Annotated in this window: 51 protein-coding genes and 2 pseudogenes (1 of these 53 running past the window's edge); 20 read left to right on the forward strand and 33 right to left on the reverse strand. The window is 69.2% G+C overall.

The window, feature by feature from the left end; genetic code table 11:
* Positions 1-6: 6 nt before the first annotated feature.
* Positions 7-1,230, forward strand: a complete 1,224-nt coding sequence (locus ACW175_RS20555; protein WP_492101802.1) for a molybdopterin molybdotransferase MoeA — start codon at positions 7-9, stop codon at positions 1,228-1,230.
* 84 nt (positions 1,231-1,314) lie between these two features.
* The gene (locus ACW175_RS20560; protein WP_492101803.1) at positions 1,315-3,201 is read left to right on the forward strand and encodes a polysaccharide biosynthesis protein; all 1,887 of its coding nucleotides are present in this window, start codon (positions 1,315-1,317) and stop codon (positions 3,199-3,201) included.
* A 6-nt stretch (positions 3,202-3,207) separates the two neighbouring features.
* Here ACW175_RS20560 and ACW175_RS20565 read toward each other — a convergent pair whose 3' ends face one another.
* Entirely contained in the window at positions 3,208-4,665 is a 1,458-nt protein-coding gene (locus tag ACW175_RS20565; protein WP_492101804.1) for an alpha/beta fold hydrolase, read from the reverse strand.
* 112 nt (positions 4,666-4,777) lie between these two features.
* On the opposite strand from ACW175_RS20565, the gene ACW175_RS20570 reads away from it, so the two are divergent.
* The 3 genes from ACW175_RS20570 (at position 4,778) to ACW175_RS20580 (ending at position 8,157) form a co-directional block, all read left to right on the forward strand.
* Positions 4,778-6,214: a LytTR family DNA-binding domain-containing protein gene (locus tag ACW175_RS20570; RefSeq protein WP_492101805.1), complete on the forward strand. Its 1,437-nt coding sequence runs from the start codon at positions 4,778-4,780 to the stop codon at positions 6,212-6,214.
* A 61-nt stretch (positions 6,215-6,275) separates the two neighbouring features.
* The gene (cytX, locus tag ACW175_RS20575; protein WP_492101806.1) at positions 6,276-7,556 is read left to right on the forward strand and encodes a putative hydroxymethylpyrimidine transporter CytX; all 1,281 of its coding nucleotides are present in this window, start codon (positions 6,276-6,278) and stop codon (positions 7,554-7,556) included.
* A gap of 106 nt (positions 7,557-7,662) precedes the next feature.
* Entirely contained in the window at positions 7,663-8,157 is a 495-nt protein-coding gene (locus tag ACW175_RS20580; RefSeq protein WP_492101807.1) for a hypothetical protein, read from the forward strand.
* 21 nt (positions 8,158-8,178) lie between these two features.
* Here ACW175_RS20580 and ACW175_RS20585 read toward each other — a convergent pair whose 3' ends face one another.
* The 3 genes from ACW175_RS20585 to ACW175_RS20595 are packed head-to-tail and all read right to left on the reverse strand — an operon-like array spanning position 8,179 to position 13,683.
* Positions 8,179-11,451 carry an error-prone DNA polymerase gene (locus ACW175_RS20585; protein ID WP_492101808.1) on the reverse strand — a complete coding sequence of 1,091 codons (3,273 nt, stop codon included), beginning with the start codon at positions 11,449-11,451 and terminating at the stop codon, positions 8,179-8,181.
* Positions 11,448-12,986, reverse strand: a complete 1,539-nt coding sequence (locus tag ACW175_RS20590; protein ID WP_492101809.1) for a Y-family DNA polymerase — start codon at positions 12,984-12,986, stop codon at positions 11,448-11,450. The genes ACW175_RS20585 and ACW175_RS20590 overlap by 4 nt, the downstream gene beginning before the upstream one ends.
* Positions 12,901-13,683 carry an ImuA family protein gene (locus ACW175_RS20595; protein WP_492101810.1) on the reverse strand — a complete coding sequence of 261 codons (783 nt, stop codon included), beginning with the start codon at positions 13,681-13,683 and terminating at the stop codon, positions 12,901-12,903. Before ACW175_RS20595 ends, ACW175_RS20590 begins: the two co-directional genes overlap by 86 nt.
* 121 nt (positions 13,684-13,804) lie before the next feature.
* Between ACW175_RS20595 and ACW175_RS20600 the strand changes: the two genes are divergently transcribed.
* The 4 genes from ACW175_RS20600 (at position 13,805) to ACW175_RS20615 (ending at position 18,922) form a co-directional block, all read left to right on the forward strand.
* Positions 13,805-16,999: an acetyl-CoA carboxylase family protein gene (locus ACW175_RS20600; RefSeq protein ID WP_492101811.1), complete on the forward strand. Its 3,195-nt coding sequence runs from the start codon at positions 13,805-13,807 to the stop codon at positions 16,997-16,999.
* Entirely contained in the window at positions 16,996-17,586 is a 591-nt protein-coding gene (locus ACW175_RS20605) for a DNA-3-methyladenine glycosylase (RefSeq protein ID WP_492101812.1), read from the forward strand. Before ACW175_RS20600 ends, ACW175_RS20605 begins: the two co-directional genes overlap by 4 nt.
* Positions 17,579-18,097 (forward strand): G/U mismatch-specific DNA glycosylase, encoded by a 519-nt coding sequence (mug, locus tag ACW175_RS20610; protein WP_492101813.1) that lies wholly within the window; start codon positions 17,579-17,581, stop codon positions 18,095-18,097. The genes ACW175_RS20605 and mug overlap by 8 nt, the downstream gene beginning before the upstream one ends.
* 84 nt (positions 18,098-18,181) lie before the next feature.
* A complete protein-coding gene (locus ACW175_RS20615) occupies positions 18,182-18,922 on the forward strand; it encodes a hypothetical protein (RefSeq protein ID WP_492101814.1) in 741 nt (246 codons plus the stop codon).
* Here the strand turns inward: ACW175_RS20615 and ACW175_RS20620 are convergent.
* The 5 genes from ACW175_RS20620 to ACW175_RS20640 form a co-directional block, all read right to left on the reverse strand.
* Complete coding sequence (locus ACW175_RS20620; protein ID WP_492101815.1) at positions 18,913-19,284, reverse strand: VanZ family protein; 372 nt, start codon at positions 19,282-19,284, stop codon at positions 18,913-18,915. The two genes, ACW175_RS20615 and ACW175_RS20620, sit on opposite strands and share 10 nt — an antisense overlap.
* Positions 19,285-19,350: 66 nt before the next feature.
* Positions 19,351-20,931 carry a phosphoglycerate dehydrogenase gene (gene serA / locus ACW175_RS20625; RefSeq protein ID WP_492101816.1) on the reverse strand — a complete coding sequence of 527 codons (1,581 nt, stop codon included), beginning with the start codon at positions 20,929-20,931 and terminating at the stop codon, positions 19,351-19,353.
* 150 nt (positions 20,932-21,081) lie between these two features.
* Positions 21,082-22,254 (reverse strand): phosphoserine transaminase, encoded by a 1,173-nt coding sequence (locus ACW175_RS20630; RefSeq protein ID WP_492101817.1) that lies wholly within the window; start codon positions 22,252-22,254, stop codon positions 21,082-21,084.
* Positions 22,255-22,390: 136 nt separating this feature from the next.
* Complete coding sequence (locus ACW175_RS20635; RefSeq protein ID WP_492101818.1) at positions 22,391-22,816, reverse strand: hypothetical protein; 426 nt, start codon at positions 22,814-22,816, stop codon at positions 22,391-22,393.
* A 60-nt stretch (positions 22,817-22,876) separates the two neighbouring features.
* Positions 22,877-23,224, reverse strand: a complete 348-nt coding sequence (locus ACW175_RS20640; protein ID WP_492101819.1) for a hypothetical protein — start codon at positions 23,222-23,224, stop codon at positions 22,877-22,879.
* Positions 23,225-23,390: 166 nt separating this feature from the next.
* Between ACW175_RS20640 and ACW175_RS20645 the strand changes: the two are divergent.
* Positions 23,391-25,296 (forward strand): annotated as a pseudogene (locus ACW175_RS20645) (ATP-binding protein).
* Positions 25,297-25,429: 133 nt separating this feature from the next.
* Complete coding sequence (locus ACW175_RS20650; protein WP_492101820.1) at positions 25,430-25,771, forward strand: hypothetical protein; 342 nt, start codon at positions 25,430-25,432, stop codon at positions 25,769-25,771.
* Between the two features lie 13 nt (positions 25,772-25,784).
* On the opposite strand, the gene ACW175_RS20655 is transcribed toward ACW175_RS20650, so the two are convergent.
* The 16 genes and pseudogenes from ACW175_RS20655 to ybgC all read right to left on the reverse strand — a co-directional run bounded on the left by ACW175_RS20655 (position 25,785) and on the right by ybgC (position 41,791).
* Positions 25,785-26,108 (reverse strand): hypothetical protein, encoded by a 324-nt coding sequence (locus ACW175_RS20655; protein WP_492101776.1) that lies wholly within the window; start codon positions 26,106-26,108, stop codon positions 25,785-25,787.
* The gene (locus ACW175_RS20660; protein ID WP_492101777.1) at positions 26,105-27,211 is read right to left on the reverse strand and encodes an IS5 family transposase; all 1,107 of its coding nucleotides are present in this window, start codon (positions 27,209-27,211) and stop codon (positions 26,105-26,107) included. The genes ACW175_RS20655 and ACW175_RS20660 overlap by 4 nt, the downstream gene beginning before the upstream one ends.
* Before the next feature lie 178 nt (positions 27,212-27,389).
* A complete protein-coding gene (locus tag ACW175_RS20665) occupies positions 27,390-28,211 on the reverse strand; it encodes a PhzF family phenazine biosynthesis protein (RefSeq protein ID WP_492101821.1) in 822 nt (273 codons plus the stop codon).
* A gap of 76 nt (positions 28,212-28,287) precedes the next feature.
* On the reverse strand, positions 28,288-28,872 hold the full coding sequence (locus tag ACW175_RS20670) for a nucleotidyltransferase family protein (protein ID WP_492101822.1): 585 nt from the start codon (positions 28,870-28,872) through the stop codon (positions 28,288-28,290).
* Positions 28,869-29,672, reverse strand: coding sequence for a bifunctional hydroxymethylpyrimidine kinase/phosphomethylpyrimidine kinase (gene thiD, locus ACW175_RS20675; protein ID WP_492101823.1), 804 nt, complete (start codon positions 29,670-29,672; stop codon positions 28,869-28,871). The genes ACW175_RS20670 and thiD overlap by 4 nt, the downstream gene beginning before the upstream one ends.
* A 67-nt stretch (positions 29,673-29,739) precedes the next feature.
* Positions 29,740-30,567 (reverse strand): dihydropteroate synthase, encoded by an 828-nt coding sequence (gene folP / locus ACW175_RS20680; protein WP_492101824.1) that lies wholly within the window; start codon positions 30,565-30,567, stop codon positions 29,740-29,742.
* Between the two features lie 9 nt (positions 30,568-30,576).
* Positions 30,577-32,945 (reverse strand): annotated as a pseudogene (locus ACW175_RS20685) (hybrid sensor histidine kinase/response regulator); the annotation flags it as partial.
* The gene (ftsH, locus tag ACW175_RS20690; protein WP_492101825.1) at positions 32,839-34,722 is read right to left on the reverse strand and encodes an ATP-dependent zinc metalloprotease FtsH; all 1,884 of its coding nucleotides are present in this window, start codon (positions 34,720-34,722) and stop codon (positions 32,839-32,841) included. The pseudogene ACW175_RS20685 and the gene ftsH, both read right to left, overlap by 107 nt.
* A gap of 78 nt (positions 34,723-34,800) precedes the next feature.
* Complete coding sequence (gene tilS, locus ACW175_RS20695) at positions 34,801-36,018, reverse strand: tRNA lysidine(34) synthetase TilS (protein ID WP_492101826.1); 1,218 nt, start codon at positions 36,016-36,018, stop codon at positions 34,801-34,803.
* Positions 36,009-36,881, reverse strand: a complete 873-nt coding sequence (gene ybgF / locus ACW175_RS20700) for a tol-pal system protein YbgF (RefSeq protein WP_492101827.1) — start codon at positions 36,879-36,881, stop codon at positions 36,009-36,011. Before ybgF ends, tilS begins: the two co-directional genes overlap by 10 nt.
* A gap of 75 nt (positions 36,882-36,956) precedes the next feature.
* Positions 36,957-37,523 (reverse strand): peptidoglycan-associated lipoprotein Pal, encoded by a 567-nt coding sequence (gene pal, locus ACW175_RS20705; protein WP_492105020.1) that lies wholly within the window; start codon positions 37,521-37,523, stop codon positions 36,957-36,959.
* A gap of 193 nt (positions 37,524-37,716) precedes the next feature.
* On the reverse strand, positions 37,717-39,015 hold the full coding sequence (gene tolB / locus ACW175_RS20710; protein WP_492105021.1) for a Tol-Pal system beta propeller repeat protein TolB: 1,299 nt from the start codon (positions 39,013-39,015) through the stop codon (positions 37,717-37,719).
* 29 nt (positions 39,016-39,044) lie between these two features.
* On the reverse strand, positions 39,045-39,905 hold the full coding sequence (gene tolA / locus ACW175_RS20715; RefSeq protein WP_492101828.1) for a cell envelope integrity protein TolA: 861 nt from the start codon (positions 39,903-39,905) through the stop codon (positions 39,045-39,047).
* A gap of 19 nt (positions 39,906-39,924) precedes the next feature.
* On the reverse strand, positions 39,925-40,446 hold the full coding sequence (locus ACW175_RS20720; RefSeq protein ID WP_492101829.1) for an ExbD/TolR family protein: 522 nt from the start codon (positions 40,444-40,446) through the stop codon (positions 39,925-39,927).
* Positions 40,447-40,450: 4 nt separating this feature from the next.
* Positions 40,451-41,149, reverse strand: a complete 699-nt coding sequence (tolQ, locus tag ACW175_RS20725; protein ID WP_099581245.1) for a protein TolQ — start codon at positions 41,147-41,149, stop codon at positions 40,451-40,453.
* A 174-nt stretch (positions 41,150-41,323) separates the two neighbouring features.
* On the reverse strand, positions 41,324-41,791 hold the full coding sequence (gene ybgC / locus ACW175_RS20730; protein ID WP_492101830.1) for a tol-pal system-associated acyl-CoA thioesterase: 468 nt from the start codon (positions 41,789-41,791) through the stop codon (positions 41,324-41,326).
* Between the two features lie 105 nt (positions 41,792-41,896).
* Between ybgC and ACW175_RS20735 the strand changes: the two genes are divergently transcribed.
* A complete protein-coding gene (locus ACW175_RS20735; protein ID WP_492101831.1) occupies positions 41,897-42,073 on the forward strand; it encodes a CopG family transcriptional regulator in 177 nt (58 codons plus the stop codon).
* Positions 42,073-42,345, forward strand: a complete 273-nt coding sequence (locus tag ACW175_RS20740; protein ID WP_492101832.1) for a type II toxin-antitoxin system RelE/ParE family toxin — start codon at positions 42,073-42,075, stop codon at positions 42,343-42,345. The genes ACW175_RS20735 and ACW175_RS20740 overlap by 1 nt, the downstream gene beginning before the upstream one ends.
* A 22-nt stretch (positions 42,346-42,367) precedes the next feature.
* Here the strand turns inward: ACW175_RS20740 and ruvB are convergent, their stop codons facing one another.
* Genes ruvB through ruvC form a run of 3 tightly spaced genes read right to left on the reverse strand, consistent with a single transcriptional unit; the run spans position 42,368 to position 44,537 of the window.
* A complete protein-coding gene (ruvB, locus tag ACW175_RS20745) occupies positions 42,368-43,408 on the reverse strand; it encodes a Holliday junction branch migration DNA helicase RuvB (protein ID WP_492101833.1) in 1,041 nt (346 codons plus the stop codon).
* Positions 43,405-44,019, reverse strand: a complete 615-nt coding sequence (ruvA, locus tag ACW175_RS20750; protein ID WP_492101834.1) for a Holliday junction branch migration protein RuvA — start codon at positions 44,017-44,019, stop codon at positions 43,405-43,407. Before ruvA ends, ruvB begins: the two co-directional genes overlap by 4 nt.
* Positions 44,016-44,537 (reverse strand): crossover junction endodeoxyribonuclease RuvC, encoded by a 522-nt coding sequence (gene ruvC, locus ACW175_RS20755; protein WP_492105022.1) that lies wholly within the window; start codon positions 44,535-44,537, stop codon positions 44,016-44,018. Before ruvC ends, ruvA begins: the two co-directional genes overlap by 4 nt.
* 121 nt (positions 44,538-44,658) lie before the next feature.
* Between ruvC and ACW175_RS20760 the strand changes: the two genes are divergently transcribed.
* The 5 genes from ACW175_RS20760 (at position 44,659) to ACW175_RS20780 (ending at position 49,964) form a co-directional block, all read left to right on the forward strand.
* Positions 44,659-46,080 carry a M20/M25/M40 family metallo-hydrolase gene (locus tag ACW175_RS20760; protein ID WP_492101835.1) on the forward strand — a complete coding sequence of 474 codons (1,422 nt, stop codon included), beginning with the start codon at positions 44,659-44,661 and terminating at the stop codon, positions 46,078-46,080.
* Between the two features lie 98 nt (positions 46,081-46,178).
* Positions 46,179-47,249, forward strand: coding sequence for a glycerophosphodiester phosphodiesterase (locus ACW175_RS20765; protein ID WP_492101836.1), 1,071 nt, complete (start codon positions 46,179-46,181; stop codon positions 47,247-47,249).
* 68 nt (positions 47,250-47,317) lie between these two features.
* Positions 47,318-48,631: a hypothetical protein gene (locus ACW175_RS20770; protein WP_492101837.1), complete on the forward strand. Its 1,314-nt coding sequence runs from the start codon at positions 47,318-47,320 to the stop codon at positions 48,629-48,631.
* 150 nt (positions 48,632-48,781) lie between these two features.
* The gene (locus tag ACW175_RS20775) at positions 48,782-49,720 is read left to right on the forward strand and encodes an iron-containing redox enzyme family protein (protein WP_492101838.1); all 939 of its coding nucleotides are present in this window, start codon (positions 48,782-48,784) and stop codon (positions 49,718-49,720) included.
* A 4-nt stretch (positions 49,721-49,724) separates the two neighbouring features.
* A complete protein-coding gene (locus tag ACW175_RS20780) occupies positions 49,725-49,964 on the forward strand; it encodes a DUF2188 domain-containing protein (protein WP_492101839.1) in 240 nt (79 codons plus the stop codon).
* A 142-nt stretch (positions 49,965-50,106) separates the two neighbouring features.
* Here the strand turns inward: ACW175_RS20780 and ACW175_RS20785 are convergent, their stop codons facing one another.
* Positions 50,107-51,960, reverse strand: a complete 1,854-nt coding sequence (locus ACW175_RS20785; protein WP_492101840.1) for an ABC transporter transmembrane domain-containing protein — start codon at positions 51,958-51,960, stop codon at positions 50,107-50,109.
* A gap of 124 nt (positions 51,961-52,084) precedes the next feature.
* Here ACW175_RS20785 and rpmE point away from each other — a divergent pair, with 124 nt between their 5' ends.
* Complete coding sequence (rpmE, locus tag ACW175_RS20790; RefSeq protein ID WP_099581267.1) at positions 52,085-52,312, forward strand: 50S ribosomal protein L31; 228 nt, start codon at positions 52,085-52,087, stop codon at positions 52,310-52,312.
* 113 nt (positions 52,313-52,425) lie between these two features.
* On the opposite strand, the gene ACW175_RS20795 is transcribed toward rpmE, so the two are convergent.
* On the reverse strand, positions 52,426-52,920 hold the full coding sequence (locus ACW175_RS20795) for a YcgN family cysteine cluster protein (protein WP_492101841.1): 495 nt from the start codon (positions 52,918-52,920) through the stop codon (positions 52,426-52,428).
* 54 nt (positions 52,921-52,974) lie between these two features.
* Here ACW175_RS20795 and pbpC point away from each other — a divergent pair, with 54 nt between their 5' ends.
* Positions 52,975-55,218, forward strand: a complete 2,244-nt coding sequence (gene pbpC, locus ACW175_RS20800; RefSeq protein WP_492101842.1) for a multimodular transpeptidase-transglycosylase PbpC — start codon at positions 52,975-52,977, stop codon at positions 55,216-55,218.
* Positions 55,219-55,224: 6 nt separating this feature from the next.
* Here pbpC and ACW175_RS20805 read toward each other — a convergent pair whose 3' ends face one another.
* The 3 genes from ACW175_RS20805 to ACW175_RS20815 all read right to left on the reverse strand — a co-directional run.
* Complete coding sequence (locus tag ACW175_RS20805; protein WP_492101843.1) at positions 55,225-55,521, reverse strand: hypothetical protein; 297 nt, start codon at positions 55,519-55,521, stop codon at positions 55,225-55,227.
* A gap of 31 nt (positions 55,522-55,552) precedes the next feature.
* Entirely contained in the window at positions 55,553-55,747 is a 195-nt protein-coding gene (locus tag ACW175_RS20810) for a hypothetical protein (RefSeq protein ID WP_492101844.1), read from the reverse strand.
* Positions 55,748-55,811: 64 nt separating this feature from the next.
* A protein-coding gene (locus tag ACW175_RS20815; RefSeq protein ID WP_492101845.1) for a GH92 family glycosyl hydrolase crosses the window boundary here: on the reverse strand, positions 55,812-56,296 show its end. 1,891 nt of this gene lie beyond the right edge of the window; the window shows 485 of its 2,376 coding nt (coding positions 1,892-2,376); its start codon lies beyond the right edge, outside the window; its stop codon occupies positions 55,812-55,814.

The raw sequence follows: 56,296 nt of genomic DNA on the forward strand, positions 1-56,296 counted from the left end.
CGCCCCATGAACCTCAAGAACCTCACCGTCGAAGACGCCCGCGCCCGGATCCTGGACGGCGCCGGCCGGCTGGGCGTCGAGACCGTCGCCCTCGCCGACAGCCTGGGCCGCGTCCTGGCCCAGACCGTCGCCGCCGCCCGCCCACAGCCGCCGTTCGACGCCTCGGCCATGGACGGCTGGGCGATCCGGCGGGCCGACTACGCGCCCGGCAAGGCCTTCGCGATCGCTGGCGAGAGCGCGGCGGGCAAGGCCTATCCGCGCCCGGTGCGGGCCGATCAGGCGGTGCGCATCTTCACCGGCGCCCCGATCCCGGCCAGCGCCGATCTGGTCGTCATCCAGGAAGAAGCCCTCCGCGACGGCGACACGGTAAGCTTCCAGGCCGGCGAGACCCCCAAGTCCAACACCCGCGAAGCCGGCGGGGACTTCCAGGCCGGCGACGTCCTGCTGGAGCCGGGCGTGGTCATCGATCCCTGGCGGCTCAGCCTGGTCGCCTCGGCCGGTCTCGGCGAGGTCGCCGTCGCCCGCCGGCCGCGCGTGGCGATCCTGGCCACCGGCGACGAACTGGTCCCGCCCGGCGCCAGCCCTCGCCCCGACCAGATCTTCGAAAGCGGCTCGTTCAGCCTGGTCGCCCTGGTCCAGGCCTGGGGCGGCGAGGCCGTCCGCCTGACCGCCGCCAACGACGACGCGAACGCCATCGCGGCGGCCGTTCAGCCGGTGGACGTCGACCTGATCGTCACCATCGGCGGCGCCTCGGTCGGCGACCACGACCTGGTCAAGCCCGCCCTGAAGACCCTGGGTCTTGAGCTCTCCGTCGAGACGATCGCCCTGCGCCCGGGCAAGCCGACCTGGTCCGGACGCCTGGCGTCCAGCGATGGGGCCGGCGGCCGCCGCGTCCTCGGCCTGCCCGGCAACCCGGCGTCGGCCCTGGTCTGCGCCGAGCTGTTCCTGCGCCCGCTGCTGGCGGCCCTGTCCGGCGGCGACGCCGAGGTCCGCCTGGTCCCCGCGCGACTGGCCGAGCCCCTGCCGTCGACCGGCCCGCGCGAGCACTGGATGCGCGCGGCCCTGTCCGTCGATCCCGAGGGGCGAACGATCGCCCGCGCATTCCCCGATCAGGATTCCTCGCTGGTCGGCGTCTTCGCGCGGGCCGATGCTCTCCTTCGGCGACGGGCGGGGGACCCCGCCGCCTCGGCGAACGACATCGTCGACGTTCTGCCCCTGCGTCGCGGCTGAAACCGCGACGGCGACAATTTCACGTGCTAAGCCCGAACGCGTTTCACGGGCGCGACCCGACCTTCAGGCCGAGAGGTTCTATTCATGGGGCATGTTGGCAAGATCGCGGCCCACGTCCTGCTGGCCGCCTTGGCCCTGCTGTTCGGTCGATACCTCGTCATAGACATGCCCTTCACGCCCGACACCCTGGTGCAGGCGGCGTACTACGGCCTGGGCGCGCTGATCGTCGAACTGCTGTTCCGCGTCGAGCGCGCGCCCTGGCGCTTCGTCTCGGCCAGCGACCACCTGCGCCTGTTCCGCTCGGCCGTGCTGACGGCGGCGACCTTCCTGGCCATCACCCGCCTCGTCCACCCGGGAATCGACGGCGGCCTGCGCATGGTCGCCGGCGCGGCCCTGATCCAGGCCACCTTCCTGTCGGCCCTGCGCGTCATCCGCCGCAGCCTGCACGAGCGCCAGCTGTTCGATTCGGTCCTGCGCCTGGGTCCGGCCTCGATGCAGCCGGCCCTGCCGCGCCTGCTGATCATCGGCTCGGCCAACGAGGCCGAGGCCTTCCTGCGCGCCCCGGCCGGCCTCGGCGAACGCTACGCCCCGATCGGCGTGGTCTCGCCGCATGACCGCGAGATGGGCGACGAGCTGCGCGGCGTCTGCGTGCTGGGCTCCATCGCCGACTTCGACAGCGTGCTGGCCCGCCTTCGCGACAGCGGCCTCTCGCCCTCGGCCATCCTGTTCCTGACCGACAGCGCCATGAGCACCTTCGGCGCCGAGCGCCTGGGCCGGCTGAAGACCGAGGGCGTGCGCCTGCTGCGCCGTCACGGCGTGGTCGAGATGGGCGCCGACGCCGCCGCCGTCGCCTCGCTGCGCGAGATCAGCATCGAGGAGCTGCTCAGCCGTCCGCCGGTGCGCCTCGACCCCGAGCCCGTCCGCGCCCTGGTCGCGGGCCGCCGCGTCCTGGTCACCGGGGCCGGCGGCAGCATCGGCTCGGAACTGTGCCGCCAGATCGCCGCCAGCGGCTGCGCCCACCTGACCATGGTCGACGCCTCGGAATACAACCTGTTCCACATCGACCGCGAGATGGCCCAGACCTGGCCGGGGATGCCGCGCCGCGAGATCCTGTGCGACGTCCGCGACGCCGCCCGGGTCCACCGCGTCTTCGCCGAGCAGCACCCCGACATCATCTTCCACGCCGCGGCGCTGAAGCATGTGACCCTGGTCGAGAACCATCCGTGCGAGGGCGTGCGCACCAATGTGCTGGGCACGCGAAACGTCGCCATCGCCGCCAAGGCCTGCGGCGCCGCGCACCTGGCCCTGATCTCCACCGACAAGGCCGTGGCCCCGACCAGCGTGATGGGCGCGGCCAAGCGCGTGGCCGAGGCGGTGGCGCGCCAGTACGGCGGCGGCGGCGACATGCGGGTCAGCATCGTCCGCTTCGGCAATGTGCTGGGCTCGGCCGGTTCGGTCGTGCCGATCTTCCAGAGCCAGATCGCCCGCGGCGGCCCGATCACCCTGACCGACGCCGCGGTCGAGCGCTACTTCATGACCATCCCCGAGGCCGTGCAGCTGGTGCTGCGCGCCGTGGCCCTGTCGCGCATCGCCTCCGAACCCGAGGCCGGCGTCCTGACCCTGGAGATGGGCGAGCCGGTCAAGATCATCGACCTGGCCCGCCGGATGATCGAGCTGCAGGGGCTGACGCCCGGCAAGGACATCGAGATCCTGATCACCGGCCTGCGGCCCGGCGAGAAACTGACCGAGACCCTGGTCGACGTGAACGAAGTCGCCCGCCCCAAGGCCCCGGGCATCATCGAAGCCCTGCGCCTGGCCGACGCCCCGATCATCGAGCCCGAGCGCCTGCTGGCCCTCGACGCCCTGGCCGAGGACGGCGACGAAGCCGCCGTCCGCGCCCACCTGTTCGACCTGGTCGAGGACCTGCGTCAGGTCGGCCCGTCCAAGGTGGTCAAGATCCGGGCTTCCTAGGCCCGCCTAAGCCAGCGTGAACTTCGGCGGCGGCAGCGTCAGGCGGGTGTCGGCCACGGCCTCGCCCTTGAAGAACCGCACCAGCAGCGGCTGCACCTCGGGATGGGCCTCGAAGACGTTGTGGCCGGCGTTCTCGACGATCACCCGCGACTTGTGCTGGAACTGGGCCGCCACCTCGTCCTGCTCGGACATCGGCGTGCGGCCGTCCAGCGTGCCGGCGACCAGCAGGGCGGGATGGTCGATGCGGAACGGCGCCCGGAAGCCCTCGCCCAGGTCGACGCCCGGGACCGCGCCCAGCAGCTGCGGCATCGGGAAGTTCAGGGCCGAACCCACCACGGCGGTCTTGGCCTCGCGCCGCACCAGGGCCAGCCGGGCCGGCGAGATCCCTGACGCCAGGTCCGTGGCCTCGGGCATGCCGGCGATGCCGAGAAGGCCCGCGAATTCGCCCATGAACGGCGTCAGCACGTCCATCCGACCCGCGTCCAGCGCCAGGTACAGCTTCGGCAGCATGACCAGGGTCTGGGGATTGGCGATCAGGCCGCCGGCCATCAGCTGAAGCGCGAAACCGCCCAGCTTCAACTCGACCGGCGCGCCATTGAGCGTGGCGGCCATCGGCGCCGGCGACGCCTCAAGCCTGGCGTGGACCCGCCGCATCAGCGCCGGCAGGTCGGGAATCGCCGCCCGGACGGCGGGATCGGCGGCCAGCAGCCCATCCACCTGGCGCAGCAGGGCGTCGACCGCCGCCGGCCGCTTCACCGTCTGATCCTGACCCTCCAGGCTGGCGAGGGCCACGCGGCCCACCCGGTCGCCATGACGCTTGAGCATGCTGAGCGCCAGGTGCGTGCCGTAGCTGATGCCCCACAGGTCGACCTTCTCCGCGCCCAGGTGACGGCGCAGGTCGTCGATGTCGTCGGCGTTCTGCTCGGTGTTGTAACCGGTCATGGCCACGCCGGCCTTGGTCCAGTCGGCCCAGGCCTCCTGGAAATCCTCGCGGACATAGGCCGTCAATCCGGCCTCCGTGAACACCGGCGGCGGGCGCTTCGAGGCCGGCCGCTCCGGTATGGCGTTGGACAGGCCTGTGCCGCGCTGGTCGAAGGCGATGACGTCGGCCACCTCGCGCAGGGCCATCATGATCGGAAACCGCGGTCCGGCCAGGGCGCGCGTCGCCGTGCCGCCGGGACCACCGGCCAGGTAGACGATCGGCGGACCGGGCTTGGCCGCCGTCGAGGCGAACCGGACATAGTGCAGCCGGATCTTCCGCGAGCCCGGAATGCGGCGATCCTCGGGAACCTCGAGGAAGCCCCGCTCGGCGTCGGTGTCCTGGCCCTTCCAGCCCTTGAACTTGAAGGGGCCGGCCTGGGGAGGGGCCGTTGTCTGGCCCAGGGCCCGCGCGAAGGCCAGGGTCGGGAGGGCGAGGCCGGCGGCGGTGAGCAGGGCGCGGCGGTTGAGCAAGGTGTGGGTCATGCCCCAGCTGAGCTGTCCCGACCGCCGTCCGCCACGCCGCTTCGGTCAATGGCGGCGCTGGATCGGCGAATGGCGGGGCGGTTCGGCGAGCGGCGCCGTATAGGATGACGCCATGTGGCGAACCTTGCTTCTCGGCCTGATCCTAACCGGCCTCACGACCCTGGCCCGCGCGGACGACCTGCCGTGGGAGGCCTGTCACGGCGCCATGGGTCCGGCCGGTCCGGTGTTGACCGACTGCCATCCGGTCCAGGATTTCGTCGATCCCCAGGGGCGGGCGCTGTGGATCCGCGCGCCCCTCGCCGCGCCGACCGACGCCCGACCGCACGCCCTCTACGTGGCCGGCGTCGCCTCGTCCGAGGCCTGGATCAACGGCCAGCGCCTGGGCGCCAATGGTCGCCCTGGCGACGCGGCGCGGGACGAGGTCCCCGGGCGCTACCAGGCGGTGTTTCCGATCCGCGAGACCCTGTGGCGCCCCGGCGACAACAGCCTGGTGCTGCGCCTGTCGTCATTCCACGGCGGCCTGCGGTTCGACCGGCCGATGAGCGCCCTGCGGGTGATGCCCTATCCCTATCCGCGGCGCGCCGCGATGCTGGCGATCACCTTCGTGGCGACCGGCGCTCTGCTGGCGGCGGCGTTCGGCTTCGGCGTCATCCACGCCATGCGCCGCACCGGCTCCAGCCTGGTCCTGGCCGCGATGGCGGGCGTCGCGGCCTCTCAGGCCATCGTCGAGAGCCTGAGGTCGCTGTTCGACTATCCCTATCCCCTGCACGCTTGGCGGATGGGCGCCATCTGGGGGCTGGCCGCGGCCTTCGCGGTCCTGCTGGTGACCTATGCCGCCGGCCGCTTTCTCCCCCGGGCAAGGGGGCTGATGATAGGCTTGGCCATGGGCGTGGTCGGCGCCACGGCCCTGCTGCCGGGCTTCGACGTCAAGACGGTCTGGGCGCTGATCCTGGGCGTGGCGCTCGCCTCCGCGCCGGCCGCCGCCGGGGTGCGGGCGCGTCTGCCCGGCGCGCGGCTGACCCTGGCCTATCTGGCGTTGTTCCTCGCCCTGGCCCTGGGCTTCCCCGAATGGCTGGCCGACTTCTCCTATTTCCTGCTCGCCGCGGTGCTGGTGCTGCCGCTGCTGATGGTCGAGGTGGTGCGGTTGGGCCGCGACGACCGGGGCCGCGAGGCCGCCCTGACCCGCGCCGCCAGCCAGCCCGACCGCCTGACCGTGGCCTCGGCGCGGGGCGTGGAGCTGGCGCCGATCGCCGAGATCCTCGCGGTCGTCGGGGCCGACGACTATGTCGAGCTGCGGATGGCGGGCGGCCGCAGCCTGCTGCACGCCGCGCGCCTGGACGGCCTGACGACCCAGCTGCCGGCCAATTTCCTGCGGATCCATCGGTCGGTGATCGCCAATCTGGCCCACGTCCAGCGGCTGGAGCGCGACGGCGACCGGTGGCGGCTGCACCTGCGCGAAGGCCCGCCCCTGCCCGTCAGTCGCTCGCGCCAGCCGGCCCTGCGCGAGGCCCTGGACGCGCCGCCGCCGGTCGCCAAGGCGCCCGTCTAGCCGAGTACGGAGGATCGTCTTCGGTATCGCGCCCCGAAGACGACCTGCTAAAGCGGAGTTTATGGCCCAACTCGACGACAGCTACGATCCCCTGACCCCCGTGCCGGAAGCGCGCCGGGTCTTCCGCGCCCAGGACGCCTTTTCGCTTTGGTTCAGCCTGGGCATCGGCCTGCTGGTGCTGCAGGCCGGCGCGTTCCTGGTTCCAGGCCTCAGCCTGGGCATGGCCTTGGCGGCGATCGTCACCGGCTCGGTGCTGGGCGCCCTGCTGCTGGCCGCCGCCGGCGTGGTCGGCAGCGATACCGGCCTCTCCGCCGTCGGCACGCTGCGGCTGGCCCTGGGCGCGCGCGGCGCGGCGGTCCCGGCCGTGCTCAACGCCATCCAGCTGACCGGCTGGGGCGCGTTCGAGATCATCGCCATGCGCGACAGCGCCGACGCCCTGGCCAAGCGGACCTTCGGCTTTTCCAACCCGATGATCTGGACCCTGGCGTTCGGGATCCTGGCGACCTTCCTGGCCATCCAGGGGCCGGTGTCATTCGTGCGCCGCTTCCTGCGCGCCTGGGGCCTGTGGCTGCTGCTCGCCGGCGCCGGCTGGCTCAGCTGGCGACTGCTCGCCGAGCACGACCTCGCCGCCCTGCTGGCCAAGGCCGGCACCGGCGAGATGAGCTTCGGGGCCGGGGTCGACCTGGTGGTGGCCATGCCGCTGTCGTGGCTGCCGCTGATCGCCGACTACACCCGCTTTGGCCGCACCAGCGGCGGCATGTTCAAGGGCTCGGCGGCGGGCTACGTCCTGTCCAATATCTGGTTCATGGCCCTGGGCGCGGCCTACGCTCTAGCCTCCAATTCTGGAAATGGGGGCGGCGGCGGCGAGAGCCTGCTGCTGACGGCCCTGGCGGCCAGCGGCGGCGGGATCGCCCTGCTGCTGATCGTCATCGACGAGACCGACAACACCTTCGCCGACATCCACTCGGCCGCCGTCTCGACCGCGACCCTGGTCCCCGCCAAGCCGGCCAACCTGGCCCTGGCCTTCGGCGCGCTGTGCACGACGATCGCCCTGTTCGCGCCGATCACCCAGTACGAGGGCTTCCTGCTGCTGATCGGCTCGGTGTTCGCCCCGCTGTTCGGCGTGCTGCTGACCGACCACTTCGTCCTGCGCCGCCGCGCGATCTCCACGGCCCAGGGCGGCCTGAACCTACCGGGCCTGCTGGCCTGGGCGATCGGCATCGCCGCCTATCAGGGCTTAAGCCGCCTGGCCCCGGACCTCGGCGCCACCCTGCCCAGCTTCGTGGCCGCCGGGGTGGTCTATCTGGGGCTGAAGCGGGTTTGGGGCGGTAAGCCCGGCTAGGGTCGAGCGGGGTTCTTCGACTCTCTTTGACATGCCACAATGCGCCGCCACCGCCGTCGCCCAAGGCTGTCCTCGACAGCGACAGCGACGGCGAAGGACAAGGCGAATGACCATGCCGACCAGCCCGGCGAGAAGATTGCCTCGGCATCCGGCCGCCCTTCAGATGCTTCTGCGCAGGTGGCACACCTACATCGGCATGATCATCGCGCCCACGGTCCTGCTCTTCGCGGCAACGGGCGTGCTGCAGATCTACGAGTTGCACGAGGCCCATCCCGGCTATGCGCCGCCGGCGATCGTGGCCAAGCTGGGGGTGCTCCATAAGAAACAGCTCTATCGCGAAGGGCGTCGTCCCCAGTCGAAGCCATCCACAAAGCCCTCGCCGGGGCCCGCCCCGGCCGCATCGCCTCCAGAGGCCAAGGCTCAGCGGCTTCCGACAACCTTGCTGAAGGCGTTCTTCGCCCTGGCGTCGATCGGCCTGGTCATGTCGACGATCACCGGCGTCTGGATGACCCTGCGCCAGCCGTTGCACCGCATGCGCCATATACTGCTGCTGGTGGCCGGAACGGTCGTTCCCTTCGTCCTGTCCTGCCTTAGCCGATAGGCGCGACATCACCTGCCTGGGCTAATGGAAATCCCGGCTTCGTAGCAGCCGGCCCGACACCTTCTGGCGCACGCGCGGGGCCGGGGCGCCCGGCTCGTCGCGCAGGGTGGACAGGTGCGCCGAAAGATCGGTGAAGCCCTCGGCCACCACGTGGATGACGTTCTCGGCCCGTTGCACCCGGCCATGGACGACCAGGAACGAGGCGGTCATCACCACATTGCGGTCGGCCTCGAAGCGGTCCTTCCAGACCACGGCATTGGCCACGCCGGTCTCGTCCTCCAGGGTGACGAACACCACGCCCTTGGCCGTGCCCGGCCGCTGGCGGATCAGAACCAGCCCCGCCACCGACACCTTGCGGCCGTCCTTGATGGTCAGCAGCTGCTCGGCCGTGATCACCCCGCGCCGGGTCAGCATGGCGCGGTAGAAGCTCAACGGATGATCCTTCAGCGACAGGCTGGTGGTGCGATAGTCCTCGGCCACCTCCTGCGGCTGGCCCATGGCCGGCAGCGCCGCGCGGTCCTCGAACAGAGGCAGCCCGGCCAGCAGCGGCGCGCGCACCGGCGCCTTGTGCTCGCCCTTCAGCCCCTTGACCGCCCACAGCGCCTCGCGGCGGGTCAGCCCGACGGCGGCGAAGGCGTCGGCCTCGGCCAGCAGCTCCAGCGCCCGCTGCGGCACGCCGCCCCGCGCGAACTCGCCCGGCGTGCGGGCGCCTTCGGCGCGGGCGTGGACCAGGGTTTCGACGTCGGCTTTCTTCAGCCCCTTGATCTGGCGGAAGCCCAGGCGGACGGCCTTCCAGCGCGGGCGGTTCTGGTCGTTGGCGATCTTGTCGGCGCGGGGCCTGAACCGGCGCGCTCCCTCCACCGCTTCGCCCATGACGGGGGAGGAAGGCGTCGTGCCCGCCTCCAGCGTGCAGTCCCAGTCGCTGGCCAGGATGTCCGGCGCCAGCACCTCCACCCCATGCTCGCGCGCGTCGCGGACCAGCTGGGCCGGCTGGTAGAAGCCCATGGGCTGGGAGTTGATCAACGCCGCGCAGAACACGTCCGGCCAGGCCCATTTGATCCAGGCCGAGACGTAAACGAGCTTGGCGAAACTGGCCGCGTGGCTCTCCGGGAAGCCGTAGTGGCCAAAGCCCTCGATCTGCTTGAAGCACCGCTCGGCGAAGTCGCGCTGGTAGCCGCGCGAAGCCATGCCCTCGACGAACTTGTCGCGGTACTCGGCGGGGGTCCCGAGGTTACGGAAGGTGGCCATGGCCTTGCGCAGGCCGTCGGCCTCGTCCGGCGTGAACTTGGCCGCCTCGATGGCGAGACTCATGGCCTGTTCCTGGAACAGCGGCACGCCGTAGGTGTTGCCGAGGATCTCCCTCAGCTCGTTCTCGGGGCCATGTTCGGGCGAGGGCGCTGGCCATTCGACGGGCTCGATCCCGCTCCGGCGCTTCAGGTACGGGTGCACCATGTCGCCCTGGATCGGCCCCGGCCGGACGATCGCCACCTCGATGACCAGGTCGTAGAACCGCCGGGGTTTCAGCCTGGGCAGCATCGACATCTGCGCCCGGCTCTCGACCTGGAACACGCCCACGCTGTCGGCCACGCACAGCATGTCATAGACGCCGGGCAGCTCGACCGGGACATCGGCCAGATCCGTGATCTTCTCCCCGTGATCGGCCCGCAACATGCCGAAGGCCCGCTGGATGGCGGTCAGCATGCCCAGCGCCAGGATGTCGACCTTCATCAGCTTCAGGCTGTCGATGTCGTCCTTGTCCCACTCGATGAAGGTGCGGTCGGCCATGGCCGCGTTACCGATCGGCACGGTCTCGTCCAGCCGCCGCTTGGTCAGGACGAAGCCCCCGACGTGCTGCGACAGGTGGCGCGGGAAGCCCATCAGCTCGGTGGCCAGGGTCACCGCGCGGGCGATCTCCGGCGCCTTGGGATCCAGGCCCGCATTGCGCAGATGCTCCTCGGGCAGGCCCGAGCCCCAGCTGCCCCAGACCGTGCCGGCCAGCAGGTTGGTGACGTCCTCGGTCAGGCCCAGGGCCTTGCCGACATCGCGGATGGCGCTGCGCGGGCGGTAGTGGATCACCGTTCCGCAGATGGCGGCATATTCCCGGCCATAGCGGCGGTAGATGTACTGCATCACCTCCTCGCGCCGCTCGTGCTCGAAGTCGACGTCGATATCCGGCGGCTCGCCGCGGTTCTCGGAGATGAAGCGGGTGAACAGCAGCCGGTGCTGGGTCGGATCGATCGCCGTCACGCCCAGGCAGAAGCAGACCGAGGAATTGGCCGCCGACCCGCGCCCCTGGCACAGTATGCCCATGCGACGGGCCTCGCGCACGATGTCATGCACGGTGATGAAGTAGTTGGGATAGTCCATCTTGGCGATCAGCCGCAGCTCTTCCTTCAGCTGTTTGGCGACCTTCTCGGGAACGCCAGCGGGATAGCGCCAGGCCGCGCCGGACCAGGTGAGATCGCTCAGGTGCTCCATCGCCGTCTTGCCGGCAGGCACGGGCTCGTCCGGATATTCCTCGTTGAGCTGGCCGAGGTCGAAGCCGATCCGCTCGACGATCTCGACCGTCCGCTCGACCGCCCGCGGCCAGCGGTCGAACAGGCGCGCCATCTCGGCCGGCGACTTGATGTGGCGCTCGGCATTGGCCTCGAGGTGGAACCCCGCCTGCTGGATCGTGCAGTGCTGACGCACGCAGGTGATGACGTCCTGCAACGGTCGCCGCTCGGGGCCGTGATAGAGGACGTCGTTGGTCGCCACGATCGGCGCGCCGGCCTGACGGCCCAGCGCGTCCAGGCGCGAGAGGCGCTTGAGGTCCTGGGCGGCATAGGCCCGGCTGGCCGCCAGCCAGGATCGCCCACGCAGGTCGCCGGCCATCCGGTAGAGATCGCGCTCGAAGGCCTCGTTCAGGTCCTTCGGCGGGATGATCAGCCCGATCTGGCCGTCGGAATGGTCCAGGAAGTCCCGCCAGGACAGGTGGCACTCGCCCTTTCCGGCCCGCCGCTGGCCCAGCGTCAGCAGGCGCGTCAACCGGCCGAAGGCCTCGCGGTCGGTCGGGTAGCAGAGCAGGCTGGGCGTGCCGTCCATGAAGTCCAGCCGGCAGCCGCTCAGCACCCGGACATTCCGCGTCTTGGCCGCCGTCCAGGCGCGCACGATCCCGGCCAGGCTGTTGCGGTCGGTGACGCCGATGGCGGAAAGGCCCAGCGCCTCGGCGGCGATGGCCAGCTCCTCCGCGTGCGAGGCGCCGCGCAGGAACGAGAAGTTGGTGGTGGTCTGGAGCTCGGCATAGGCGGTCATCCGAACAGCCCATGGATCCACCACTTCGGGGCCTCATTGCCGCCGAACAGCCCTTGCCGGAAAATCCAGAAGCGCCCGCCCGCATCGTCCTCGACACGGTAGTAGTCGCGGATCTTGCCGGGGCCCGTATCGGTCTCGCCGACCCCGGCGCGCCACCATTCCTGGCCGATGCGTTCGGGGCCTTCGGCGCGGCGAACGCGGTGCGGACGGCCGCGCCAGGTGAACAGGCGCGGCGGATAGTCGGGCAGTTCAGCGGCGATGGCGACGATCGCCTCCGGACGCTTGAACAGCCGCACCGGGCGCGGGCGGTCGGGGTCCCAGCCCGTCGCCGCCGGCGGGTCGAGCGGGGCGTTGCGGATCACCGAACGCTCGGGGACGTGGCTCGCATACGGGTCGGCGCGCCAGACGCGGGTCTCGCCCAGGCGGTTGACGAGCCGGTCGACCAGGGGCGCCAGGGTCTCGTCGAGGCTGGTTCCCGTCTCCGAGTCCAATCGATCCTGCGCCGCCGCCAGGGGCTCGACGGCGGCGGCGTGGACGGTGACCACCTCGATGCCGAAGCCAGGGTCGACCGCGTCCAGCTTGGGGACCATCAGCTTGGTCAGCCGCCTGGCGTCGCGGCCGATACGGGCCAGGCCCGCGCGGATGGGATAGGCCTGGCCGTCCAGGCGGTGGAACACGATCTCGAAGCGCTTGGCCCCGCGCCCCTCGGCCTCCAGCCGCTGGCAGATCAGGGCCAGGGCGTCGCCGGTCACGCGGGCCAGGTCCTCGGGCGCGCTGATCGGCTCGAAGAAGGCCAGCCGATCGAACCAGGGCGTGGCCGGGCGGCGGAAGCTCAGCGCCTCGGACGCCATGCCCAGGGCCTGGTCGAGCCGCAGGGTCAAGGCGAGGCCAAAGCGCTTGGCCAGCTGGGCGCGCGGCAGGGCGAAGAGCTGGCCGACGCGGTGCAAACCCAGGCGCGGCAGCTGGGCCTCGGCGGCGTCCTCCAGGCGCAGGGCCGCGACGGGCAGGCCCTCGATCGCCGCGCGCTGCTCGCCTGGCGCGACAATGGCCAAGTCGTCGCCGAAGCGCGCAAGAGCCCAGGCCGCCCCGGCCGTGTCGGCGATCGCCGCGCGGGCCGGCACACCCCAGCGGGCCAGCCGGCCGACGAGGTCGACCAGCATGTCGTCCTCTCCGCCCCACAGGTGGTCGGTCCCGGTGATGTCCAGGAACAGGCCGTCGCGCCCGTCGATCGCCACGGCCGGCGAGAAGCGCACGCACCAGTCGCACAGGGCTTCCAGCGCCAGGCGGTCGGCGGCCGGGTCGTGGTCGAAGGTCACGAGGTTGGGCACGAGCGCCATGGCGTCGGCGGCCTTCTGACCGGGGCCCAGGCCAAGGGCGCGGGCGGTCTCATCGACAGCGACGAGGCGTCGGGTCCCGCCTTCCGTGGCCAGCAGAGCGAACGGAGGCGCTTCAGCCGACGTGTCGTAGCCCGGGTTCCGCCGGCGCCACGTCGTGATCGGCCAGTTGGGACACCAGACGGAAAGGATGCGGGCCATGGCCGGCCTCCTGTGCTTGCAAGATCCAAGACCCGGGACGTCCGCCCCGGCACCGTTCCAGTTCGACCCGCCAGCGCGGGGGGCCAAGGCCGATGTCGTCCGCTGGCGGCGGGGTCGGCGACGGCCCGATCCGCCAGCGGCTGAACGACGCCGAGCCGGACACCGCCTGGCCCTGCCCCGCTCGCCCTCCATAGGGTCTTCGGTGCAGCACCACCCCGAGGCCGCCGCGTTTCTCGCAGGCCAGTTGCAGGCGGCGGCCGGCGGTCAGGTCCGGAGCCTCGGCCTCGCCGACGGCGGCGGCCACGCCTTGCGTGGACAGCGCGTCCTCCAGCACCGACAGGGTCTCGGCCTCGTCGCGGGTGCGGACCTGGATCAGCCGCTCGGTCGGGAAACCCAGGCCGAACAGGCCGGGCGCGAACAGGTCGTTGCGCCGGGCGATCCAGACGATCGCGCCCGTCTTCACCAGCGGGCGCAGTAGCAGGCCGACGAAGGCGGCGGGGGCCGCCCCGGTCTCGCTCTCCAGCCCCGCGCCCGTCACCTCGTGCCAGCCGCCCAGCGGCAGGCCGCCGCCCGGAAAGCAGCCATCGATGGCCGGCTCCCCGAACGGCAGGACGGGATTCGGAGTCCGAGTCCCCGCTTCGATCGCGGCGATCCGGCCTCTGAGGGCCGCAAGACGCGCCTCGCGCGAGCCGGCCATTCCACACTCCTTGTTCCACTTTTGTTCTGATCTTGTGAAGGGGGAGAGTCAAGCCTTGGAGAGTCGGGCAGGACCGGCCAAAGTGTCTCAAACGGCCGTATGAAGCCTCGCAGGAAACGTCATGACTTTCACCCGCGTCCTGATCGCCAACCGTGGCGAGATCGCCGTCCGCATCGCCCGCGCGGCGGCGGAGGCCGGGCTTACGAGCGTGGCGGTCTACGCGACCGACGACGCGGGCTCGCCCCATGTCGGCGCCGCCGACCAAGCGATAGCCCTGCCCGGTACGGGCGCGCGGGCCTATCTCGACATCGCCGCGATCGTGGCGGCGGCCAAGACGCAAGGCTGCGACGCCCTGCATCCAGGCTATGGCTTCCTGTCGGAGAACCCCGCCCTGGCGCGAGCGTGCGCGCAGGCCGGGATCGTCTTCGTCGGCCCCTCGCCCGCGCACCTGGAGACCTTCGGCGACAAGGCCGCCGCGCGCGCGCTGGCGGCCGAGCGCGGCGTCCCGCTGATCCCCGGAACCGGTGCGATCGACCTGGACGCGGCGCGCGCCTTCCAGGCCGAGCACGGCGCGATCATGCTGAAGGCGCGGGCCGGCGGCGGCGGGCGCGGGATGCGCGCGGTGCTGGATCCCGGCGAGCTGGACGCCGCCTTCGCCGCCTGTGAACGAGAGGCCCTGGCCGCGTTCGGCGACGGCGGGCTCTATGCCGAGAAGCGGATCGAACGGGCGCGGCACATCGAGGTGCAGATCGTCGGCGACGGATCCCGCGTGCTGGCGATCGGCGACCGCGACTGCTCGCTCCAAAGGCGGAACCAGAAGCTGGTCGAGACCGCCCCGGCTGTCCTGCCCGGGACCCTGCGCGCCGACCTCTGGAAGCATGCCGAGACCCTGTGCGCCGGCTATCGCGGTCTGGCGACGGTCGAGTTCCTGATCGACGCCGACAGCCAGGAAGCCTTCTTCCTGGAGGTCAATCCGCGCCTGCAGGTCGAGCACACGGTGACCGAGGAGGTCACGGGGCTGGACCTGGTGCGGCTGCAGTTCGACTTGGCGGCGGGTAAGCCCCTGGACCTGGAGGTTCCGCCCGCCTTCGGCGTCGCCATCCAGGCGCGGATCAATGCCGAGACCCTGACCGCCGAAGGCTTGGTGAAGCCCTCCAGCGGGATGATCGGCGCCTGGAGCCCGCCGGGTGGTCCGGGCGTGCGGGTCGACGCCGGGGTCACGGCGGGGACGGCGGTCGGCGGCGCTTACGACAGCCTGCTGGCCAAGGTGATCGCGCGCGGACGGACCCATGCCGAGGCCTCGGCGCGGCTCGACCGGGCGCTGGCGGAGTTCGCCATCACGGGCGTTTCGACCACCGCGCCGCTGGTGCGGGCGATCCTCAACACAACGGTACCAAAAACCGCGGTGTTCACGACCCGGTTCATCGAGGACCATGCCGCCGAACTGGTCGCCGGCTTGCCGGAGGACAGCGCCGCCCAGACCTTCGAGACCCTGGACGGCGCGGTCACCGTCGCCGCGCCGCTTTCGGCCACGGTCGGTTCGATCGCGGTGGCGGAAGGCGACCTCGTCCGCCCCGGCCAGGCCCTGGCGGTGCTGGAGGCCATGAAGATGGAGCATCTGGTCCACGCCACGACCGGAGGCCGGGTGCTGAAGATCGCCGCCGCGCCTGGCGCGACCGTCGCCGAGGGCCAGCCTCTGGTGTTCCTGGAGCCGGTCGAGATGGACGCGACCGTCGCCGTCGAAACCCTCGCCGAGGACCTGGAAGCCATCCGCCCCGACCTCGCCGAGGTCATCGCCCGCCACCGCTACACTCTGGACAAGGCCCGCCCCGACGCCGTCGCCAAACGCCGCAAGACCGGCCACCGCACGGCGCGCGAGAACATCGACGACCTCGTGGATCCCGGCAGTTTCCTGGAATACGGGGCCCTGGCGATCGCGGCCCAAAAGCGGCGGCGCTCGACCGAGGACCTGATCGTCGCCACCCCCGCCGACGGGCTGATCACCGGCATCGGGACCGTCAACGGCGGCCTCTTCCCGGCGGACAAGGCGCGGACGGCGGCCCTGGCCTACGACTTCACGGTGCTGGCCGGCACGCAGGGCGCGATGAACCACCGCAAGTCCGACCGGCTGATGGCGGTGATCGCCGACCAGAAGCTGCCGGTCGTCTGGTTCGCGGAAGGCGGCGGCGGGCGGCCGGGCGACACCGACACCACGGCCGTGGCGGGGCTGGATGTCCCCACGTTCAGGAGCTTCGCCCAGCTGTCGGGCCTGGTCCCCAAGATCGCCATCGTCGCGGGCCGCTGCTTCGCCGGCAACGCCGCCATCGCCGGCCTGTCGGAGATCATCATCGCCACGCGTGACTCCAATCTGGGCATGGGCGGGCCGGCGATGATCGAGGGCGGCGGGCTGGGGGTGTTCAAGCCCGAACAGATCGGCCCTTCGGCGCACCAGTGGGCCAACGGCGTCATCGACATACTGGCCGACGACGAGGCCCACGCCACCCGGCTGGCCAAGCAGGCCTTGTCCTACTTCCAGGGATCGCTGCCCACCTGGACCGCGCCCGACCAGCGGCGGCTGCGGGGCGCGATCCCCGAGAACCGGCTGCGGGTCTATGACGTCCGCGCCCTGATCGCCGGCCTGGTGGACGAGGGTTCGTTCCTGGAGCTGCGCGGCGGCTTCGCGGCCGGGATGGTCACCGGCCTGATCCGGATCGAGGGCCGGCCGATGGGCCTGATCGCCAATGACCCGCGCCATCTGGGCGGGGCGATCGACTGCGAGGGCGCCGAGAAGGCCGCGCGGTTCCTGCAGCTTTGCGACGCCTTCGCCCTGCCGGTGCTCAGCCTGTGCGACACCCCCGGCTTCATGGTCGGACCGGAGAGCGAGGACGCCGCCGCCGTGCGCCGGGTCAGCCGCCAGTTCATCGCCGGGGCCAAGCTGCGCGGCCCGCTGTTCACCGTGGTCACCCGCAAGGGCTACGGCCTCGGGGCCCAGGCCATGGCCGGCGGCAGCTTCCATTCCCCGGCCTTCATCGCCGCCTGGCCGACGGGGGAGTTCGGCGGCATGGGCCTGGAGGGCGCGGTCAAGCTGGGCTACCGCAAGGAGCTGGAAGCCGAGACCGATCCCGCCAAGCAGAAGGCGCTCTACGAACAGTTGGTGGCGCGGCTCTACGCGGCCGGCAAGGCGACCAGCATGGCCGCCGCCCTGGAGATCGACGCGGTCATCGACCCGGCCGACACCCGGCGCTGGATCATCGGCGGGCTGGACGCGGCGGCGGGGGTGTCCAAGCCCTGGAGCGTGAGGGTGGACAGCTGTTGAGACGTCTGGCCCGCGCCGAGCTGCCGGTCGACACCGAGACCCTCGCCCGCTTCCTGCTCGGCAAGGTGGTCGTGCGCGAGACACCCGACGGCGTCATCAGTGGACGGATCGTCGAGACCGAGGCCTATGTCCTCGGCGACGCGGCCAGCCACGCCGTCCGGGGCATGACCCCGCGCACCCGGTCGATGTTCGGCGAGCGCGGCCATGCCTATGTCTATCTGGCCTATGGCGTTTCCTGGATGTTCAACATCTCCAGCGAGGCCGAGGGGACCGGGGCCGGCGTCCTGATCCGGGCGTTGGAGCCGCTGGAGGGGATCACGCTGATGCAAACCTATCGCGGGACCGAGACGTTGCGCGACCTGGCCCGAGGCCCCGGGCGACTGGCCCAGGCGCTACGGATCGGCCCATGGGCCGACGGGCTGGACCTGTGCGCCGAGGGCCCGCTGTGGCTGGCCCATGACGATCACGAGCCCGCCGACATCGGCCAGGGCGTCCGGATCGGCATCACCAAGGACGCGGACAGGCCGCTAAGCTTCTATCTGCGCGGCAATCGGTTCGTCAGTGGGCCGAGGGCGCTGAATGTCTGAGAAGCCGTTGCCGGACATCGTCGCGCCGGGCCTGTCGGTCGTGTTCTGCGGGCTGAATCCGGGACTGTCGGCGGCCGCCGAGGGCCACCACTTCGTCGGACGAAGTAACCGGTTCTGGCGCGTGCTGCACCTGGCCGGGTTCACGCCGCATCTGATCGCCGCCGAGGACGACGCCAGCCTGCTGACCTATGGTCTGGGGATCACCAGCGTGGTCGAGCGGCCGACCGCCGGCGTCGACGACCTGGCTCGCGCCGAGTTCATCGACGCGGCCTCCGGGTTCGAGGCGTGGGTCCGTCGCTGGACGCCGGCCCATGTCGCCTTCCTGGGCAAGGCGGCCTATGCGGCCATGGTGGGGCGTCGGTCCGTCGATTGGGGCCGGCAGGCCAAACCCTTCGGCGGCGCCGTCGCCTGGGTGCTGCCCAATCCCAGCGGCCGCAACCTCGCCTTCAGCCAGGACGCCCTCGTGACCGCCTATCGCGACCTGCGCCTTTCCATGGAACAGGGAGACTGACAGGGGCCGCGCGACGCTCGCCCCTTGGGACGACGACCTGGCCCAGGTGTGCGAAGCTGAGGGCTTCACGATTCGGCGGGGCTCATGAAGCCGGTCATCATCTTCCAGCCCGGCATGGTCGGCGACCTGTTCTTCATCCAGAAGATCGTCAAGACCTACGCCCAGAACGGCCGCCGCGTGATCCTGCCCGTGCTGCAAAAGCACCGCTGGGTCTACGACACCCTGGTCATGCCGGCCAATGTCGAGACGCCGATCCTCGACACGGAAAACTTCGATTTCCGCGACGAGATGATGTTCCTGCACGACAAGATCGCCCGCGGTCCGATCGAGGGGCCGGACTACACCTATCTGTCGCTGTTCTTCTCCTGGCGGTACGCGCCCGAACAGACCATGGACCTGAAGTACGAGGTCGCCGGCGTGGCGATGGACGACTGGGCCGACCATGTCGAACTGCGGCGCGACCGGGAGAAGGAAGAGCGCCTCTTCCGCGAACTGGGCCTGGATGACGGCGTTCCGTACTGCCTGATCAACGAGACCTGCAGCAGCCGCACCATCCCCTTCCCGCATCGCGCACCGGAGAAGGAGGTGCGCCTGCGGTTCGTCGAGGGCTACAGTCTGGTCGACTGGAGCACGGTGATCGAGCGGGCGGCGCGGATCGCCTCGGTCGACACCTCATTGGTGCTGCTGGTCGAGATCCTGAAGATCCGCGGCGTGCCGCTGCACGTGGTGTCGCGCTACGAGCCGCCCAGCTTCCGGGAGCTGATCAACGTGCTGAAACTGGAGTGGCTGTTCTACTTCCAGGCCGAGCATCTAGCTTACGCCTGAGCGTCATCCAGCCACTGGCGCACGACGATCGGACCGAAGAAGAAGCCGATGCCGCAGGTGTCGGCGACCACGTCGAAAAAGTCCGCGTCGCGGCCGATGATCGGCAGGCCCTGAAGGATCTCGATGCCGATCCCGAAGCCCAGCAGCACGATCCCGATCTTCCAGAACCGGCTCTTGGGCAGGGCCAGCGTGGCCAGGAAGGTCAGGCCGTAGAAGACGATGAAGTGCTTGGCCTTGTCCCATGGGATCAGGCCCTTGGTGTCGTCGCCCGGCGCCAGGGCGGCATAGAGCGTGAAGGCCACGGCCGCGACGAAGACCGCGAAGCCCAGCCGGTTGATCTTGCGAGGCGTGATCAGGGACATGGAGGCCTTTTGGCCCAGAGGGCCGGAGGGGGCCAGCTCCCCCGCGGAGCGGGGGAGCATCTTTCATCAGAACGTCAGCGCGCGCGCTTCCTTCACGTGCGGCAGAGCCTGGATCTTGGCCAGCAGGTCGGCGGCCGGCGCCTGGTCGACGCCGACCAGCGCGATGGCGTCCTCGTCGGCCGAGACGCGGCCCAGGTTGAAGGTGGCGATGTTGACGCCCGCCTCGCCCAGCAACATGCCCAGGGCGCCGATGAAGCCCGGCTTATCCAGGTTGTTGATATAGAGCATGGCCGGCGAGAAGGCCGCGTCCAGCTCCATGCCCTTGACCTCGACGACGCGCGGAGCGCCGGCGATCACCGTGCCGGCGAAGCTGCGCTTGCCCTTCTCGGTGGTGATGGTCACGCGCATCAGGCTGTCATAGGTGGGGCTGACTTCCTGGCGGCTCTCCGAGACGGTGATGCCGCGATCCTTGGCGATGGCCGGGGCGGAGACCATGTTGATCTCGGCCAGCATCGGCTTCAGCACGCCGGCCAGGGCCGCCGAGGTCATCGGCTTGACGTTGAGGTTGGAAACCTCGCCCTCGAAGGCGATGTCGATCGCCGTGATGCCGAAGTCGACCATCTGGCCGGCCAGGGCGCCGATCTTCTCGGCCAGGGCCACGAACGGCTTCAGCTTCGGGGCTTCCTCGGCCGTGATCGAGGGGCTGTTGAGGGCGTTGGTGACCGCGCCGGTCAGCAGGTAGTCGCTGACCTGCTCGGCGACCTGCAGGGCCACGTTCTCCTGCGCTTCCGAGGTGCTGGCGCCCAAGTGCGGGGTGGCCACCACGCGGTCCGAACCGAACAGCGGGTTTTCCTTGGCCGGCTCGGTGACGAAGACGTCGAACCCGGCGCCGCCGACATGGCCGCTGTCGAGCAGGGCGCGCAGGGCGACCTCATCGACCAGGCCGCCGCGCGCGCAGTTGACGATCAGCACGCCCTTCTTGGTCTTGGCTAGGTTCTCGGCCGACAGGATGTTGCGGGTCTTGTCGGTCAGCGGGGTGTGCAGGGTGATGACGTCGGCGCGGGCCAGCAGATCGTCCAGTTCGACCTTCTCGACGCCCATCTCGACGGCGCGCTCGGGGCTGAGGAACGGGTCGTACGCCACGACCTTCATCTTCAGGCCCAGCGCCCGGTCGGCGACGATGCCGCCGATGTTGCCGGCCCCGATCAGACCCAGGGTCTTGGCGTACAGCTCCACGCCCATGAAGCGGTTCTTCTCCCACTTGCCGGCCTGGGTCGAGGCGTCGGCGGCGGGCAGCTGGCGGGCCAGGGCGAACATCATGGCGATGGCGTGCTCGGCCGTGGTGATCGAGTTGCCGAAGGGCGTGTTCATCACGACGATGCCCTTGGCCGTGGCGGCCGGGATGTCGACATTGTCGACGCCGATGCCGGCGCGGGCGATGACCTGCAGCTTGTGGGCGGCGGCGATCACGTCCTTGTCGAGCTTGGCGCCCGAGCGGATGGCGATGCCGTCATAGTCGCCGATCACGGCGATCAGCTCGTCCTTGGACAGGCCGACCTTGATGTCGAAGTCGACGCCGCGGTTCTTGAAGATGTCGACGGCGGCGGGGCTGAGCTTGTCAGCGATGAGAACGCGGGGAGCGGTCATGGTTCTGTACCTTGCTCCCCTCCCCCTTGCGGGGAGGGGCTGGGGGAGGGGGTGCGGGCGCGGATGGGTCGGGGAAACACCCCCACCCCTGCCCCTCCCCGCCCATTCCTTTAAGGAAATTGGGGGGAGGGGTTCGGCGCAGTGCGTTGCTTAAGCGGCGGCCAGTTCGGCCGAGACGGTGGCGAAGGCCCAGTCGAGCCAGGGCGTCAGGGCTTCCAGGTCGGAAGCCTCCACCGTGGCGCCGCACCAGATGCGCAGGCCGGCCGGGGCGTCGCGATAGCCGCCGATGTCGAGAGCGGCGCCCTCTTTCTCGAGCAGGCTGGCCAGCTTCTTGGCGAAGTCGGCCTGGGCGTCTTCCGGCAGGGCGGCGATCGTGGGATCGACCACCTTCAGGCACACCGAGGTGTTGGAGCGGATGTCCGGCGTGGCGGCCAGGAAATCGACCCACGGGGTCTTGGCGACCCAGTCGGCCAGCACGGCCAGGTTCTGGTCGGCGCGGGCCTGCATGGCCTGCAGACCGCCGATGGACGAGGCCCATTTCAGGGCGTCCAGAGCGTCTTCGACACACAGCATCGAGGGCGTGTTGATCGTCGCGCCCTCGAAGATGTCGAGGGAAACCTTGCCGCCTTTGGTCATGCGGAACAGCTTCGGCATCGGCCAGGCCGGCGTGTGGCTTTCCAGGCGGGCCACGGCGCGCGGCGACAGGATCAGGATCCCGTGCGCCCCTTCGCCGCCCAGGGCCTTCTGCCAGGAGAAGGTCACGACATCCAGCTTGTCCCAGTCCAGGTCCTGGGCGAAGGCGGCGCTGGTGGCGTCGCAGATGGTGATGCCTTCACGGTCGGCCGAGATGAAGTCGGCGTTCGGGACGCGCACGCCCGAGGTCGTGCCGTTCCAGGTGAAGACCAGATCCTTGGCCGGATCGACCTTGGTGGTGTCGGGCAGCTGGCCGTACGGGGCGCTGAGCACCTCCACGTCGGGCAGCTTCAGTTGCTTGGTGACGTCCGTGACCCAGTCCTTGCCGAAGGACTCGAAGGCCATCAGTTGCACGGGGCGGGCGCCCAGCATCGACCACAGGGCCATCTCGACCGCGCCGGTGTCCGAACCTGCGACGATGCCGATCAGGAAGTCGGCGGGGACTTCCAGAACTTGCCGCGTCTGGTCGATGGCGGCCTTCAGGCGCGCCTTGCCCAGCTTCGAGCGGTGCGAACGGCCCAAGACCGCGTTTCTGAGATTTTCGGGGGTCCAGCCGGGCCTTTTGGCGCACGGACCGGAAGAGAACTCGGGGCGAGCCGGGCGTTGCGCCGGCTTGGCGAGGGTCGTCATAGCGATGTCTCCCATCCTTACAGATGGACTGCATCCCGTTGGGGGGATGTGGCCCGCCGGCGAAGAACCGCGTTTCGCATCGGATTGCAAGGGGAGATTTTTGCGAGGACCGTGACGTTTCGTCCGGCGGCGGCAATTATTTTGCCGCGCGGAGGCGTCTGCGCCACGCCAGGATCGTCCCAGCCAGGATGCAGAGCAGCACGCCGATCGAATCCAGATTGTTGACCATCGCGAAGGTGCGGTCGCGCGGCAGGTCGCCGACCAGGTAGTAGGCGTGCAGGCTGAACTGGATCGCTTGCAACAGCATGGCCACCCCCAGCCAAGCATTCATGTGCTGCAAGGCCAGGAACAGGAAACCCCCGCCCATCGCGCCTTCGCCCAGCAAGAGCAACGTCGGCACGAGGCTTCGCGGAGCCAAGGCGTAGACCGCCATGGCGTAGACCGCGCCTGTCAGGAAAATCGCCACGCCAAGGCGCTCGGCCTGGCTGCCCTTCCAGCAAGCCAGCACCAGGACGATGGCCAGCATCGCCCAACCCATCCAAGCCGCGATCAAGGGACTCATAGCAATAGGGCCTCTAACCGGAATTAGAGGCCCTAGGCATTAAAGTATTGCAATCTTCGCTTAGATGGCTTCGCGCAAGTGGGTCACTTCGTTGTAGCCCGTGGCCGGGGGCAAGTCCGTACCCTTGTCGAAGCCGATCATCTTGGTGCGGATACCGACGCGCAGGCGCGTCTCATCCAGCTGGCTGTGAGCCTCGACGATCGCCGTCCGCGCGATCGCCAGAGCCTGGACGGCCTCCGCGAACTTGGCGCTGGCGCCGTTCCCCACCGTCGCCGACAGGCTCAGGTCCTTACGGGCCTGGATCAGCTCGGCCATCATTTCCGTGACTTCGACCATCGCCGCATCCACCGCAGCTTCGGTCGCATACAGCTTGTTGGCCACACGCTGCGCTACAAAGATCTTTTCCAAACCCGCCTCCTTAACGAAACACTAAGCAGAAAGGTAAATAGATTGTTAACGCAAAAGCAATCACAAAAATGCGCCTTAGCGTTGTTATGTCGCGCTACTAATCCTCCGCCTCACTCGCCTTGGAAGCGAACCGTTAGGAACCTTGCGGCACACTGCCGCAAGAGTAATGAATACCTGGACGTGGGATGACCAACATCCACAACTATAGCGGGTCCACACACGCACCGCTGCAGGCGCGCATCGCCGGCGTGGCCTTGGCCACGACCGTGCTGGCGCTGGTCGCCGCGTGCCTGTGCTTCATGCTGCAGCAGTGGAGCGTCGCCCGGCAGGAAGCCCGCGCCAATCACGAGATCCTGGCCCAGATGGCGGCCGCCGGCGCCGCGGCGCCCCTGGCGGATCACAACATGGTCGGCGTCTATCGCGCCCTGGAAGCGGTGGCCAAGGCCCCCAGCGTCGCGGGCGTACGCATCGTCGACACCCAGGGCCGCGTCGTCGCCCAGCTGGGCGAGTCCAACCCGGCCGACACCGACACCCTGTCGCGGCCGATCAAGCTGTCCTCCCAAAATGTAGGCACGCTGGTCCTCCTGGCCGAGCATCCGGGCCTGGGCCAGACCCTGGCCCGCGACCTGGCCCTGACCGGCGCCCTGTTCTTCGGCGCGGCGGGCCTGGCGATTCTCCTGGCCAACAGCCTGGCGCGCCGTCTGGCCCGACCGATGGAGCGCCTGTCGGAAGCCATGCACGAGACCGCCGTCGGCGGCCGGTTCAAGGCCGTCGAGCAGACCTCGGAGGACGACGTCTTCCAGAGCCTGACAGACAGTTTCAACCACCTGGTCTGCCGGCTGGAAGCCAACGACCACGACCTGCGCGGCGCCATGGCCGAGCTGGTCAAGGCGCGCGACGACGCCAACGCCGCCAACGTCCTGAAGTCCCACTTCCTGGCCAATATGAGCCACGAGATCCGCACGCCCCTGAACGGCGTGCTGGCCATGGCCGAGCTGATGGCCATGGACAAGATGAGCGACACCCAGCGCGAGCGTCTGAAGGTGATCCGCGAATCGGGCGCGGTGCTGCTGGGGGTGCTGAACGATGTGCTGGACCTCTCCAAGATCGAGGCCGGCCGCCTGGAGATCACCGACCGCCCGTTCGACATCGCCCAACTGGCGCAGTCGATCCGCGAGACCTACGCGCCCCAGGCGCGCGACCGGGGCCTGGCCTTCGAGGTCGCCGTCGCGCCCGAGGCGCAGGGCCTGTGGCGCGGCGATTCCGACCGCCTGCGCCAGATCCTGGGCAACCTGATCGCCAACGCCCTGAAGTTCACCCTGGAAGGCGCCGTCGCGGTGCGCTTCGCCTCGGCCGAGGACGGCTCGGGCCTGCGCATCGACGTGGCCGACACCGGCATCGGCATCTCGTCCGAGATCCTGCCGCGCCTGTTCGACAAGTTCGTCCAGGCCGACAGCTCGACCACGCGCCGCTTCGGCGGCTCGGGCCTGGGCCTGGCCATCTGCCGCGAGCTGGCGGCGCTGATGGACGGCTCGATCAAGGTCCAGAGCCGCGAAGGCCGCGGTTCGACCTTCACCGTCCTGCTCTCCCTTCCCCGCGAGGAAGCGATCGTCGACGTCCACTATATCGACGACGACCATGCGGCCGCGACGCTGGCCGCCCCGGCCGAGACGGCTCGCCTGCGCGTGCTGGCCGCCGACGACAATCCGACCAACCAGAAGGTCGTCGCCGCCGTCCTGGCCCCGCTCAACGCCGAGGTGACCACGGTCGCCGACGGCCGGGCCTGCGTCGAGGCCTGGCGGACCGGAACGTTCGATATCGTGCTGATGGACATCCACATGCCCGTCATGGACGGCGTCGAGGCCGCGCGCGCCATCCGCGCCCTGGAAGGCGAACAAGGCCGCGTCCGCACGCCGATCATCGCCGTCACCGCCAACGCCCTGGCCCATCAGGTCGAGGACTATCTGGCGGCCGGCATGGACGGCCACGTGGCCAAGCCGATCGAGGTCACCAAGCTCTATGGCGCGATTGAAGCGGCCATGACCGCCGCGCGCCTCGCCCAGGCGGCCTAAGTCGATCCCTGGACACAAGATGAACAGAACATAACGAGCGGCTCAGAACCGCTTCAGGCTGGAAGTGTTTCTCTTAACTCAACGTCGCTTCCCCCCGGAGCGACGGGATAAGTTTCAGAGAGGAACCGAACCAATGAAAAAGATCCTGATTTCGATCGCCGCGGTCTCGGCCCTGTCGGCCGCCGCCGTTCCCGCCATCGCCTCGGCCCAGTCGGTCAACGACCGCCAGGCCATGCTCGACCGTCGCATCGACATCGGCGTGCGCAACGGTTCGCTGACCCGCGGCGAGGCCTATCGCCTGCGCGCCGAACTGCGCGACACCGAACGCCTCGAGCGCCAGTATCGTCGCGGCGGCCTCAGCGGCTGGGAACGCGCCGACCTGGATCGCCGCTTCGACCGCATCAGCGCCCAGATCCGCTACGAGCGCCACGACCGCGACTACGGTTACGGCTACGGCCACGGCCCGCGTCGTTAAGGGTTAGCCCCTTCTAGCAGGCTGTTGAAGAAGCCTCCCGTCTGGCGATGAAGTTGGCTTCGTCGCCGCCGTGGAAGCAGATCTGGCCCTTGAGGGAGCCGTCGGGCTGGAGTTGAGCCCATCCGTCGCCCTGGGCCTCATCCATTTCGTCGTTTCCGCGCCAGTCGAACTGCACGGCGTCGTGGTCGCCGGCGGCGGCGAAGGCGCCAGTGACGCAGCCGAAGGCGAACTGGCCATGGGTGGCTTCGAAGAGGATGTAGGCGGGCTCCATCATGTCCCGATAGTCGTCAGTGTAGTCGGGCGTCTGGACGATGCGCCACTGGCCCAGGACGCTCATGCCGGGGCCGCCAGGAGCTTGGGCAGACGGATCAGGTTGTAGGCCGCCAGCGCCAGGGTGAAGGCGGCGTCGACCTTGGCGCGGCCGCGCACCTTGACCTTGGCTAGGCCGGCCGAGCCCTTGATCCAGCCGAACACCTCTTCGATGCGCTTGCGACATCGCTGGCTGATCGCATAGCCGGGGTGGCGCTTGGTGCGGCCGTCAATGGCGGTCGAGCGCGGCTTGCCCAGCTTGGACAGGTGGCCATCGACGGCGATGTGCGGTGTCACCCGGCGCGCCCGAAGTTGGCCAATGAAGTCGCGCACGTCATAGGCCTTGTCGGCGCCCAGGGTGATCCGACGCCGGCCGCTTCTTCGGTCCAGCATCGCCACAGCCGCCTCGCGCTCGGCTGTGCCCGTGGCCAGGGTCACCCCACCATCCGTCACCAGGCCATGGCGGTTCTCCATCAGGGCGTGGCCCATATAGCAGAGCCTCGCCGGCTGGCCGTCGCCCTTCTTATAGAGCCGAGCCTCAGGATCGGTGGTGCTGCGGTGCGTCTGGTTGGAACGCTTCTCCTTGTGGAAGCCGCGCTCGGCGTTGCGACCCGGCCCCTCGGGATCGCTGTCGTCGCCATCGACCCTGCGGAAGCTCTTGGTCGACGCCCAGGCTTCGATCAGCGTGCCGTCCACCGAGAAGTGGTCTGACGACATCAGCCGCTTCACCCGAGGCTGGGCCAGCACCGCGCGCAGGAACTTGCCGGCGATCTCGCCCGCCAACAGCCGGTCGCGGTTCTTGGTGAAACTGGAATGATCCCAGGCCGCATCGTCCACGCCAAGACCTACAAACCAGCGGAACAGCAGGTCAAACTCCATCCGCTCCATCAACTGGCGCTCCGATCGGATGCCGTAGAACGCCTGCAGCAGCATGGCGCGCAACAACCGTTCCGGCGGGATCGACGGACGTCCCAGCCTCGGCGGATAGAGCGCCGCGAAGTCCGCGCTCAAATCCCCAAGCGCCCCGTTCGCGATCTCCAGGATCGGCCGCAAGGGATGATCGCGCCGAACCCGAGCATCCAGATCTACATATGAGAACAGCGACCCCGTCCGCTCGTCCGACCCGCGCATCCACCCCTCCAGAGCTCCCGCCCAAAGAGTGAATCATGTCGAACTCCGCCCCGCTACGGACTTCTTCAACAGCCTGCTAGAGCATTTTTCGCTCCAATTGGATCGGTGAAATGCTCTAGCCTCTTGTTTTGACGCATTTTCTGACGACGAACCGATACCCACTTCGTCGGAAAATGCTCTAGGCCGGCTCCACCCGGAGCCGGCTTTCCACCACCGTGAAGCCGCGGCCGCGCAACAGAACGCGCGCGCCGCGGCTTTCGCATTCCAGGTCCCCGCCGCGACCGGGATAGGCCTGATGAAATTTCAGCGGGCTCTTGCCCAGCTTGTCCTCGTAGAGCGGCGTCAGGATGCAGTGAGCCGAGCCCGTGGTCGGGTCCTCAGGGATTCCAAAGCCCGGCGCGAAGAAGCGGCTGACCACCTGGTAGGGCCGTTCCGGATCGGCCAGCGCGACGACGATGGTCTGGCCCGGTCCACCGGTGGCCTCGCCCTGAATCGTCTTGATCAGGCCAAGGTCGGGCTTCAGGCCGCGCACCGTCGCCTCGCTGTCCATCACCGCGACCAGATAGGCGCCGGCCCAGACCTCGACGGGTCGCGCGCCCAACGCTTCGGCCAGACCCGCCGGGACCTTGGTCCGGCGCGGCGGATCGGCCGGGAAATCCATCTCAAGCCCGTCGCGCGTCCGCTTGACCGTCAAGGCGCCCGAAAGCGTGTCGAAGGTCAGCAACGGAACGTCGACGCCCAGCTCCTCGAACAAGGTATGCGCCGCCGCCAGGGTGGCGTGACCGCACAGCGGGGCCTCCAGGGCCGGCGTGAACCAGCGCAGGCCAAAGCGCGCCGGGTCGTTCGTCTTCAGCAGATAAGCCGTCTCGGCCTGGTTGTTCTCGGCCGCCAGGGCTTGCATCCACACGGCGGAGGGCCAAGCCTCGAAAGGCTCGACCACACAGGCGGGGTTGCCCTTGAACGGGCCGCTGGCGAAGGCGTCGATGGTCCACTGGCGCATGGGAAGCTCCTCGGATGGACTTCGCTGTTATGCGCGGGCGGAACGATGGGCAAAGGCTTTATTGTCCCGGTGACAATCAGCCCTCGACGGTGATCTCCGGCCAGCGCGCCTTGGCCGAGCCCGTCGTGCGCGCCCAGCCGCCCGCGCCCTTGACGCGGAGCGGATTGGGCCGCAGGCGCATGGCGAACAGATCCTCCAGGCCGAATGGCGCCCAGACGCTCAAGCTGTCGTCAGCCTCGAGCCGCACGCCGACGCAGAAGGCGGTGGCGACGAAGCGCTTCAGGGCCGCGGCGCTGTCCTCCAGCGGCGGATAGGGCTCGTCAGCGCCGAACTTCTTCTCGAACCACAGATGCACCCGGGCCTGGTTGCGAACCTCGACCAGCTCGCGCAGCGGCGGCGCGAACGCGGCGGCCACGCGCTGGATCACGACATCCTCGGCCTCGTAGCTGGTGTCGCTGTCGTCGTGATAGGCGACGTCATAGTCCTTGATGCCATAGGCCAGATCACGGCCCGTCAAGGCGTTCCAGACCGGCTGATAGACCGCGCCGGAGAAGATCATCCAGTCGGGAAGATCCAGGTCGCGGACGGTGCGCAGCACCTGCCAGGTCGTGGGCGTGGCGCGGACGATCTCGCGCAGGCGGTCTTCCAGCGTGTCGGTCATGAGCGCAGCGTCCAGCCGTGATCCAGCGGGCCATGACCCGCGCCGAACCCCGGCGCGCGCAGCATGGCCTCGTGGACATAGTTCCAGGCCCGGGCGACGGCCTCGTTCAGCGACAGGCCCTGGGCCAGGCCCGTGGCGCACGCGCTGGCCAGGGTGCAGCCAGTGCCGTGGGTGTGGCGGGTCTCGATCCGCTCGCCCTCGAAGCTAGTCTCGCCGCCGGGGGTCATCAGCACGTCGACGACGCGATCGCCGTCAATGTGGCCGCCCTTCATCAGCACCGCCTTGGCGCCCATAGCCAGGAGAGCCTCGCCGGCACGGCGCAGGTCGTCGGTGGTCTCGACCATCAGGCCGGTCAGGGCGGCGGCTTCGGGCGCATTGGGCGTCAGCAGCGCCGCGCGCGGGATCATCAGGCTTTTGACCGCGCCGATCGCGGCGTCGGCCAGCAGGGATGCGCCGCCCTTGGCGATCATCACCGGGTCCACGACGACGGGAATCTTGCCCGCGTGATCGATGGCGGCGGCCACGGTCTCGACCACGCCGACATCGCCCAGCATACCGGTCTTGATCGCGTCGGCGCCGATATCGTCCAGCACCGCCCGGGCCTGGGCGGCGATCACGTCCAGCGGGATCGGGTGGACGCCGCTGACGCCCAGGGTGTTCTGCACGGTGACGGCGGTGATCGCGGTGGCCGCGTAGCCGCCCAGAGCGGTGATGGTCTTGATATCGGCCTGGATCCCCGCGCCGCCGCCGGAATCCGATCCGGCGATGACGAGGACGCGGCCTAGGGAAGCTTGGGACATGGACGGTGTTTAAGCGGAAATCGGATGACCGGAAACTCCCTTCCCCCTTGAAGGAGAAGGGATCCGCCTAAGCGCCGGCGATGGCCGCCTGGACGTCCAGGGCCTGGACCGTCTCGCGCACGTCGTGGACCCGCACCGCGGCCACGCCCGCTGACGCGCCGGCCAGATGCGCGGCCAGCGAGCCGCCCAGACGATCCGCGGCCTCGCCCGCCGACGGGTCCAGCCCGGCGATGAAGCGCTTGCGACTGGCCCCCAGCAGGATCGGATAGCCCAGGGCTGTGAGCCGCGGCAGGGCCTTCAGCAAAGCCAGGTTGTGGGCCAGGGTCTTGCCGAAGCCGATGCCCGGATCCAGCCAGATCTTCTCCTTGGCCACGCCGGCGGCCATGGCCGTGAAGGCCCGCGCCAACAGGAAGGCCTCGACCTCGGCGACCACGTCATCGTAGCGCGGGTCGTCCTGCATGGTCCCCGGCTGACCCAGCATGTGCATCAGCACGACCTCGCAGCCCAGTTCGGCGGCGACCTCGGGGGCCTCGGGCGCGAAGCGCAGGGCGGCCACGTCGTTCCAGATACTCGCCCCGGCCCTGATCGCCGCGCGGGCGACGCCGGGCTTCATGGTGTCGATCGAGATCGGGATATCGCTGGCCGCGCGGATCGCCTCGATGATCGGGACCACGCGCAGGATCTCGTCGAACTCCGAGACCGGGGCCGCGCCCGGCCGGGTGCTCTCGCCGCCGATGTCGAGGATGTCGGCGCCCTGGGCGATCAGCCGACGCGCGTGTTCAATGCCGTCGGCGGCGCCGAGATACTTGCCGCCGTCGGAGAAGCTGTCAGGCGTGACGTTGACGATCCCCATGACCCTGGGACGGGCCCGAGGGGGGCGCGCGAGAATAGCCATCGCGGGGTTCTACGCCTCGCGCAGCATCCGGTCGACCCGGCCGGCCAGGTCGCTGACCGCGAAGGGCTTGGTCAACACCTCCATGCCGTGCTCGATGTGGCCGTGGTTCAGGACGGCGTTCTCGGCATAGCCGGTGATGAACAGCACCCGCAGGTCCGGCCGCAGGGCCCGAGCCGCGTCGGCGACCTGGCGACCGTTCAGTCCTCCGGGCAGGCCGACATCGGTGATCAGCAGGTCGATCTTGGCGTTGGACTGCAGCATACGCAGGCCCGAGGCCCCGTCCTGGGCTTCCAGGCAGGCGAAGCCCAGCTCGGCCAGGGCGTCGACAACCAGCATCCGCACGGTCGGCTCGTCGTCGACCACCAGCACCGTCTTGCCGGCCGGAACCACCGGCGGGCCGATGACGGGCTCGGGCGTCAGGTCGCCCTGCTCAGCGCCCAGGTGGCGCGGCAGGTAGAGGCAGACCATCGTCCCCTGCCCGACCTCGGAATAGATCCGCACGTGACCGTTCGACTGGCGGGCGAAGCCATAGACCATGGACAGCCCCAGGCCCGTGCCCTGGCCAAGCGGCTTGGTGGTGAAGAACGGGTCGAACACCCGCTCCAGGGTCGCCTTGTCGATGCCCGTGCCGGTGTCGCTGACGCAGACCGAGACGTACTGGCCCGGCTCCAGCCCGTGCTCGCGGGCGGTGCGGCTGTCCAGCCAGCGGTTGCCGGTCTCCAGCGTGATCTTTCCCCCGTCCGGCATGGCGTCACGGGCGTTGATACAAAGGTTCAGCAGGGCGTTCTCGAGCTGGTTGGCGTCGACCAGGGTCGACCACAGGCCCGTGGCGGCGATCATCTCGACCTCGACGCCAGGTCCGACCGTGCGGCGCACCAGTTCGACGAAGTCGGCTAGCAGCCTGTTGATGACCACCGGCTTGGGGGCCAGGGTCTGGCGGCGCGAAAAGGCCAGAAGGCGATGGGTCAGGGACGCCGCCCGCCGGGCCGCGCCTTGGCCGGCCGCCAGATAGCGCTCGACGTCGGACGTCCGGCCCTGGGCCAGCCGCGCCCCGATCATCTCGAACGAGCCCGAAATGCCGGCCAGCAGGTTGTTGAAGTCGTGGGCCAGCCCGCCGGTCAACTGGCCGACCGCTTCCATCTTCTGGGCCTGGCGCAACGCCTCCTCGGTCCGCTCCCGCTCGGCCAGGGCTTCGGTCACGCGGGCTTCCAGCGTCTCGTTCAGCCGACGCAGTTCGGCCTCGGCGCACTTGCGCGCGGTGATGTCCTGGAACAGCACCGCGACCTGCTTCAGCTCGGGCGGCTCGATGCGGAACGACGACAGCGACAGGTGCCGGCCGGTGGCCACCAGCTCCTGTTCGAAGCGGATCGGCTCGCCCGTGCGCAACACCGCGCCGTAGCGCTCGGCCCAGGCGTCGGCCTCGTCGCCGACAATCTCGCGCAGCGTCTGGCCCACGACATTGGGGATGCCGGCGTGCCGTTCATAGGCCGAGTTTGCCATGATGTGGATGTAGTCGCTGAGCGGTCCATGCGGGCCGTCGAAGAACTCGATGACGCAGAACCCCTCGTCCATCGACTCGAACAGCAGGCGATAGCGCTGCTGGTCGGCGTCCTGGGCCTGTTCGCGAAGGACCCGGGCGGTGATGTCGTTGCAGACGCACATCACGCCCTCGACCGTACCGGTGTCGCCGCGTACGGGCGTGAACAGCAGATTGCACCACGCCGGCTCGCCGTTGGGACGGATGAAGCCGACGCTCTCGCGCACCAGGCCGTCGCCGGCCCTGGCGCTGGCCAGCAGCGCCGCGCCCTCGGCGATCGGGAACACCTCGGCGAACCTTTGGCCCAGGGCCGCCGGGCCCGCGGCGCCCAGGAAGTCGCCGCCGGGCGCGTTGTAGAGGATGACCTCCTGATCGCCCCAGACCAGCACCGACGGGATCGGCGCGTTCAGCACCATCGAGGCCGCCTGGCGCAGAACGGGCGGCCAGGCGTCCAGCGGACCGAACGGTGTCGCCGACCAGTCGCGTTCCGCCACCGCGACGGCCATCTCGCCGCCTCCGCTCAGAAAGGCGGGGATCGGCGACGGTTGGGTGGGCGAACCTCGCGGCTCGTCGATCGCGCTCATGGTCTTCCGTAAAGCAACTGGCCCCAGGCCACGCACGCGTGGCGAAGCTCCAACGATCAAGGCGGCGTCGGGTTGCCGACAGATGGCGAAAAATCGGCAAGAAAAAAGCCGGCTCTTTCGAGCCGGCTTTGATCGTCGGGGTTAAGCCGCTCAGGCGGTGACGCTGGCGGCCGCGCCCGGGGACAGCGGCACCAGGGACGGCGCGGTGACCGTTTCCTTGTTGCTCTCGTCCTCGTCGCGCTTGGGGACCTCGCCCTTCATGACGCCGATGATCTCCTCGCCGCTCAGGGTTTCGAACTCCAGCAGGGCCTTGGCGACCACGTGCAGGTTGTCGAGCTCTTCGGTCAGGATCTTGCGGGCGTCGTCCTCGCCGCTCTTGACCAGGCGACGGACTTCCTTGTCGATCTTGATCATCGTCTCGGGCGAGACATTCTGGGTGCGGGCGACCGAGTGGCCCAGGAACACCTCGTCCTGGTTGTCGCCATAGGCCACCGTGCCCAGCTCGTCGGAGAAGCCCCAGCGGGTGACCATGTTGCGGGCCAGGCTGGTGGCGGCGCTGATGTCGCTGGACGCGCCCGAGGTGATCTTCTCCTTGCCGAAGATCAGCTCCTCGGCGACCCGGCCGGCCATCATGATGGCCAGGCGCGAGGTCATCATGTCGTAGCTCATCGAGTAACGGTCGCCCTCCGGCAACTGCATGACCATGCCCAGGGCGCGGCCGCGCGGCACGATCGTCGCCTTATGGACCGGATCGGCGACGGGGACCCGCAGGGCCACCAGGGCGTGGCCGCCCTCGTGATAGGCGGTCAGCTTCTTCTCGGCGTCGCTCATGGCCATCGAGCGGCGCTCGGCGCCCATCATGACCTTGTCCTTGGCCGCTTCGAAGTCGTGCATGGTGACCATGCGACGGTTCTTGCGAGCGGCCAGCAGGGCGCCTTCGTTGACCAGGTTGGCCAGATCGGCGCCCGAGAAGCCCGGGGTGCCGCGCGCCAGGGTCTTGACGTCGACATCGGCGGCCAGGGGCACGTTCTTCATGTGGACGCGGATGATCTTCTCGCGGCCGGCGACGTCCGGGTTCGGAACCACGACCTGACGATCGAAGCGGCCCGGACGCAGCAGCGCGGGGTCCAGCACGTCGGGACGGTTGGTGGCGGCGATCAGGATGATGCCTTCATTGGCCTCGAAGCCGTCCATCTCGACCAGCAACTGGTTGAGGGTCTGCTCGCGCTCGTCGTTGCCGCCGCCAAGGCCGGCGCCGCGGTGGCGACCGACGGCGTCGATTTCGTCGATGAAGATGATGCAGGGGGCGTTCTTCTTGGCCTGCTCGAACATGTCGCGCACGCGGCTGGCGCCGACGCCGACGAACATCTCGACGAAGTCCGAACCGGAAATCGTGAAGAACGGCACGCCGGCTTCACCCGCGACGGCGCGGGCGATCAGGGTCTTGCCGGTGCCGGGAGGGCCGACCAGCAGGGCGCCCTTGGGGATCTTGCCGCCCAGGCGCTGGAACTTGGCCGGGTCCTTCAGGAAGTCGACGACCTCCTGCAGCTCTTCCTTGGCCTCGTCGACGCCGGCGACGTCCTCGAAGGTGATGCGGTTCTTGTTCTCGGTCAGCAGCCGGGCCTTGGACTTGCCAAAGCCCATGGCGCCTTTGGCGCCGCCCTGCATCTGGCGCATGAAGAACAGCCACACGCCCACGACCAGCAGGATCGGCAGCAGCTGGACCACGATGGCCAGGAAGCTGATCGAGCCGCTCTTGAACTTCACGTCGGCGTTCTTGGCCACCATGCGGTTGACCAGCTCGTCGGAGTTCATGGGCGCGTTGACCGTCAGCACCTTGCCGTCGGCGCCCTTGGCCATGACGGTCTGCCCCGCGATCTCGGCGGACTTGATCTTGCCCGCGTCGACATCCTTGAGGAGCTGCGAGTAGCTGATCTCGCCGCCGCCCTTGGTGCGGGCGTTCTGACTGACGACGAAAACGCCCGCCAGCACCGCGACGATCACCAGCCAGATGGCCAGGTTCCGGAAATTCATACGCCTCGTCTTCCCAACGAATAGGTTCTTGACCTCCCAAGATAGGGGGTCACGCGCGCTTGCGCCATGGACGTGACATCAGGTCACGGATTCTTGGTCGATCCGGCCGATCGCGGCCTTGAAACGATCCAGAACGAGCGGACGCGCGCACGCACCTCCTTCGGCTGCAAGGTCCGGGCCGTCAAGCGCGGGCGAATACGGGACCGCGGCGGGACCCACGATCAGCGGCAGGCCGGGACGGGCGGCGGCGGGGACGGCGTAGAGTTGGGCGCGCTGGCGGGGCGAAAGGCTGGCGGCCCTGCCCTTCAACGCGACGACGGTCAGCGGGGCGATCCCGGCGGTGATCTCCCAGCGGCCATCCCAGACGCCGGTCTGGCCCGGCGACAGGTCCAACGGCGAGAGACCGCCCCGCGCGGTCTCACCGGCGTCGCGGCAGATCAAAACATCGTCGGCCGCCTCGACCCGCGCGCCGGACAGCGTGGCGGCGAAGGTTTCGTTGGAGCGCAGACGCTCGACCAATCTCGCCAACCGCTCGCCGCGCGGCGGCCGTTCGGTCCCGGCGGCGCATAGCAGGGCGGCGGCCAGAGGGGCGGCGGCGACATCACGGGGCAAGCGGATCGCGCCGGTGGGGTCGATCTCGAAGACCGGCGGCGAGGGCGATGGGATCCCGGCCGGGGCGACCTGATCGGGGCCTGACGCCCTTGCCCGCGCCCGGGCGTAGCGGAGGTCATCGTTGGCCGGATCGTCCAGCCAGGCCTCGCCCTCGGCGGCCAGGGCCTGGCGAATCGCCTCGCGGGTCAGGCCGAGCAGTGGCCGCAACAGGAAGACCCCTCGCCCCTCCGGCCAGACCGGCGACGGCGCCCACTCGCGGGGGTCGGAAACGGTCGAGCCCTCGGCCCGCATGGCCGCGCCCTCGGCGAGATCGCTGGCGGTGTGGCCCAGCAGCAGCACCTTGGCGCCGGCTTCGCGCGCGGCTTCGGCCAGCAGAGCATGACGCGCGCGGCGGGCGGCGGCGGGGAGACCCGTGGGAGGCTTGTCCCCGGTCCAGGCCAGAGCCTTGCCCTCCGCGCCCAGGGCCCGCGCCTTGGCGACGGCGTCGGCGGTCCAGCGCGCGCTGTCAGCCTGAAGCTGGTGATCGACGGCCAGGGCCAGCACGCGACGGTCGCCCGCCCAGTCCAGGACGGTCCTCAACAGGAAGAGAGAGTCGCCGCCGCCGGAGAAGCCGACGGCCAGCGGTGCGGTGGAGGCGCGATCAAGCCGCCGGTCGAGAGCGGCTCGAACCGTCCCTAGGAGCACTTGGCCGCGACGCGGGTCGAGGCGGCGCGGGAGATGACCTGGGCCGGAGCCTTCGGATAGCGCTTGGTCAGCTCGTCCAGGGTGCGGCAGGCCTCGGTGGTCTTCTTCAGAGCCACCATCGAGCGGGCCAGCTTCAGCGTGGCGTCCGGCGCCCAGCTGGTCTGCGGCCAGCCGCGGATGGCGCCGATATAGGCGCCGGCCGCGTCGGTATAGGCCTCGCGCACGAACAGGGTCTCGCCCTGCCAGTAGCGGGCCTCCGGCGCCTTGGCGCTGTCCGGATAGTTGTTCACATAGGCCGCGAAGGCCTGCTCGGCATTGGCGTAGTCGCCGGCCAGCAGCAGATCCTTGGCCTGCTTGAAGGCCACGGCCGGATCGGCCGGGGGCGCGGGCGGCGGCGGGGCCCCGCCGGCCAGCGCCATGCCTCCGGTTCCTTGGGCGCTGACCTGAGCGGCCGCGGCGGCCTGCATGTCGGCGATCGACTTCTCCAGCGCGGTCAGCCGCTGTTCCAGGAGGTCGGCGCGCGCCTTCTGGTCGGCGGCGGCGCGATTGGCCTTGGTCAGCTCGAAATTGGCGGCCTCGTTCTGGCCGTTCAGCTTGGTCAGGGTCTGTTCCAGGTCGCCGACGCGCTCGTTCAGGGCGGCGATCTGGGCGTCGGTCTCGGCCGGCTGTACGACCACGGGCTTACCGGTGTCGCGGCCCTGGAAAACGATCGACCGCAGCTCGCGGACCACCTTTTCCATGCGCTCGACGCGCTTGACCGAGCGATCGTCCAGCGGATCCTCGGCGGGCAGCGGGGTCTGGGCGACGGCCACGGCGGCGGTCGAGGCGAACAGGACGGCGAGCAGAGCGGATTTCAGCTTCATGACCGTGATCTACCGATAGGACGCGGACAAAACTAGGGCGGCAACTCGTTTGAGCGCCGCCCCAGGACTTACAGCTTAGCGGGCGCCGTCCGTGATGGCCGTGTGGCCGTTACGGTTCTTGGCCCAGGCTTCTTCGCTCGTGCCGGCGTCGATCGGGCGTTCCTTGCCGAACGAGATCGTCTCGATACGGGCGGCGGCGACGCCTTGGCCGATCAGGAAGTCACGCACGGCGTTGGCGCGGCGGGCGCCGAGCGCCAGGTTGTACTCGCGGGTGCCGCGTTCGTCGGCATTGCCTTCGATGCGGATACGGACCTGCGGATAGCGGTTCAGCCACTGGGCCTGACCGGCCAGGACCGGCTGGGCGTCGGCGCGGACCGAATATTCGTCGGTGTCGAAATAGACTCGGTCGCCGACATTGACGACGAAGTCCTGCACCGAACCCGGCAGAACGCCGCTCGAGACCGGCGGGGCCGGCGGCGGGGTGTAGGGCTGACTCGGCGCGGCCGGCGTGGGCTCCGGCGCCGGCGCGACGGGCTGGGGCTTCGGACGCGAAGCGCAGGCGGCGAGCGAGGCGGCCGCCACGCCGACGAGCGCCAGTCTAATGGCGCGCTGGGTGTCGAAGCTCATCCAGTTTCTCCTCAGTCTACGAACTCTGGACCTGATCCATACCTGCGCAACGCTTGGAATGGACCCATGAAATGCCTGACCAAGCCTCACAATGATGTCAGAAGCTCGTCATCAGGTACGGATTCACTTCCGGCGCGAATAGATTACGCGCCGGAGCTTGGGCCATGAACGCTCAAGCTCGACGTAGGTTGCCCGACGGATGTGTCAATCAGTCGAGCAGCGGCGACCAGGCCGGGTCGGAACCCGAACCGCCATAGGCCGCCGGCCGCAGGATCCGGCCGGTGATGTCCACCGTCCAGAGCTTGGGATTGCCGGCCGAGCTCTCGCGGAAGAACATCAGCACCCGGCCGTTCGGGGCCCAGGTCGGGCCCTCGTCCAGATAGCTGGTGGTCAGCAAGCGCTCGTCGCCGCCGTCGGGGCGCATGACGCCGATGTGGAACTCGCCGCCCGTCTGCTTGGTGAAGGCGATGAAGTCGCCGCGCGGGCTCCAGACCGGGGTCGTGTAGCGGCCGCCGCCATACGAGATGCGGCGCACGCCCGAGCCGTCGGTGTTCATCACATAGAGCTGGGCCTGGCCGCCGCGGTCGGAGTTGAAGGCGATCTTCGTTCCGTCGGGCGAGAACGACGGCGAGGTGTCGATGGCCGGGTCGGTGGTGATGCGGGTAGTGGCGCGGCTACGCAGGTCCATCAGATAGATGTCGCTGTTGCCGGCCTTTTCGACCGAGAACGCCACCTTGCTGCCGTCCGGCGAGAAGCGCGGGGCGAACACCATGCCCGGGAACTTGCCGACAGTTTCCTGGCGGCTGGTCTCCAGGTTCAGCAGATAGATCGACGAACCCGTCGGCCGCAGGGCCATGTAGGTCAGCTCCTGGCTGGTCGAGCTGAAGCGCGGCGTCATGACGATGTACGAGCCGTCGGTCAGGTACTGCGGGTTGGCGCCGTCCTGGTCCATGATCGCCAGGCGCTTCACGCGGGCCAGCTTCGGGCCGCTCTCGGCGACGAAGGCCACGCGGGTGTCGAAATAGCCCTTCTCGCCGGTCAGGCGCTCATAGACGGCGTCGCTGATCTTGTGGGCCACCCGCCGCCAGTTGTCGGGCGTCGAGGAGAATTGCAGGCCCAGCAGTTGCTGCTGCGAAAAGACATCCCACAGGCGGAAGTCGACGCGCAGGCCGCCATCGGGGCCGACCGTGACCTGGCCGTTGATCAGCGCCTGGGCGCCCGTGGCCTGCCAGTCGGGGAAGCGCGGCTGGACGTTGACGTCCTGCAGCTTGTCCGGGACGCCCGCGACGTTCAGCGGCTGGAACAGGCCCGAGCGCTCGAGATTGCCGGTGATGACCTGGGCGATCTCGGCCCCGCGCGTCGTGCCGGAGAAGGCCGGCACGGCGATCGGCAGCGGCTTGACCGCGCCCGAATTGATGTTGACCTCGATCTGCGCGGCGGCCGGGGTGACGAAGGCCGCGCCACTCAGCAGAGCGGCGACCATCAGCATCAGGGCTTTAAGGCGCATCGGAGCTTCCTTCTTCGTCATGCCAATCCTCAACGCGAACAGGCCTCTTTTGCGTTGAAGTTGAGGGCGATTTTCTGACCGTACAGGTCGGACGGCAGATAGGCGAACGGCGAGGCGGCGAACAGCGCGCGTATGGCGCGGTCCGAGGCCGCCTTCACGACGGGATTGGGCGAGGAGATGCCGGGCGATTCCGGCTGGCCGACGACGCGCCCGCCCGGCCCGATCACGAAGATCACGCGGACATTGACGTCGGAACCGCCCTCGACCTCGCAGTTGGGGTTCCAGCGGTCTTGAACCTCGCCTTGCAGGCGCCCCAGCGCGGCGGCTGAAAGACCGGTGGCCGCGCCCATGGCCGGGCGAGCCGAGACCGAGGTCTCCGCGCGGGCCGCCCCCTTGGGCGCGTTGGCGGTCGGCTTGCCCGTCGCCTTCTTGGACTTGGCGATCGAGGCTTCCAGCGAGGCGAAGAAGTCGGTGTCGGGCTTCTTGGCCGGAGTCGGCTTGGCCTGCGCGGGCGCGGGCGTCGGCTTTGGGGTCGGCGCGGGCTTGGGGGGGGTCGGGGTCGGCGGCGCGGGCTTCGGCGTCGGTGTGGGCTTCGGCGGCGGCGCGGGCGCGGGCGTCGGCTTCGGCGCGGGTTCAGGCGCCGGCGGCTGCGGCGTGGCCTCGGGCGCGGGGTCAGGCGTCTGGGCCGTCTGCTCCTCGGGCGCTTCCTCGGCGGGACGCACATTGGTCGGGCCGTTGGTGACGATGGTCACCGGCACCGACTCGCCGATGGTGATCGGCTTGGACTGTTTCCACGGCAGGCCGAACGCGATCAGCGCCGCCACCGCTCCGTGCAGCGCGATCGAGGCCAGCAGGCCTGGAGAGATCGGGGATTCGCGGCGAGCGCTCATCAAGCTTTCCTGGCGGCCCCTATTGCGCCGGCCGCAGGTCGCTCGAGCCCTCCGGCTGAGCATCCTTCGGCGCCGCGCCCGTGGAGGGACCGCCCGTCTCGGTGATCAGGTTGATCTTGCTGAAGCCAGCGTTCGACAAGCCCGCCATCACCTGGGCGACGACCGCATAGGTCGCTCCGCCGTCGGCGCGGACGAAGATCGGCTTGTCGTAGCCGCTGCCGGCGATCGCGGTCAGGCGCGGGGCCAGGTTCTGGAACGGGATCTCGTTTTCACCCACGAAGATCTTGCCCTCGCGGTTGATCGACACCGTGATCGGCTCTTCCTGGTTCTGCAGGGCGGCGGCCTCGGTCTTGGGCAGCTCCAGCGGCACGCCGGCGGTCAGCAGCGGCGCGCTGATCATGAAGATGATCAGCAGCACCAGCATGACGTCGACCAGCGGCGTGACGTTGATCTCGGACAGCGCCCCGCGCGAGCGGCGGCCGCGACGACGACGGCCCCGGCCGCCGGCCGTCGCGAAGGCGTCGTTGGACGACATCGCCATCGGTCTAGACCCGGTCCGACAGGCGACGCTGGATCGCGGTCGACAGGTCGTCGGCGAAGCCTTCCAGGCGGCCGGCGTACTTGCCCGCGTCGGTCGAGAACTTGTTGTAGGCGATATAGGCCGGGATGGCGGCGATCAGGCCGACGGCCGTGGCGAACAGCGCCTCGGCGATCGACGGGGCCACGACGGCCAGCGAGGTGTTCTTCGAGATCGCGATGTTCTGGAAGGCGTGCATGATGCCCCAGACCGTGCCGAACAGGCCGATGAACGGGCTGGCCGTGGCGACGATGGCCAGGCTGCCCAGGCCTTCCTCGACCTTGGCGTTCTCGCGGGCGATCTGGGCGTCCAGGATGCGGTCGATGCGGGCGATCAGGAAACCGGCCTGATTCTCGCTCATAGCGCCCTTGGTCTTGGCGTCGCGCCATTCCTTCAGCGCCGCCTGCAACATGCGCGGCAGGGCGTGGCGCGGATTGGCCCCGGCCTCGCCCGCGACGTCCTCCAGCGAACGCCCGCCCGAGACCTGCTCCTCGAAGCGGTCGGCGGCGCGGTTCAGGCCCGTGAAGCGAACCAGCTTGTCCAGGATCACGGCCCACGAGCCCAGAGACGCCAGGATCAGACCGATCATGACGGCCTTGACGACCCAGTCGGCCTGCATGAACAGGGCGAAGAACGAGAAATTCGGGGCGGCTGCCGAGGCGTCCATGCGGGTTTGGCTCCGTTGGGGCGTCTGAAGAACAATTCTACATTTGGAGCGTGACGGTCGCCAAAACCGGTGTCCACTTTTGGCTGTCACGCTCTAGCACGCGCCGTATGGCATGAAGCGACGCTTGGGTGAAACTATGACAATCGTCGAGCGATCCCGAAAAACGATGTTTGTTTATTCGCCGTCGACCAAGAGCCACGGCGCCAGCTGGGCCAGCATCTCCGTGGTCGGACGACGCGGACGGCCGTCCAGGGTGATGCAGACCGCCTCGCCCCGGGCCTCGACCAGCACCTCGTCGCCGCGCGTCACCTTCTGGCTGACATAGAGCCGCGCGCCCTTCACCCGGTCATAGGTCGTGCGCACGATCAGCGCGTCGTCGATCCGCGCCGAGCGCTTGAAGTCCAGCGTCATGTGGATGATCGCGAACGCCGTGTCGGCCTTGGCCAGCTCCGTGTGCGAAATCCCGACCAGCCTGAAGAAGTCGCTACGCCCCCGCTCCATGTAGCGCAGGTAGTTGGCGTGATAGACGATGCCCGAGAAGTCGGTGTCCTCGTAATAGATCCGCACGGGCAGTTGATGCTCGCGGCCGGAAAACATGCCGGCCGTCGGCTCATGGGCGGTGGGTACGGGCGGGGTGGTCATGGGGACTGCTTAGCAGTGGGAGGCCTGCGACGTCAGCCACACAATGTCGCTCGACCCAGACGCCGAGCGCTGGACATGTTCTCTTTTTGTGCTAGCGTTTGAGCTATGAAGATCGAACCCGGCATCTTCGATGAGATCGACAACGACGCCGAAGCGGCCGCCGACGCGCGGGCCGAGGCGGACGTCGCGGCCGGTCGCGTGATCAGCCACGAGGCCGTCAGCCGCTGGCTGGCCTCATTGGTCGAAGGTGATCCGCGGCCTCCGCCAGAAGTCGGCGACTAGTGCGGCAAGTCATTTGGTCCGCCGAGGCGGTCGCCAATTTCAAGAGCATTTACGGTTACGTCTCGGCGTTCAATGCGCCAGCGGCGGTGCGGCTGGCTCGCAGACCGCAAGCGGCCGCCAACAGCCTGGCCGACCATCCCGAGCGGGGCCGAGAAGCGCCCCGTGGACTTCGCGAACTGGCGATCATCCACCCGTATCTGATCCGGTACCGGATTCGGGAAGACGCCGTGATCATCCTGCGCATCCGCCACGGCGCACGCCAGGACGATTAATCCCGCGCCGCAAAGAGCAGGGTCAAACGTCGTCCCCGAACAACCCGCCCTGCCCCGTCGGGGTCGGCGGCGCCTTCAGCCCCAGGTGCAGATAGGCCTTGCCGCAGGCGACGCGGCCGCGTGGGGTGCGCTGGATGAACCCTTGCTGCATCAGATAGGGCTCGATGACGTCCTCGACGGCGTCGCGGGCCTCGGCGATGGCGTAGGCGATGGTCTCCACGCCCGCCGGGCCGCCGCCATAGTGCTCGATCAGGGCGCGCAGGTAGCGGCGGTCGAGGCTGTCCAAGCCCACTTCGTCCACTTCGAGACGGGCGAGCGCCAGGCCGGCGGCCTTGCGGTCGATGACGCTGGCGCCGTCGGCCTCGGCGAAGTCGCGGACCCGGCGCAGCAGGCGGCCGGCGACGCGCGGGGTGCCGCGCGCCCGCTTGGCGATCTCGTCGGCGCCGTCCTCGGACAGCGGCGCGCCCATCTTGCGGGCCGCGCCCAGCAGCACGTGGCGCAGCTCGGCCGGGGTGTAGAACTCCAGCCGGATCGGAATGCCGAACCGGTCGCGCAGCGGGGTCGCCAGCATCCCCGCCCGGGTGGTCGCCGCCACCAGGGTGAAGGGCGCCAGGTCGATGCGGATAGAGCGGGCCGAGGGCCCCTCGCCGATCACGAGGTCCAGCACGTGGTCCTCCATCGCCGGGTAGAGGATCTCCTCGACGTTCGAGGACAGGCGGTGGATCTCGTCGATGAACAGGACGTCGTTTGGCTCGAGATTGGTCAGGATCGCGGCTAGGTCGCCGGGCTTGTTCAGCACCGGGCCGGAGGTGGCGCGGAAATTGACGCCCAGTTCGCGGGCGATGATCTGGGCCAGGGTGGTCTTGCCCAGGCCCGGCGGGCCGAACAGCAGCACGTGGTCGAGAGACTCGGCCCGTCCCTTGGCGGCCTCGATGAAGATGCGCAGATTGCCCTTGGCCTGCTCCTGACCGACGAACTCGGCCAGGGTCTGGGGCCGCAGCGCGCGGTCGGTCGCGGGGACCTGATCGCCCTGCTGGGGCTCGCCGGAGATCACACGGGTCAACGCCCCAGCTCCTGCAACCCGGCCTTGATCAGCGCCTGCACGCTCGCCTCTTCACCCAACTGAATAGCCGCCGCCTCGACCACGCGGCGGGCGTTGACCTCGGCCACGCCCAGGCCCATCAGGGCGGCGACGGCGTCGCCGGTCGGCGCGGGCTTGGCCGGGCTCGAGGACGTCGACGTCGGGGCCGCCGTCAGCACCGGCCCGTCGGTGATCGGCTTGTCCTTCAGTTCTGTGACGATGCGCAAAGCCAGCTTCGGCCCCACGCCATTGGCGCGGCCGACGGCGGCCTTGTCCTCGCGGGCGACCGCCGAGGCCAGCTCGGCCGGCGACAGCACGTCCAGCACCGCCATGGCCGCCTTGGGGCCGACGCCCTGGATGGCCTGCAAAAGCACGAACGCCTTGCGATCCTCGCGCGTGGCGAAGCCGTAGAGCCGCAGGCCGGCGCTCTCGCTCCACTGGCTCTCGATGTGCAGCAGCGTCTCCTCGCCCAGGGCCGGCAGGCGCTGGAGCGTGCGATGGCCGCAGCGGACGACGTAGCCGACGCCCATGACGTCGATCAGGGCCTCTTCCTCGCCGACCTCGGCGACGGCGCCCCTCAGCCTTCCAATCATGCGACCCTCCGGTTGGCGACGCGCAGATTGGCGTGAGTGATGGCGACGGCCAGGGCGTCGGCGCAGTCGGCCGTGGTCTTGCCCGCCGTGGGCAGCAGGCGCGCGATCATGAAGCCGATCTGGGCCTTGTCGGCCGCGCCGGTGCCGACCACCGCCTTCTTGACCAAGCGTGTGGAATACTCAGCGACCGGCAGCCCGGCGCGAGCCGGCGCGATCAGGGCGGCGGCCCGGGCGTGGCCCAGCTTCAGCGTCGACTGGGCGTTGGTGTTGAGGAACACCTCCTCGACCGCCGCCTCGTCGGGCTTGTGCTGCTCGATCACCGCGCAGATGCCTTCGAACAGGTGCAGCAGGCGCTGGGCGAAGTCGGCCTTCTCGTCGGGAACGATCACCCCGTGGGCGACGTGGCTCATGCGCGAGCCCTCGACCGTCAGCACGCCCCAGCCAGTGCGGCGCAGACCGGGATCGAGTCCCAGGATTCGGATTGGCGTGCGATTCGCGTTCATCATGTGTTCTCGCACCATCGCCTTTTCCCGGCCTCACGAAAAGCCAGTCCTTTGCTAACGAGGCGTTAACGGCGGCCCTTGCGCGGCGGGCGCTGGCGGGCTCTCCTCCCGCCCAACTTCATTGGGGAGAGTACGGATGAAACGGTCGATGTGGATGATGGCGGGCGCCCTCGCGGCCCTGGCGACGACGGCGAGCGCGCAGGTCGCCGAACCGCCCAAGACCGTCCGCCCCGACCAGTTGGCCTTCCGCGACCTTTATAAGGAGCTCGTCGAGATCAACACCACCCTGTCGGTCGGCTCCTGCACCCAGGCGGCCGAGGCCATGGGCGCGCGGCTGAAGGCGGCGGGCTTCCCGGCGCAGGACGTCAAGGTCGTGGTCGCCGACGGCCATCCCAAAGAGGGCAGCCTGGTCGCTATCCTCAAGGGCGCCGACCCGAAATCCAAACCCATGCTGCTGCTGGCCCATATCGACGTGGTCGAGGCCAACCGCGCCGACTGGACCCGCGATCCGTTCAAGCTGGTCGAGGAGAACGGCTACTTCTTCGGGCGCGGCACGTCGGACGACAAGGCCCAGGCGGCCATCTGGGTCGACAGCCTGGTCCGCCTGAAGCAGGCCGGCTTCAAGCCCAGGCGCGACATCAAGATGGCCCTGACCTGCGGCGAGGAGAGCGAGGCCTATAACGGCATCGAGGACCTGGTGAAGAACCACCGCCCACTGGTCGACGCCGAATTCGCCCTGAACGAGGGCGCCGACGGCCTGCTGGACGAACACGACAAGCCGGTGGTGCTGGAGGTGCAGGGCGGCGAGAAGGTCTATCAGGACTTCACCCTGACCGTGACCAATCCGGGCGGCCACTCCAGCCGTCCCGTGCCGGCCAACGCCATCTACCAGCTGTCGGCGGGCCTGGACCGGATCGGCGCCTATGGCTTCCCGCCGCGTTTCAACGACGCCACGCGCGGCTACTTCACCAGGATGCAGGCCCGCGTGCCGGCCGAGCAGGCGGCGGCGATGAAGGCGCTGGTCGCCAACATCAATGATCCCGCCGCCCTGAAGACGGTGACCGCGGACCCGATGTGGAACTCTATGCTGCGCACCACCTGCGTGGCCACGATGGTCAATGCCGGCCACGCGCCCAACGCCCTGCCCCAGCGCGCCACGGCCAACGTCAACTGCCGCATCCTGCCAGGCACGCCGGTCGAGGAGGTCCGCGCCAAGCTGGCCGAACTGGCCGGCGCGCCCGTCGTCGTGACCCAGGCCCACGAGGCCAATCCCGTCTCGCCGCCTCCGCCGCTGACGCCCGCCATCATGGGCCCGATCGAGAAGGAAGCCGCCAAGCTGTGGCCCGGCGTGCCGATCGTGCCGATCCTGCTGACCGGCGCCACGGACGGTGTTCATACCAACGCCGCCGGCATCCCGACCTATGGCGTCTCGGGCCTGTTCGGCGGCTCGGACGGCGACGGCATCCACGGCCTGAACGAGCGTATCCGGGTCAAGTCGCTCTATGACGGGCGCGACTTCCTCTTTGCCCTGATCAAGGACTATGCGGGCGGCAAGTAGGCGACCTCGCCTGAAAGATCTGGTCACCTCGGCGAAGGCCGAGGTGACCGTTTAAAGGCCTAGCCAAACCGTCACATCCCGGCGCTAAATCGCGCCCCATGACCCTGCTTACCCGTCGCGCCATGACCACCGCCGCGCTCGCCGGCACGTTGCTGCCCGGCTTCGCCCGCGCCCAATCGAAAAAGCCCATCGTCATCGGCCATCGCGGCTGCAGCGGCGAGCGGCCCGAGCATACGGCCCTGTCCTATGAGCGCGCCATCGAGCAGGGCGCCGACTTCATCGAGCCCGACCTGGTCCCGACCAAGGACGGCCACCTGGTGGCCCGCCACGAAAACGAGATCGGCGGCACGACCGACGTCGCCAGCCGTCCCGAGTTCGCGGCCCGCAAGGCGACCAAGACCATCGATGGCCAGTCGGTCACCGGCTGGTTCACGGAAGACTTCACCCTGGCCGAGATCAAGACCCTGCGCGCCCGCGAGCGGCTGCCGCAGCTGCGTCCGGCCAGCGCCGCCTTCGACGGCCAGGCACAGATCCTGACCTATGAAGAGGTCGTGGCCATCGCCCGCGCCGGCAGCCAGCGCACCGGCCGCGTGATCGGCACCTATCCCGAGCTGAAGCACCCGACCTATTTCGCCTCGATCGGCCTGCCGACCGAGGATCGCCTGGTCGCCAAGCTCAAGGCGATGAATCTGAACTCGGCCAGCGCGCCGGTGTTCGTTCAGTGCTTCGAGGTCGGCCCGCTGAAGCGCCTGAAGGCCAAGACCGCGGCGCGCCTCGTCCTGCTGGTCGCCAGCGAGGGGGGACCGGCCGACCTGCCGAATGTCAAATACGCCGACCTGGTCACCGCCGCCGGCCTGAAGGATGTCGCCGTCTATGCCGATGGCCTGGGTCCGGAAAAGACCATGGTCATCCCGCAGGACGCCAACACCCTGCTGCCGGCCACCGACCTGGTGAAGAACGCCCACGCCGCCGGCCTGGCCGTCCACCCCTGGACGGTGCGCGCCGAGAACTACTTCCTGCCGGCCAGCTTGCGGAAGGGCGACGCCCAGAACCCGGCCTACCTGGCCATGCACGGCGACGTGGCGCCGCTGTTCAAGGCGCTATACGCCGCAGGCGTCGACGGGATCTTCAGCGACTTCCCAGGCCTGGCGGTCGCCGCGCGGGGGTAGCCTGGCGCCTCTTGCGGAGACGGCCCGGACCGGTGCAGCGTGCCGGCCGAACTCCCAGGGGAAGCCTCATGAACATCCGCCACGTCGTCTCCACGGCCGCCCTCGCCGCCACCCTGGCCCTCGGTTCGGTCGCGTTCGCCGCGCCAACGCCGACGGCCTCCAGCCAGGTGCTGGACCGCGTCGCCGAGGACTTCGTGCGCATGACCCTGGAGGCCGGCGAGCGCGAGCCCGGCTATGTCGACGCCTATTACGGCCCGGTCCACCTGATGGACACCGCCAAGGCGGCCCCGCGCCCGGTCTCGGTGCTGCGCAAGGAGGCCGACCGCCTGATGATCCTGGTGGTCGCCACCAAGGACAAGCAGCTGTCGCCCGACGAGCGCCGCCGCAAGCTGTTCCTGAAGGGCCAGATCAAGGCCGCCCAGACGCGCCTGGCCATGATCGCCGGCGACAAGTTCAGCTTCGAGGACGAGGCCGAGGGCCTGTTCGGCGTCCGCCCGGTGATCAAGCCGCTGAAGAGCTACGACCCGATCCTGGCCCGCATCGACAAGCTGGTTCCGGGCAAGGGCGATCTGGCCGCCCGCGTCGACGCCTTCCAGAACCGCTACGTGATCCCGACCGACAAGGTCGAGGCGGTGATGCAGGCCGGCATCGCGGCCTGCAAGGCCAAGACCGAAGAGCACATCAAGCTGCCGGCCGGCGAGCGCTTCGACATGGAGTTCGTCACCAAGAAGCCCTGGAGCGGCTACAACTGGTACAAGGGCGGCGCCCACAGCCTGATCCAGATCAACACCGACCTGCCGATCTATATCAGCCGGGCCTTGGACCTGGGCTGCCACGAGGGCTATCCCGGCCACCACGTGCTCAACGCCCTGCTGGAAGAGAAGCTGACCAAGGGCAAGGGCTGGGTGGAGTTCTCGGTCTATCCGCTGTTCTCGCCGCAGTCGTTCATCGCGGAAGGTTCGGCGAATTTCGGCATCGAGCTGGCCTTCCCGGGTCAAGCCAAGACGGACTTCGAGCGCGACAAGCTGTATCCGCTGGCTGGCCTGGATCCGGCGACCGCCAAGGCCTATGGCGAACTTCAGGACGCCAAGGCGGCCTTGTCCAGCGCCGGCAACACCATCGCGGCCCTCTATCTCTCGGGCAAGATGACCAAGGAGCAAGCCGTCCAGGCGTTGATGAAATACACGCTGTACTCGCGCGGCGGGGCCGAGAAGCGGGTGTCGTTCATCGAGACCTATCGCTCGTACGTGATCAACTACAACATCGGCCAGGACATGGTCCGCGACCACGTCTACCGCGCCGGCAAGAGCCAGGACGCGCGCTGGAAGGCGATGGAGCACGTAATCAGCGAACCGACGACGCCGGCGGATCTGCGCAAATAGCCAAGTCTCTCCAGTAGCTTGGCGCGCGACATGGTCGCTTTGCCGACACAGGAACGCAATGCGCGCGATCGCCGTTTGCCCCCTCGCCGCTGCCTGTTGGCGGCGTAGGGGTCGCCTCGCCGGGCGACCTCTCCTTCAAGATCAAGGAGTGTGTCCGTGTACGGTGGCGAACGTCTTTCCCGCCTGGGCGCGTTCAGCGCGCGATTCCCCGACGCCGAGGCCCTGCACAAGGGCCTGGCGCACTGGAACCACATTCGCCTGTCTCCGGCCGCGCCCTCCGACGCATGGCGCGAGGACCTGGACCAGGAAATCAGGATGCGCCGCATCGAGGGCGCGTTCATCGAGGCCTTCCGTCTGCACATCGCGCCGCTGGTCGAGGACGTCCCGCGGGACGCCGACGGCTTCATCGCCTGGTTCGAGGCGCTGAAGGACCACGGCCCCGGCCAGTGGGATCCACTGTTCGACTGGCTGGAAGGCTCTGCCTCGCTGGAGCACCTCAAGTGGTTCCTGACCCAGGAAGCGGCTGGCGAGGCCGGCTTCGACGACCTGGTGGCGCTGACCCAGGTCAAGGTTCCGGACCGCGCCAAGCTGGAGCTGGCCCGCAACTATTGGGACGAAATGGGCCGCGGCGGCGCCAAGGGCATGCACGGTCCGATGCTGACGCGGACAACCGAAACCCTGGGTCTGACGCCGACCATCGACTCCACCCTGTGGCAATCGCTGTGCCTGGCGAATGTCATGACCGCCTTCGCCACGACCCGCCGCTATGCCTGGCAGTCGATCGGCGCCCTGGGCGTCGTCGAGCTGACCGCCCCGACCCGCGTGGCCTGCGTCGACGCTGGCCTCAAGCGCGTCGGCGTCCCCGCCGAGGCTCGAAAGTACTTCGCCCTTCACGCCCAGCTGGACATAGAGCACTCCAAGGCCTGGAACGCCGAGGCCCTGGTCCCGCTGGTGTCGGAGGATCCCTCCCGCGCCAAATACATCGCCGAGGGCGCGGTCATGCGCCTGATCTGCGGCGAGCAGTGCTTCGACACCTATCGCGCCCACCTGTGGGCCCACACTCATCCGCTAGTCTACGCGGCGGAGTAGGACGATGGCCTGCCTGTTCGAGGTCTCGCCCTATGACGGCGGCTGGTGCGTGAAGATCGGCGACACCGGCGAGGTGCTGTTCTTCACCGGCCGCCGCCGGGCGGTGGCCGAAGCCCACGACCTAGCCCGCGCCTGGCCGGCCACGGCGGAAGTGCGCATCCATGGCCGCTCGGCCGAGCCGCGGTCGTTCGAAGCGTGGTTCGAGGATCCGGCGGAAATCGTCGGTCCTTCGGCGATGGCTTAAGGCCGACCGACATTCAGCCCGGAAGAGCCGAAAACCTCGTCCTTCGACAAGCTCAGGATGAGGTTTTCTACCGGCGCGGCGCCGACAATCGTCCTCATCCTGAGCCTGTCGAAGGACGAGGACGACGGCATGGCCGATCCGCTTAAGCCGCCTCCACCCCAAACTGCAGCCTGGCCAGGCGCGCATAGAGCCCGCCCTTGGCGAAGAGCTCGGTGTGCGTGCCCTGCTCGACCACCCGCCCCTCTTCCATCACCACGATCCGGTCGGCCTTCAGCACGGTGGCCAGGCGGTGGGCGATGACCAGGGTTGTGCGGCCTTCCATGGCGGCGGCCAGGGCCTGCTGGACCAGGCGCTCGCTCTCGGCGTCCAGCGCGCTGGTGGCTTCGTCCAGCAGCAGGATGGGGGCCTGGCGGACCAGGGCCCGGGCGATGGCCAGGCGCTGGCGCTGGCCGCCCGACAGGGTCTTGGCGCGCTCGCCGACCGGGGTGTCGAAGCCCTGCGGCAGGGCCGAGAGGAAGCCGGCGGCCTGGGCGGCCTCGGCGGCGGCCCGGACCTCGGCCTCGGTGGCGTCAGCGCGGCCGAAGCGGATGTTGTCCATGGCCGAGCCCGAGAATAGCGGCGAATCCTGACCCACCAGGGCCATGCGCGCGCGCACCTCCGACGGCTCGGCCTCGCGCAGGTCGACGCCGTCCAGGCGGATGGCGCCCGACTGCGGGTCATAGAACCTCAAGAGCAGCCGTAGCACCGTGCTCTTGCCCGCGCCCGAGGGGCCGACCAGGGCGACCGTCTCGCCGGGCTTCACGGCCAGATCGAAGCCGTTCAGGGCCGGCAGGTCGGGGCGACCGGGATAGGCGAAGATCACGTTCTCGAAGGCGATCGCGCCCTGGGCCGGGACCGGCAGGGCCTTGGGCGCGGCCGGGGCGGCGATGTCGGGCTTGGCGTTCAGCAGCTCGGAAATGCGGTCCATGGCGCCCGAGGCCTTCTGGACGTCGCCCCAGACCTCGCCCAAGGCCCCGATCGCGCCAGCGGCCATCACCGCCAGCATGGCGAACTGGGCCAGGGTGCCGCCGGTCATCTCGCCGGCCAGGACCAGGCGCGCGCCGGCCCACAGCAGCAGGGTGACGCCGCCGAAGGCCAGGGTGATGACCATTGCGGTCATGCTGGCCCGGGTGGTGATCCGGCGCACCGAGGCCTTGTAGGCCTCTTCCACCGCCCCGCCGAAGCGCAGCGAAGAGGCTTGTTCGCGACCGAAAGCCTGCACTGTCTCCAGGGCGTCCAGGCTCTCGCCGGCATAGCCGACGGCGTCGGCGAAGCGGTCCTGGGCGGTGACGGTCAGCTTGCGCACCCGGCGGCCGACCAGGAACATCGGGGCCAGGATCACGGGCACCATCAGCACGATGAAGCCCGCCAGCTTGGGCGAGACCACCGCCATGTAGCCGAGACCGCCCACCAGGCTGAGGATGTTGCGCAGGGCTATCGAGGCCGAGGCCCCGACCAGCTGTTCGATCAGCGAGACGTCGGTGGTCAGGCGCGACAGCACCTCGCCCGTGCGGGTCTTCAGGAAATATTCCTGATCCAGGCCCAGGGTGTGGCCATAGAGCGCGCGGCGCACATCGGCCACGACCCGCTCGCCCAGTCGGGTGATGAAGAAGAATCGCAGGGCGGTGGCGATGGCAAGCACCATGGCCACGGCGCCCAGGCCCAGGAAGGCGCTGTTGATCTCGCTGCCCTGGCCCTTGGCGAATCCGTGGTCGATCACCTCCTTGAAGGCGGCCGTCAGGCCCAGGGTGGCGGCCGTCGAGAACAGCAGGAAGAAGCCCGCCGCGATCCCGTCGCCCTTGTGCGCCTTCACGAAGGGCAGCAGGTGCGCGAGGGGGCGAATGTCCTTGCGGCGGGCCCGCCGGGCCTTGGCCTCGGCCATGCCCTGGACCAGTTCAGCCCCCGCGCCGGGGCGGCCTTCGGCCATTTGGTCGCCGCCGTTCGCGTCAGTCATCAACAGTCCCTTGCCAAAATCGCGCGGGTTCTTTATAGCCGCCCGTCTTCGAGGGCCACCCCGCGCGTGCGCGGAGGGCGCTTAACCCAATTCACACTCGCCGGCTTAGTCGGACTGGATCGCCGCCATGAAACAAGACATTCACCCCGACTACCACTTCATCACCGTCACCCTGACGGATGGCTCGAACTATCAAACCCGTTCGACCTACGGCAAGGAAGGCGCGACGCTGGCGCTCGACATCGACCCGCGCACCCACCCGGCGTGGACCGGCGGCAACGCCCAGCTGATGGACCGCGGCGGCCGCGTCTCGCGCTTCAACGCCAAGTTCGCTGGCTTCACCGCCAAGAAGTAAGAAGCTTACAGCTTCTCGCCGTAAGGGCGACGAAAAGCCGGTTCCGCGTTCGCGGGCCGGCTTTTTCCGTATCTGGGGCTTGGTTCCTCTCCCGAAACGCTGGGGAGCAACTTTCAGCCTTCCCCATCCTCCGGCTCATACGGATCATCGCCGCGATCGCGCATCAGGTCCGTCGCCACGAAGTCCATGGCGTCTTCCGCGTCCCTGAAGCTCAGTTCCGACACCGTCTGGTCGCGCACCGAGACGCCCGCCTTGTGGGGACTGTCCGGATCACCGGTGATCAGCGGGTGCCAGCGCGGCAGGTCCTTGCCCTCGTGGATCCGGCGATAGCCGCAGGAGAGGGGCATCCACTCCAGATCCTCGATATTGTAGGGCGTCAGCTTGATGCAGTCCGGCACCGTCTTCTTGCGGTTCGGATAGTCCTTGCAGCGGCAGAGATGCGCGTCGAGGAGCTGGCAGTGCACCCGCGTGGGGATGATTTCGCCGGTATCTTCGTCTTCGAAGCGAACGAGGCAGCAAAGGCCGCACCCATCGCATAGGCTCTCCCACTCGGGGACGGTCATCTCGGAGAGCGTCTTCGTCTCCCAGAAAGGTTTGCGTGGCGTCATGGCGCCGTCCTAAACCCGATTTACCTGGCGAACAAACAGAGCCTGACTCAGACCGTGAACGACTGGACCCTTCCGCCGTACAAGTTCGACGACAAGGATCCGTCGCGGAAGCCGACCGGGCGCGGCCCGGAGCCTGCCGCCGGCGCGCCGCCCGAGCCGCCCCACGACCCGTGGGCGAAGCCAGAGCCGCTACAGGACCCGTTCCAGGTGTCCCCGGCCGCGCCGCCCTCCTATCAGCCTCCGCCGCCGCCCCCTCCGCCGCCGGAGGAGCCCTTCCGCGCCGACCTCAAGCACCGCGCCGCCAAGAAGAAGGCCCGCAAATGGGGCTGGATCTGGGGCGTGCTGCTGGTCTCGTTCCTGATCGGCGTGCTCGCGGCCGGCGGCGGCGCGGCCTATGTCTGGTACAAGTACCTGCAAGACACCCCGCCCCTGCCCTCGCGCGCGGCGCTGTTCGCGGTCAACCGCGCGCCCGGCATCCGCTTCGAGGACCGCAACGGCCAGGTGATCGCCACGCGCGGCCCGCGCTATGGCCAGCGGATCACCATCGGCGCCGTGCCCAACTACGTGCCCCAGGCGTTCCTGGCGGCCGAGGACCGGCGGTTCTACCAGCACGGGGCCATCGACCTGCAAGGCATCGGCCGGGCCGCCTGGACCAATTGGCGGGCCGGCAAGACCCGCCAGGGCGCCTCGACCCTGACCCAGCAGCTGGCCAAGGGCCTGTTCCTCACGCCCGACCGGGTGGTCAAGCGCAAGCTGCAGGAGATGCTGCTGGCCTGGAGGCTGGAGCAAGTCCTGACCAAGGACGAAATCCTCGAGCTCTATCTGAACCGCATCTATTTCGGGGCCGGCACCTATGGCGTCGACGGCGCGTCCCAGACCTATTTCGGCAAGCCCGCCAGCCAGCTGACGCTGTCGGAAGCGGCCCTGCTGGCCAGCCTGCCCAAGGCGCCTTCGCGCCTGGCGCTGACCAACGACATGGAACGGGCCCTGGCCCGCTCCCGCCTGATTCTGGCCAACATGCGCAAGGAAGGCTGGATCACCGCCGAGCAGGAAAGCCGCGCGCTGGACGACACCCCGCGCCTGTCGCCCATGGCCCTGCAGGACGAGGGCGACTACGGCTGGGTGCTGGACTACGCCACCACCGAGGCGGTGAAGATCGCTGGCCAGAACGCGCCCGACCTGGTGGTGCGCCTGACCATCGACCCGCTGCTGCAGCGCGAGGGCGCCGAGATCGTGCGCCAGACCATGGCCACCGAGACCACCCGCTCGGGCGCGCGTCAGGCGGCCCTGCTGTCGCTGTCGACCGAGGGCGCCATCCGGGCCATGGTCGGCGGCACGGACTATGGCGAGAGCCCGTTCAACCGCGCCGTCCAGGCCCGCCGCCAGCCGGGCTCGACCTTCAAGCCGTTCGTCTACGCCGCCGCCGTCGAGAAGGGCGTGCTGCCCACCGACATCCGCGTCGATGAACCGGTCAAGTTCGGCGACTGGAGCCCCGAGAACTATAGCGGCGGCTATCGCGGTCCGATGACCGTCGAGCGGGCGCTGATCAACTCGATCAACACCGTGGCCGTGAAGCTGGGCCAGGAAGCCGGCGGCGCGGCGATCGGCGACCTGGTCCGCCGCTTCGGCATCACCACCCTGCCGCCCGTTCCGGATCTCTCGGTGGCGCTGGGCTCCTATGAGGTCAGCCTGCTGCAGCTGACCTCGGGCTTCCAGGTGTTCCAGCAGGGCGGCGTCAGGATCGAGCCTTACGTCATCGAGACGGTCACCACCCAGGACGGCCGGGCGCTGTTCCAGCACCAGCCTCCGCAGGCCGAGCGCCGCGTCTACGACGTCGGCCACGCCAGCATCATGGTCAAGATGATGAAGAAGGTCGTCACCGAGGGCACGGCCAAGCGCGCCGCCTTCGGCCGTCCGGCGGCGGGCAAGACCGGCACCAGCCAGAACTGGCGTGACGCCTGGTTCGTCGGCTTCACGCCCGACTACGTCACCGGCGTCTGGGTCGGCAATGACGACGAGAAGCCGATGAACAAGGTGGTCGGCGGCGACATCCCGGCCAGCATCTGGCGCCGGTTCATGATGACCGCCCACCAGACCCTGGCGGTCCGCGACTTCCCCTGGCTGCTGCCCGACCCCGCGCCCCAGACCACGCCGGATCCGCGCAACGGCTACTACGAGACCCTGTCGGCGGAGTTCGCCCGCGCGGCCTCGGAATTGGACGCGGCGGCCAAGGCGGCCGAGACCATGGCGCCGTCGGGCGGGCCAGCCCCGCCACCGCCGTCGCAGCTGCCTTACTGATCGGGGCTATCCGTTCGCGAACGTCGTATAGTCCTGAAAAGGACTTCTGATGAACAGCACGTCCACAATGCCCGCCGTCATGGACCCCGGAGGATCGGAAGCGACGTCGTAGTGGATCTCGTAGCCGCCCAGCGTGCTGCATTTGCGACCGCCGGTCTCAGGGCAGATTGGATGCCGCAACGGCGCGGCGCTCAGTCCTTTGATGCCCGACCTGATAGCGTCGTGCTTCTTGCGCGCGAGCACTCCTGCGCCGGGTTGGGAAAGCCATCTGGTGACGCCCCGCAAGTCAGCTTGCGCGCGCATGGATAACCTCACCCGCCAAGCCAAGGCTTTGTCAGGCCGCGTCCGGGGGAATAGTCAGGCTATCCAAAAAGGCGTCGAGATCGTCGCCTTCGATATAGTCGCCGGCCGCGATCTGAGCGCGACCGAGTTCAGCCAGCTCCTTGTCTGACATCAAGGCGCGGGGAGACTCGCGCGACGGATAGCTCGGCGGCATCACGACATTGGCGGTGTTCGTGGGGCGGGTCATGAGAACTCCTGCGGAGAACATAACGCTAACTTCGACGACTTGTCACGCCGCCAATCGACGCGCTCTACCGGTACCCCGTCAGCGACGTTGGCCGGTCCGCCACCTTCGTCGCCCAGGTCTTGTTCGGCGTGGCGCTCATCGTGAAGACCAGTTCGCCGCCCGCCACGATCTCGTCCTGCTTCAGATAGGCCCGGGTCAGCGGCTTGCCGTTCAGGCTCACTTTCGAGACGTACGGCTTGTCGTCGGCCATGCCCTCGGCGCGGACCGTGAAACGCTTGCCGTTCGGCAGGTTCAGCGTCGCCTTGTCCACGAACGGACGGCCGATGGCGTATTCGTTCGAGGCCGGCGTCACCGGATAGAAGCCCAGCGACGTGAACATCAGCCAGGCCGACATCTGGCCGAGATCGTCATTGCCCGACAGGCCCTCGGGCGTCGGCTTGTACTGGGTCTTGATGATCTGGGTCAGGCGGGCCTGGGTCCGCCACGGGGCGCCAGCGTAGTCGTACATATAGGCCACGTGGTGGCTGGGCTCGTTGCCGTGGATGTACT

The sequence above is a fragment of the Caulobacter sp. FV1ye6ST genome (genome assembly GCF_058681225.1).

What these genes read in the sequence shown, in the direction of transcription:
- rpmE (WP_099581267.1), top strand. Translation starts at nt 52,085, where the DNA reads ATGAAACAAGACATTCACCCCGACTACCACTTCATCACCGTCACCCTG.
- ACW175_RS20795 (WP_492101841.1), bottom strand. Translation starts at nt 52,920, where the DNA reads ATGACGCCACGCAAACCTTTCTGGGAGACGAAGACGCTCTCCGAGATG.
- cytX (WP_492101806.1), top strand. Translation starts at nt 6,276, where the DNA reads ATGGCCCAACTCGACGACAGCTACGATCCCCTGACCCCCGTGCCGGAA.
- ACW175_RS20635 (WP_492101818.1), bottom strand. Translation starts at nt 22,816, where the DNA reads ATGAGTCCCTTGATCGCGGCTTGGATGGGTTGGGCGATGCTGGCCATC.
- tolQ (WP_099581245.1), bottom strand. Translation starts at nt 41,149, where the DNA reads ATGGACGCCTCGGCAGCCGCCCCGAATTTCTCGTTCTTCGCCCTGTTC.
- mug (WP_492101813.1), top strand. Translation starts at nt 17,579, where the DNA reads ATGTCTGAGAAGCCGTTGCCGGACATCGTCGCGCCGGGCCTGTCGGTC.
- ybgC (WP_492101830.1), bottom strand. Translation starts at nt 41,791, where the DNA reads ATGACCACCCCGCCCGTACCCACCGCCCATGAGCCGACGGCCGGCATG.
- tolA (WP_492101828.1), bottom strand. Translation starts at nt 39,905, where the DNA reads ATGAGCGCTCGCCGCGAATCCCCGATCTCTCCAGGCCTGCTGGCCTCG.
- ACW175_RS20735 (WP_492101831.1), top strand. Translation starts at nt 41,897, where the DNA reads ATGAAGATCGAACCCGGCATCTTCGATGAGATCGACAACGACGCCGAA.
- ACW175_RS20720 (WP_492101829.1), bottom strand. Translation starts at nt 40,446, where the DNA reads ATGGCGATGTCGTCCAACGACGCCTTCGCGACGGCCGGCGGCCGGGGC.
- serA (WP_492101816.1), bottom strand. Translation starts at nt 20,931, where the DNA reads ATGACCGCTCCCCGCGTTCTCATCGCTGACAAGCTCAGCCCCGCCGCC.
- ACW175_RS20660 (WP_492101777.1), bottom strand. Translation starts at nt 27,211, where the DNA reads ATGCGCGGGTCGGACGAGCGGACGGGGTCGCTGTTCTCATATGTAGAT.
- ACW175_RS20670 (WP_492101822.1), bottom strand. Translation starts at nt 28,872, where the DNA reads ATGACCGACACGCTGGAAGACCGCCTGCGCGAGATCGTCCGCGCCACG.
- ACW175_RS20570 (WP_492101805.1), top strand. Translation starts at nt 4,778, where the DNA reads ATGTGGCGAACCTTGCTTCTCGGCCTGATCCTAACCGGCCTCACGACC.
- thiD (WP_492101823.1), bottom strand. Translation starts at nt 29,672, where the DNA reads ATGTCCCAAGCTTCCCTAGGCCGCGTCCTCGTCATCGCCGGATCGGAT.
- ACW175_RS20595 (WP_492101810.1), bottom strand. Translation starts at nt 13,683, where the DNA reads ATGGCCGGCTCGCGCGAGGCGCGTCTTGCGGCCCTCAGAGGCCGGATC.
- folP (WP_492101824.1), bottom strand. Translation starts at nt 30,567, where the DNA reads ATGGCTATTCTCGCGCGCCCCCCTCGGGCCCGTCCCAGGGTCATGGGG.
- ACW175_RS20665 (WP_492101821.1), bottom strand. Translation starts at nt 28,211, where the DNA reads ATGCGCCAGTGGACCATCGACGCCTTCGCCAGCGGCCCGTTCAAGGGC.
- ruvA (WP_492101834.1), bottom strand. Translation starts at nt 44,019, where the DNA reads ATGATTGGAAGGCTGAGGGGCGCCGTCGCCGAGGTCGGCGAGGAAGAG.
- ACW175_RS20760 (WP_492101835.1), top strand. Translation starts at nt 44,659, where the DNA reads ATGAAACGGTCGATGTGGATGATGGCGGGCGCCCTCGCGGCCCTGGCG.
- ACW175_RS20590 (WP_492101809.1), bottom strand. Translation starts at nt 12,986, where the DNA reads ATGGCCCGCATCCTTTCCGTCTGGTGTCCCAACTGGCCGATCACGACG.
- ybgF (WP_492101827.1), bottom strand. Translation starts at nt 36,881, where the DNA reads ATGAAGCTGAAATCCGCTCTGCTCGCCGTCCTGTTCGCCTCGACCGCC.
- ACW175_RS20650 (WP_492101820.1), top strand. Translation starts at nt 25,430, where the DNA reads ATGAAAAAGATCCTGATTTCGATCGCCGCGGTCTCGGCCCTGTCGGCC.
- ACW175_RS20620 (WP_492101815.1), bottom strand. Translation starts at nt 19,284, where the DNA reads ATGTCCCTGATCACGCCTCGCAAGATCAACCGGCTGGGCTTCGCGGTC.
- ACW175_RS20555 (WP_492101802.1), top strand. Translation starts at nt 7, where the DNA reads ATGAACCTCAAGAACCTCACCGTCGAAGACGCCCGCGCCCGGATCCTG.
- ACW175_RS20765 (WP_492101836.1), top strand. Translation starts at nt 46,179, where the DNA reads ATGACCCTGCTTACCCGTCGCGCCATGACCACCGCCGCGCTCGCCGGC.
- ACW175_RS20810 (WP_492101844.1), bottom strand. Translation starts at nt 55,747, where the DNA reads ATGACCCGCCCCACGAACACCGCCAATGTCGTGATGCCGCCGAGCTAT.
- tolB (WP_492105021.1), bottom strand. Translation starts at nt 39,015, where the DNA reads ATGCGCCTTAAAGCCCTGATGCTGATGGTCGCCGCTCTGCTGAGTGGC.
- ACW175_RS20655 (WP_492101776.1), bottom strand. Translation starts at nt 26,108, where the DNA reads ATGAGCGTCCTGGGCCAGTGGCGCATCGTCCAGACGCCCGACTACACT.
- ACW175_RS20580 (WP_492101807.1), top strand. Translation starts at nt 7,663, where the DNA reads ATGACCATGCCGACCAGCCCGGCGAGAAGATTGCCTCGGCATCCGGCC.
- ftsH (WP_492101825.1), bottom strand. Translation starts at nt 34,722, where the DNA reads ATGAATTTCCGGAACCTGGCCATCTGGCTGGTGATCGTCGCGGTGCTG.
- ACW175_RS20560 (WP_492101803.1), top strand. Translation starts at nt 1,315, where the DNA reads ATGGGGCATGTTGGCAAGATCGCGGCCCACGTCCTGCTGGCCGCCTTG.
- ACW175_RS20600 (WP_492101811.1), top strand. Translation starts at nt 13,805, where the DNA reads ATGACTTTCACCCGCGTCCTGATCGCCAACCGTGGCGAGATCGCCGTC.
- ACW175_RS20585 (WP_492101808.1), bottom strand. Translation starts at nt 11,451, where the DNA reads ATGACCGCCTATGCCGAGCTCCAGACCACCACCAACTTCTCGTTCCTG.
- ACW175_RS20770 (WP_492101837.1), top strand. Translation starts at nt 47,318, where the DNA reads ATGAACATCCGCCACGTCGTCTCCACGGCCGCCCTCGCCGCCACCCTG.
- ACW175_RS20630 (WP_492101817.1), bottom strand. Translation starts at nt 22,254, where the DNA reads ATGACGACCCTCGCCAAGCCGGCGCAACGCCCGGCTCGCCCCGAGTTC.
- ACW175_RS20780 (WP_492101839.1), top strand. Translation starts at nt 49,725, where the DNA reads ATGGCCTGCCTGTTCGAGGTCTCGCCCTATGACGGCGGCTGGTGCGTG.
- ACW175_RS20805 (WP_492101843.1), bottom strand. Translation starts at nt 55,521, where the DNA reads ATGCGCGCGCAAGCTGACTTGCGGGGCGTCACCAGATGGCTTTCCCAA.
- ACW175_RS20615 (WP_492101814.1), top strand. Translation starts at nt 18,182, where the DNA reads ATGAAGCCGGTCATCATCTTCCAGCCCGGCATGGTCGGCGACCTGTTC.
- ACW175_RS20565 (WP_492101804.1), bottom strand. Translation starts at nt 4,665, where the DNA reads ATGACCCACACCTTGCTCAACCGCCGCGCCCTGCTCACCGCCGCCGGC.